The sequence below is a fragment of the Gordonia sp. YC-XJ4 genome, assembly GCF_059511865.1.
In genome coordinates, this window is record NZ_CM183447.1 from 922,747 (window position 1) to 976,398 (window position 53,652).

The window sequence follows — 53,652 nt, forward strand, 5'->3', positions numbered from 1 at the left end:
TCCGATGGAACTGGAGCTACGGTGACCTGGTCATCTGGGACAACCGCGCCACCCAGCACTACGGGATCTCCGACTTCGGTGACCAGAAACGTCAACTGCATCGGATCACACTCGCCGGTGACGTACCCGTCGACATCCACGGCCAGAGCAGCCGGATTCTCCAGGGCGACGCGTCGCACTACTCGTCGGTGGAGCAGTCCCGGCGCTTGGAGGTGTTCGCTGCCTGACGTCCACATACCTGTGAATAAACTGAGAGAAAACTGAATCATCTGTGGCCGGATTCCCGAGGTAATCCTGCCACAGTCGGCTGTCCCCAGCGGGTTTCGATCTGTCGCCCGGCCAGACGATCCTGAGAGAGATTTTGCCATTTGACGCTTGAGGGTGGTTTGTCTGGATTAATGTCGCCGGTGCACGACGGGGAAGTCGGGGGGCTCCTTCTCCAACCGCACACCGGATTGAAGGAGCCGATCCATGGGAAGACACAGCCTCGTACGCGAACCCGCCACCCGCCGTGTGGCTTTGGGTGCCACCGCCCTTGCGGCGTCGGCCACCCTGACAGCCGGTCTGGCCTTCGGTGACGGCCAGGCACAGGCCTCGATTCCGCAGGTGACCAGCGGCCTGGCGAGCATCCACGACTGGTCGACCGCGACCCTGGATGAGGTGATCGCGGCGCTGGGGATCGAGTCGACGAGCGCTCTTGGTGGGGTCTCCCTGGACCCAGCCGGCGAGATCCGGGATGCGATTGAAGCATTGCTGAACAGCACTATCCTGACAGAGGGACTCACTGAGCAGTTCCTCGAGTGGTACGACTCCAGAGTGGGCAACTCGACCACGATTGCAATAGGCCCGGGTCTGGCAGCGGGAGCAGCGCTCGGTGGTAGTAACAGTACGTTCGCCCTGGCGGTGCTCGGGATAGCGGTGGCTACGGCAGGTGTGCACGATCTCGAGAACTACCTGCCTGACTTTATCTACGATCTCCTTGAGGAACTGAATCTGGCTGACTCTGTTGAGAGCCTTTTGCCTCAAGACGTGATTCTCTGCTTCGGCGGCCTCGCAGTGGCCAACTCCTCAACCGCAGGGTCATGTGCGAACATCGCAGCGACGGTGGACCTTCGGTACGACAAGCCTGACGGTCGCGTAGAGCTCGCTCTGACCAACCCGGCCTCGCTGCTCACCCTCCTGTCTGACAGCTCGCGGCTGGGTCAGGTCGTGGTCGACGCTCTGACCGGCAATCCGATTTACCTCGCCGACGATTTTCTGCGTCTGACGCTGAACGGTTCTGGCGCCAACCTCGCCTTGACCAGCGACTACGGATACACCGGCCCGATACAGATTTCCTGGCTGGGTTCGTCGCTCGTGTTGTTCCCTGGAACGTTCAAAGCACACGGCACCAACGGCCCCGACTACGTCAACTACCTGAGCCTGCCCACCCTGACGCTCGGCGCCCCGACGTCGCTTCAGCAGATCATCCCGACCTTCGACGTCTCGTCGTTCAACTTCTTCGATCTGTTCACCATCCCGGCGTTCAACACCGGCAACCTGATCTCTGCGTCGCCGACGAGCGCGACGGTCCCGGTGTCGGCGTTGCGGTCGGTGCAGCCCGAGCTGATGAGCGTGTCGGCCGGCGACTCTCCGACCAATGACGCGTCCACCGCGAATACCGCGACAAGCGATGCCGGGGATGGTGGACAGACCGCAGGGACGCCCACCTCGACCATCCCGGCGGCCGCTCCCGCGGCCGGCGAAACCACTCGTGCCACCGGCTCGACGGATACGGATCAGACTGCACCGCACCAAGACACGCCGGCACCCGCGCCGGTCGTGACGACCCCGTCCGGGCAGGCCGACGCCGGTGATCAGGCCGGCGGTGCCACGGGTGACCAGGGTGCCGCGAACACGGCACCGATCACCGACGACTCGTCCTCGTCGACGCCGTCGAGCTCACCGGCGGTAGGGTCCGCGACGACTGGCGGCACCGGTGCCTCCACTGTGAGCGATCAGCAGCAGCCCGCAGCCTGATCGCCCATGCGGTGCCTTACGATCGCCGCATGACCAACGCGGGGGATCTTCGAAGAATCGTCGAGGCGGCGCTGCTGTTATTCGTCGCGGTGACGATCATCGATCTGACGTTCACCCATCAGGCCTTCTGGGAGTCGGTGAAGGACGGGTTGGTCTTCGCCATCATCGCGATGGTCGTGTACGTGGTGTGGGACTTGGCGAGTTCGGCGTTCCGTGCGCGTCGGCGGGGCGACACGCACGGCTGTACCGACAGTCGATAAGGGTTGCGCTCACTGGGCCGGCCGGTACTCGACCTCTGACGGTGCGGCCTCGGGTGGAGCCGAGAGCCGACCCAGCATGATCGTCGACAGCAGCATCACGCCGAGGGCGACGAAGATCGCGATGTCGCCCGCGTTTCCGACGCGGAGGGCCTCGTCATAGATGGTCAGTCCCAACGACATTGCGATGATCGGTTTGAGGACGGTGACCGCGGGCAGGCTGGTCTGGACGTCGCCGGCCTGATAGCTGGATTGCTGCCACAGGGTGCCGAGCGTCGCGGTGACCGCCATCGCCCAGAACTCCCAACTGGCGAGTCCGTCGAGTAGCCCGTCGCGGAATGCGGCGATCCCGGTCTTGGTGAGCGGTGCCGAGAGGCCGAGGAGGACGCCGGCGCCGATGGCCAGTGTGAGTGATCGCCATGTGCCGTGTGGCAGTCGTGAGCCGCCTGCCACGCAGACGATCACGACGGGGATCATCACGGCGAGCGGGATGATCCAGTCGCCGAACGGCGGATCGTCGATGCCCTCGGTGGGTTGCCCGAGCAGCATGAACACCACCAGTGATGCGGTCAACAGTGCAGCCCACGTCCATTCGCGCGCGGTGAGCATCCGACGTTCGGAGTAGGCGCCCATCGGCAGGGCGAACAGTAACGCGGTGACCAGCAACGGCTGCACCAGCATCAGGCTGCCGACCGCCAAGGCCCAGGCCTGGACGACGAATCCGAGGATGTCGGCGGCGATACCCGCCAGCCACGTCTTGCGTCGGAAGAGGGCGACGAAGAAACCGGCACCGACGGCGCCGTCGTCGGGCAGCCCTCGGGTGCCGGCGGCCTGGAGCACCGATGCGATCGCGAACAGCAGTGCCGCGGCGAGCGACAGGATTATCGCGACGATGTCCACGCACACTCCGTGGTCGGCGTAACCGGCGATTCGACGTGTCGCATGAGCCGAAGCGTAGTGCACCGCGCCCGGATTCGGGCGAGGCCCGGCGTGCGATCGGACCACGACCCCGCCCGGTACACATGACCCCGCCGAACACAAAGGCGACGACCGGATCGGTCACGTCCGTGTCCTGCTCGCCCATCAGGGCGGTGCCCGCCAACTCCGTGGGGGAGTGGTCGGAGCCGTGTCGGAAACAGTGTGTCGTGAGCGACCCGGTCGTCGCGCGTCATGTTTGGTTGATGTGTTCGTCTCGGACCTTGTTCGATAACCACCTCCTCTGTCGGACAACGGTTGTCGTGGTGTGCGGTCGGCGCGGAGGGTCACGTTGATGTGGTGACGGCCGGTCGGGCCTGCGCCCATCGCCAAGACCGGCGAGTTCGTGACTTGCTTCGCCTGAACGCGACCGGACGACGCGCTGTTCTGCGTGCACCGACCGGTCGAGCCGACGTGGACGAGGGAGTTCACAGACCTCGATTCCGTGCCGCACCAACCACGTCCGATCCGCTGCCGACCAGGCGATGCTCTCGTCGAGAATTGGACGGCAAAAGCCTGCGGCCGGACGGGCGTTGGTCGCAGTCCGGATGCTCTCGCCCGCGTCGAAGTCGGTCGAGAGTTGCTCTCCTACAACAGTTGTCATCGTTCACCTCCGGCGGCAAAGGATGCTGTCGACACCAAAATAGCACCACGGACCGAATAGTGCTAGCGATCTTCGCCAACGAATGCTAGAAGATATGGCGAACATCGTCACGACGAGAAGGTAAGGAGGACACCATGACTGACAGATGTCGGGTTCATCGCGGAACGGCTGGGGCGGCCATCGCCGTGGACATGTCCACCTTCCCGCCCCCGCCGCCCTGGCGGCCGGACGACCGACCCCTGGCATCCCAGAGTGGCGACGAAGGTCCGCTGTGGCCGATCCTCATCGTGCTCGCCGCGTTGATCGTCCTGCTGGCGGTCGACGTGGCGACTCGGCACTGGTGGAGTTGACGCGACGTCGGTCCCGGCACAGCCCGACCAAGCCCTACACGCTTCGCACGAACGGGAAGGTGGAGCGGTTCAACGGCGCACTGGCCCGGGAATCGGCCTACGTCCGCGAGCCCGCCTCGGACGCGCTCGACGGGATAACGGCGATGAATCGCTTGCGCGACGCGCCGACGAAGCGGCCAATGAGAGCTTGTAGTGAGGGGCCTCGGAGAGCCGCTGCCGTGCCTAGAATCGTTGGGTATGACCGCTTCCGCGTATCCCCAGCTGATGTCGCTGAAGCAGTGGCGTGCGTTGCCGGAGACACCCGAGCGGCGGGTCGAGCTTCAGGAAGGCCTGGCGGGCGCGTCTCCCCGTCCCACCCCCGCACATTCCCGCGCGGCGTCCCGGTTGTGGCAGCAGTTGGCCGCGCAGCTTCCGGACGGCTTCGAGGCGTTGCAAGAGGTCGAGGTGGTCATCGACGCGGCCACGCCGGCAACGGTGCGGATTCCTGATGTGATTGTCCGGCGCACCGATGCCGATGACTCGATGATTACCGCTGACCAGGTGATGTTGGCCGTTGAGGTTGTCTCGCCGGGCTCGCGACGCACCGATCACGTGATGAAGCGCAGTGAATACGCCGACGCCGGCATTGCCCACTATTGGATCGTCGACCTTGATTCCCCGGCCACCATCACCGTTCTCACGCTGGGCCCCAATGGGTATGTCGGTGACCAGCACAGCGGCGAGGTGACGGTGGAATCACCGTTCCCGGTGGCGGTCGCCCTCGACACCACGTAATCCCGGCGCTGAGAGGGGTCCCGGTATGCGCGGGCCGCTGCGAGGGACACCCGGCACAACCACCAACGGCCCTGATCGCGCTTCCTGGTCATGCATGCGGTTTTGTACTGCCTGCAGGAGTACTCCCAATCGTGTTAAGGGGAACGTTTCCCTGCCTCCAAACGAGAAGGGGCACACTCCACAAGAGTCGGTCCAGTGCCTCGGAAGAGGACAGTCGGCTCGTCGCGGGATTCGTACACGGCCAGCCGATCTCGGAGGTCTTCGATCTCATCAAGCAGGCCGTCGTAGCGTTCCGGCGACAGCACGATCGCGGCCGGCTTGCCGTGGTTCGAGATCACCGTTGGCTCATCGTCGGCGTCTCGGATCAGCTCGGACAGCTTGGCCTTCGCCTCGCGGATGGAATAGCTCGTCGGGTGTAGACCTCCCTTCGGTGGCCGATACGAACGACCACGATGACGAGTTCGCCGTCGTCAATGGTGTAGACGTGGTAGTTGCCGACGCGGATGCGGTAGCTGTCGGTGGTCCCGACAGCTTGGCCACGCCGTGCGGACGCGGATTGTCGGGCAGCGACTTGATCGAGTCGCTGATGAGCTTCTGCTCGACGCGAGGGAGCTTGCCCAGCGACTTTGCCGCGCTGGTCGTGATCCTCAGCTCGTATCCGCTCATGATCGTAGTCCACCAATGTGGACCACATCGGGGAAGCGATTGTGGACCACATTCGTGGACCATCTAACGGCTCCCAGTCATCGCCCAGGACCGCGGCGAGACGGCCCCGGAGGTCGTCTGCCTCGGCTCGTTTGCCGAAGGGTTACTCCGTTGACCTCGACGGCCAGCGCCATCAGCTCGGGGTCCGGTGGCACCCACGCCGGATTGGTGGCCATCGCGTTCGCCTGGCGCCGGCGCATGAGCACGCGGACGCTCTCGGTAGCGGCTCGCAAAAGATCCCGGTCGGGCACGGTTCCGGGTGGGTAAAGTGTGTGTCAGTGCCGATCCGGGGGAGCCGAATCGGTAAACCCGCTGGTTGTGGAGCCGCCCAGGGGAATCGAACCCCTGACCTATTCATTACGAGTGAATTGCTCTACCGACTGAGCTAGGGCGGCGTGCTGCGCTAGGCAGCGCTGACGAGTGTAGCGAGTCGCGGGCGCCGAACAAAAACCGCCTCGGATCAGGCGGGAAAGTCCGCGCCGCACGGCACGGGCACCGGACGCCGCGGATCGAGGGCGCCCTGCACCAGGGCGCCGACGGTCGGGGAGTAGATCATCCCCAGATGCCCGACCACCGAGTGCGGACATACCGACTCGACGACGATGTTGGTGACATTGGGCGCCGGGTCCATCAGTGCGTTGGCCAGCGGAAACACCACCTCGTCGTGGGTGCTGGCGAGGTTGACGTAGCGGATTCCCGGGTGCAGGGGCCCGTTGTCGCCCTGGCCGGTCGGCGGCGGGGCGGTCCGGGGCGCCCATGGAGAGTTCGAATACCCGCGGTTGGGCGCCGACACGTCGACGATCGTCGCGATCTGATCGGCCTTGCCGGGCACCTGGGTGACCAGTTGCGCGATCGCCCCACCTTGCGAGTGCCCGACGAGGTCGACCTTCGTCGCGCCGGTCCGTGCGCGCACCGCGTCGATGAACGACGCCACCTCGCGCGTCGACTCGGACTTGTCGACCAGCGCCCCGATGTTCGCGCTCCACGGCGTCTGTCCGTAGGTCAGACTGAACACGCAGAAACCGGCGTTGGCCAGCGTCGGAGCGAGATAGGCCCACGCCGAGAGCTGGTTCGACGCGGTGCCGTGCAGCAGGATCACCGGATCTCGGCCGTGGCGGTCGGTGCAGTGGTCGAGGTTGGCGCCCGGGGGTGAGGTGGTCGCCGGACGTAGATAGCCCGCGGCCTGTGCGGCGATGACGTCGGTGGTCACCGGAAACGGGGCGGCCGATGCCGCGGTGGCGCCGAGGACGCCCCCGCCCACTGCCGCCAGAAGTGCCGCCGCCGCGACGATCAGGGTCCGCATCCGCGCCCGATGACGTGTGGTCATCGTGTGAGTATGACGCCTACGACGCCGCGAATTGCTCGGAAATCTGGGTCAACCGCACGCTGTTGCCCGACGGATCACGGAAGCCCGCATCGATGCCGTACGGCCGCGACTCCGGTGCCTCGGTGAATTCGACGCCGCGTGCCGACAGATCCTCGTAGGCGGCCTGGCAGTTGTCGGTGGTGAGGAAGATGGTGCCGGCGAAGCCCTTGGCGGTGAGATCGGCGATCTCGGTCTGCGTGGTGCCGTCGATCATCGGCGGACCAGGGATGGCCATCAGGACGATCGACACGTCGTCCTGTCCGGGCGGGCCGACGGTCAGCCACCGGAAGCCGCCCATCTCGGGCATCGTCACGTCCTGGCGGACCTCGAGGCCGACCTTGCCGGTCCAGAAGTCGAGTGCGGCGTCCTGGTCGTGCACCCAGAGCTGAGCGCTGGCGATGCGAATCATGATGTGAGCCTTCCTGGTTGGTGCTCGTCGAGAGGTGGTTCTCGAGTGATCTCAGCCTAGGAGTCCGCGGTGTGCGTGGTCTTCTTCCCCTGTGCTGTGTTCGGGTCGGCCGTGCGGGAGGTGGGCGCCGGCCGGGTGAACACGCGCAGGACACATGCCGGCACATGGGCTTGATCGCCCGCGGGCGGGAACGACGCGCGATAGGCGGTCGGGGTCTTGCCGTAGGCGCGGGCGAAGCTCGTCGTGAACGAACCGACACTGCGGAGCCCGACGGCGATGCAGATGTCGGTGACACTGCGATCGGTGTTGCGCAGCATCGACGCCGCGCGTTCGAGTCGTCGGGTCTGCAGATAGGCGTGCGGGGTCTCGCCGTAGGCCGAGGTGAATGCGCGGGAGAAGTGTGCGCGTGAGAGTCGGGCGGCGGCTGCCATGTCGTCGACGGTCAGCGGCTCGGCGAACCGCGCGTCGACGAGTTCCTTGGCACGCAGGAGGTAGCGGGCCGGCGGCGGCGAGGGCATGGATCCGATTATGGGCTCGACACCTACTCGCTGGGGGACTCGCGACGAAGGAATTCCTCACCCCGCGGTGACAACTCGTAGCCGACCTCGAGGCTGTGGGTGAGTCCGAGCTTCTTGAGTTTGCGCACGTCGAGCTTGAAATCCGGCCGCGGACGGCCCACCTCGGCGGCCAGTTCGGTGGACACGACTCCCGGTCGACGGGCGATGAGCGTCAGTACTTCTCGCGTCCACGGGCCGTGCGGTGCGCGGGAATCGAGCCGATCCAGGCGTGTGCGCAGATCGGCGAGATCGGCCGCGGAGAGCGCTGCATCGTTGCGCAAGGCGATCCGTGGGTCGGGACCGGCGTGCCGCAAGCCGATGCGGAAGACGGGATCATCGGTGCGGCGCAAGGCTTTACGTGCCTGTTCGGCGGTGTCGAAACCGGCGCGGTGCGCGTCGGCGTCGGAGATCTCGGAATCGGTGACCTGCTCGACCGACGTGATCTCGATGAGTTCACCCTGACTGACGAATCGCGAACCGGGATGCAGACGCGGCGCCGACCACCGACGGAAGGCCAGGTCGACCTCTCCCTCGACGATCCGTGGCATCAGCCGGGCCGGGATCAGCATGAGAGCAGCGTAATCCCGGCGATGCCCGAAACGACGGTGTTCGTCAACGGTGATCGGCCGTATGGTCGGGTAATGAGCGACAACTCCTACACCCCACTGACCGCCGCCGAGGTCACCGCCGCCGTCGCCGACCCGTGGCGGGTCATCGCCAACGCCCTGCAGGTGGCTTACCGGACCCGGAACATGGTGACCGGCGGGCGATTCGTCGCGCGCATCATCGACGCCGCCGAGGAGGCCAACCACCATCCCGACATCGATCTGCGCTACGGGTCGGTGCACCTGTCCCTCACCACGCACAGCGAGCATCGGATGACCGATGCCGACGTCGCATTGGCGAACCGGATCGCCGACATCGCCCGCGAGATGGATCTCGAACCGTTCGCCGCTCCGCCCGCGCGTTTCGAACTCGCGATCGACGCTCTGGACATCACCGCGATCCGCTCGTTCTGGAAGACGATCCTCGGCTACGACGACGACCCCGACGACACGCTCGACCTCGTCGACCCCACCGGCATTCTTCCCGCGGTCTGGTTCCAGCAGATGGATTCGCCACGGCCGCAACGCAGTCGGATGCACGTCGACCTATGGCTTCCGCACGATGAGGTGCAGGAACGGATGGCTGCGGCCATCGACGCCGGCGGACACCTGGTCACCGACGCCTACGCTCCGTCGTTCTGGGTGCTCGCCGACGCCGAGGGCAACGAGATCTGCCTGTGCACGTGGCAGGACCGCGAAGAATCCGACTGATCGGCCGGTGTTCGCCGTCGACTCACGTTCGGCGAGTTGTCGGCGCGGTGGGTCAGTCCTCGGCGCTCGCCGCTGCCGCGACGGCCGCGGCCACCGCCGGTGCGACCCGCGGGTCGAGCGGGCTCGGCACGATCTTGTCCACCGCGAGATCCTCGGCAACCACCGACAGAATCGCCTCTGCGGCAGCCAGTTTCATACTCTCGGTGATGCGGGTGGCACCGGCGTCGAGCGCCCCGGCGAACACCCCGGGGAAGGCGAGCACGTTGTTGATCTGATTCGGGAAGTCGCTGCGCCCGGTGGCGACAACCGCGGCGTGCTTGGCGGCGATCTCCGGGTGGATCTCCGGGTCCGGGTTGGACAGCGCGAAGATGATGGCGTCGTCGTTCATCGACGCGATCACACTCTCGTCGATCGTGCCCGCCGACACCCCGATGAACACGTCCGCGCCGGCGAGCGCCTCGGCCGCACCGCCGAGGAGTCCGCGTGGGTTGGTGCGCGCGGCGAGATCCTCCTTGAACTCGTTGAGACCGTCGCGGCCCTCCGACACGATGCCCTTCGAGTCGAGCACGACGACGTCGGAGATCCCGGATGCGAGAAGGATGTTGGCGCACGCGACGCCGGCGGCGCCGGCACCGGAGATCACCACCCGCAGGTCGGTGAGCCCGCGGTCGAGCAAACGGACCGCGCCCTTGAGCGCGGCGAGCACGACGATCGCGGTGCCGTGCTGGTCGTCGTGCATGACCGGGCAGTCGAGGGCCTCGATGACGCGTCGTTCGATCTCGAAGCAGCGCGGCGCGGAGATGTCCTCGAGGTTCACCGCACCGAAGCTCGGGCGCAGACGCACCAGCGTCTCGACGATCTCGTCGGGGTCCTTGGTGTCGAGGACGATCGGGATCGAGTTGAGCCCGGCGAACGTCCGGAACAGCGCCGACTTGCCCTCCATCACCGGCAGCGATGCGCGCGGACCGATGTCGCCGAGCCCCAGGACCGCCGAGCCGTCGCTGACCACGGCGACGAGTCGATCGGTCCAGGTGTATTTGTTGACCAGCTCGGCTTCGGTGTCGATCGCGCGCGAGACCTGGGCCACGCCGGGGGTGTAGGCGATCGACAGATCTCGTTGGGTCTGGATCGGGGAGCGCAGTTCCACCGAGAGTTTGCCGCCCACGTGGGCCAGGAAGATCTCCTCGTCGGTGATCGGATGATCGGCGATGGTCGGTTCGCCGATGCGGTGTGCGGTGTTGTCTTCCGTGCTCGTCACGGTCATGTCCTCCTGCTCGGGTGGCGACGACGCCACCGGCTGTGAGCGCGAATCGGCGACGATGACGATCCGGCGCGTGGACCGCGCGGTCGTGTGGACCGGCCGCGGGATGACTGAAAGTCTCCCACTCGCGCATCACTCCCCGGTCACAGTGGTCCGGGTGCGGTGATCCAGGCAACAAATCGGTGGTGGCTGCTGTGGTCCGGCGGCTAGCATGCAACTTGTGTCTATGTTGTATTCGTCTGCTGCCTCGGCCTCCGATCGGGTGTATGACGAGGTCAAGGAGCTGATCCTGACCAACGAGATCTCCGGCGGCGAGCTGATCAGCGAGGGGGAGGTCGCCCAGCGCTGCGAGGTCAGTCGCACCCCGGTCCGCGAGGCCTTCCTGCGTCTGCAGGCCGAGGGGTGGATGCGCCTCTATCCCAAACGTGGGGCCCTCGTGGTTCCGGTCACCGACCGCGATGCCCGCGACGTCGTCGACGCACGCCAACTCCTCGAGGGCCATGCGGTGCGCGCGGTCGTCGCCGCCGATTCGGCGACGGCACGACTCGTCGAGTCGCTGCGCCGCAATCTCGAGGAGCACCGGCTCGTCGAACACGACGACATCGCCCGGTTCTCGCGGGTCGACGCCGAATTCCACCAGCACATCGTGGCCGCCGGTGACAACGCGCTGCTCGCCGGCTTCTTCACCGGCCTCGGCGAACGCCATCGCCGGATGACCACCACGAGCGTGCGCCGCGACCCGGCGATCGCGCAGAGCATCCTCGCCGACCACGCCGAACTCCTCGTTCTCATCGAACGCCGCGACGCCGACGGCTTCGACGCCGCGCTGCGCCGTCACCTCAGTGACGTCCACGACCTGCCGGGGGATCCGCGATGACCCTGACGACCACATCGACCACCGCTCCCGAGGGCATCGCACGCCGCGCCACCTGGCCGGCCGTCGCACTCGCGGTGTTCGCCTCCGCCTGGGGCGGAAACGAATTCACGCCACTGCTGGTGATGTACCGCCAGAGCGGCGAGTTCTCCGCCGTGGCCGTGGATGCGCTGCTGTTCCTCTATGTCCTCGGCATCGTGCCCGCGTTACTCATCGGCGGACCGCTCTCGGATCGACTCGGTCGCCGACCACTGATGTTGCCCGCACCGATCTTCGCCGCACTCGGCTCGCTGCTCCTGGCGTTCGGCGCCCATTCGATCGCGCTGCTGTCGGTGGGGCGGGTGTTCAGCGGTGTGGCCCTGGGACTTTCGATGGCGGTCGGCGGTAGCTGGATCACCGAGCTCAGCGTCCGCGCCGGTGACCGTGCGGCCGCGGGCGCTCGACGCGGCGCCATGAGCCTGACCGCGGGCTTCGGCGTTGGCGCGGGCGTCGCCGGTGCACTCGCCCAATGGGCACCGTGGCCGCACGTGCTGGCCTATGCGGTGAACATCGCGATCGCCGCCATCGCCGTGCTGCTGATCCTGCGGGTTCCCGAAACCCGCGAGCGACAACAGAATCCGGGGCGGCTCGTCGACGATCTGAAGATCCCGTCGGCCGGGCACCGACGGTTCCTGCTCGTCGTGTTACCGGTGGCGCCGTGGGTGTTCGGTGCGTGTGCCACGGCATATGCGGTGATCCCGGCGTTGATGTCGGTGCGCACGTCCGGTGCGCCCATCGCCTTCGCCGCGCTGTGCTGTGTCCTCGGACTGGCCGCCGGTTTCGGTATCCAGTCGGTGGGGCGCCGCATCGACGACCCCGACGGTGTCCGCGGGGTCGTCAGCGCCCTGGTGGTGCTCGCGATCGGAATGGGCTTGGCGGCGTTGGCTGCTCACGTGTTGACGATCTGGCTGTCCCTCGTCGCCGCGACCGTGCTGGGCTGTGGATACGGCATGGCGATGATCGCGGGGCTGTTGGAGGTCCAGAGGATATCCGGTCCCGAGGACCTGGCGGGTCTGAGCGCGGTGTTCTACGGCGTCACCTATCTGGGTTTCGCGGTCCCGGCCGTGTTGGCCTGGCTCTCACAGACATTCGGCGCCCTGACCTATCCGGAGATGTTCCTGTTCGGTGTGGGGGCGGCACTGGTGTGCCTGGCGATCGTGGGGGTCGGTCACCGGATGCACCGGCCCGACCTCGACGATCGTGCGGCAGGCGATCAGGCGGGCGACGCGGGTTCGACTCCCTGACCCAACGCTGCACGCAGGCGGCGGAGCTGATCGGCGTCGAGTGAACGCAGTTGTGGCGGAGCCGGATCGGGGACGGCCGCCACGACGTCGAGCACCGCGCGCCCGGCATCGGTCAGGTGCACGTACTTGCACCGTCGATCCTGCTCGGTGACCTTGCGGACGACGTAGCCCGCCGACTCGAGGTCGGAGACCGCCACCGAGACCGCGGGCGGATCCATCGTGGCCGCGCGGGCGAGTTCCTTGAGCGGCGTCGGTCCCTGTGCCACCCGTCGGAGCACCCGGATTCGGCTGAACGGCAAGCCGGTTGCCGCGACCACGTCGCGACGCCACGGGTCGCGGGAGTCGAAGACGAGGGTGATCATCGCCTGCCAGACGTCGTCGACGAGGGCGTCGATCGTCGTCGCATCGGTGTCGTGGTCAGACATCGGCGGTCTCCGGTTCGATGAGGCGTGCCGAGACGTCGGCGGCGGTGTTCTGTCCCCAGCGTGTCGTCGACACCAGACCCAGGACGAGGATGATCGCGCTGAAGATGACCACCAGGATCCACATGGGGTGCATGTCGGCGGTGAACTCCGGCCCGATCCCGGACGCGGCGACGCCGGTGATGCTGCCGGCCAGCGCGACTCCGATGCTCACTCCGACCTGCCGGCTGGTGGAGGCGACCGCCGACGCGGCGCCGGCGCGATGGCGCGGCATCCCGCTGACCGCGGAGTTGGTGATCGGCGCGTTGATCGCACCGAAGCCGATGCCGAAGACGGCGAAGATGATTCCGATCGTCACCAGCGAGGTGTCCCGCTCGATGGTCGTCATCAGCGCCGAACTGATCAACATGGCAATCCCGGCCAGCACCAGAGACGGTCGGGTGCCGAAGCGGCCGACGGCACGCCCGGACAGCGGCGAGAGGATCAACACCGCCACTGCGGGCGGCAGCAGCATGGCGCCGGTCTGGATCGCCGACAGACCGCGCACGTCCTGCAGGTACAGCGACATCAGGAACAGGAACGCACCCCAACTCGCGAATGCGCAGACCGCGATCAGCGTGGCCGAGGAGAACGGCACACTACGGAAGAACCGCAGATCGATGAAGGGGTCGATGTGGTGCCGTTCGGCGATCAGGAACCCGACGAAAGCCAGTGCGGCAACGATGAACACGGCGATGGTCGCGGGAGAGCCCCACCCCTGGACCGGCCCCTCGATCAATCCGTAGACCACCGCGGCCAGGGTGATCACCGCGAGCACCTGCCCGATCGGGTCGAGGGTCCGCATCACCGGCGAGCGTGATTCGGGCACGTAGATCGCGGTCAGCGCGATCGCTGCGGCGCAGATCGGCAGGTTCACCCAGAAGACCGCACGCCAGTCGATGAGATCGATGAGCACGCCGCCGATCATCGGGCCGAGCGCCATCGAGATGCCGACCACCGCGCCCCACATGCCGATGGCGCGAGCACGTTCCTTGGGCTCGACGAAGACCTGCGTGATGATCGACATCGCGACCGGGTTGAGCATGGACCCGCCGATGGCCTGCAGTGCGCGGGCGACGACGAGCACCGCCACCGAGGGTGCCAGACTGCAGGCCAGTGAGCCCAGTGCGAAGATCGTCAGCCCGATCTGGAACATGCGTTTGCGTCCGTAGCGGTCGGCCGTCGCGCCCGAGAGCATCAGCAGGGCGGCCAGGACCAGCGTGTAGATGTCGATGACCCATTGCAGTGACGACACCGACGCATGCAATTCGGTGCGGATCGACGGGAGCGCGACGTTCACGATCGTCGCGTCCATCGAGACGATCAGCAGGCTCATGCAACAGGTCGCCAGGATGATCATCTTATGGCGCGGGGTCAGCTCCGCCGCGGAGATGCTTGTGGACATACAAAGATTGTAGAACTACAAGTATCTCGAGGCGAGCGTCTCATTTCGGACATCGGCCCTTTGGGCCGGCGCCGGGGAGCTCGTGTTCAGGCGTCGGGGTAGCCGTTCGGATTGTTCGACTGCCACCGCCAGGTGTCAGCGCACATGTCGTCGATCGTCTTCGTCGCATACCAGCGCAGGTCGGCGTTGGCGCGCGACGGGTCGGCGTAGGAGGCGGCGATGTCGCCGGGGCGTCGCGGGGCGATCTCGTAGGGGATCTCCCGGCCGCTGGCCCGCTCAAAGGCCTTGATCACCTCGAGAACCGAAATCCCTTGGCCCGTACCGAGATTCCACACCGACATCGGCTCGCCGTGGCTGCCGACGCGTTCGAGTGCCGCCACGTGACCGGCTGCAAGATCGTCGACGTGGATGTAGTCGCGGACACCCGTGCCGTCGGGGGTGGGGTAGTCGTCACCGAACACCGACAACTTCTCGCGTCGCCCGACGGCGACCTGCGCGACGAAGGGCATGAGGTTGTTGGGGATGCCGGAGGGGTCCTCGCCGATCTGTCCGCTGGGATGCGCGCCGACGGGGTTGAAGTAGCGCAGTGCCGCGATCCGCCACGACTCGTCGGACGCGGCGACGTCCCGCAGGACCTGTTCGATCATCACCTTGGTCCACCCGTACGGGTTGGTGGCCGAGGTCGGCGAGTCCTCGGTCATCGGCAGGACCGGCTCGGCGCCGTACACCGTCGCCGACGACGAGAACACCAGTGTGTGTACATCGTGGCGGCGCATGGCGCGTAGCAGCGAGAACGTCGAGTCGAGGTTGTTCTGGTAGTAGTCGAGCGGTTTGGCGACCGACTCGCCGACCGCCTTGAACCCCGCGAAATGAATGACCGCGTCGATCTGCTCACCGGCGAAGAGATGTTCGGTCTTGTCGTAGTCGGTCAGGTTGAACGCATGAACCGGCAGGTGGACCCCGGTGAGCGCCTCGAGCCGACCGATCACCGTCGGTTTGGCATTGGAGAAGTCGTCGACGATCACCACATCGTGGCCGGCCTCGACGAGTTTGATCACCGTGTGGGAGCCGATGTAGCCGGCACCGCCGCTGACGAGTACGCGCATGAGCACCACGGTAGAAGGTCGGGCTGGGAAGTGCTCGTGCGGCCGGTGTGTGCTGGATGTGTTGCACCGGCTCGGTCAGTGGTCGCTCGTGACCGCGATCGACGCCGGGGAGTATTCGACCGGACCGTATCGCCACGGCAGCACCCCGGTGCGGTGCACGACGTGGCCGACGGTGATCTCGACGGTCCGTTCGTCCGGCGTCGCATACCGCACCGTGGCGCGGCCGGTGATCTGCAGCAACGCACCCGTATCGAAGTCGGGGACGGTCAGTCCGGCGCGGTCGTCGAGTTCCAGGTTGCCCAGGCTGTTGAACATGGCGTTGCCGGGATGATCGGCGAAACGGATGACGGTTCCGTCGGGGCTGCACTGCAGGAAGCCGGGCATCCCGCCGCGATGCGAGCAGTCCGCCCCGAAGCCGGGTGCGATGGTCGCGAGGACGGCGGTGTCGGCGCGATCCAGTAGCTCGATGTCGGCCTCCGTCAGGTGCGCGGTGTCGGTGCGTGTGGTCGGCACGACGGGGTCGGTGCCGACCGCCGGTCGGTGTGGTCGACTCTGAATGTACTTGGGGCAGTTGGCATAGCACTGGTCGACGTGAACGCGTATGCCGTCGGTGTCGGGGTGGACGGTGCCGTTGATGCGCGCCCGTCGGCGCCGGGTGAGGTCGATGGCCAGCAGCCCGACCTCGGATCCAGCGTCGAGGTCGCGCAGGGGATCGTCGGCCGCCGGATACGGCAGGTGCAGTGTGGTGTCGTCGACGACCTCGATCAGACCGGCGTCGCCGACGAGTGTCGACGCCCAGATGCGTTGTGCCGCATCCGCACCGCTCAGGTGAATCCATGACTGATCGGCGAGGAAGCCGATCAGCGGTGTCGGCATGCTCGATCGGATGGTGCGTGCCATGCGGGCGCCGGCCGCGGCCAGGCCGGCGCTGCGTTGGGCGGCCAGTTCACCGGCGTGGAAGCCGGTGGCCATCAGAAGAAACCGCAGCTGGGGGTGCCGTCGTCGCGGGTGGGATGGATCTGCGCGCCCTCGGCGGTGCAGATCTCGATCCGGATGCCGTCGGGGTCGGTGAAGAAGATCCCGCCGGAGGTCATCCCGGGCATGTGCGCGAGGATCTCGTCATAGATCAACGGCACGTCCCGCGAACGCAGGAATGCCTGTGCGGCTTCGACATCGGAGATCGAGGGCACGTTGAAGGCGAAATGGTGCAGACCGGCCATGGCCGTCGGGAATTCGTCGGCGCTCTGCTGCCACAGCGTCAGGATCAACTCGGCGCCGCGCCCGAGGAACGCGAATTCCCGTCCGGGCTCGTCGCTGCGTCCCAGCACGTCGAAACCGAAGACGCCCGAGTAGAAATCGACCGATCTCGCCAGGTCGGTGACGTTGAGCGCGACGTGTCCGGTCGCGGCCACCTGCAGTGGTGAGGTCTCGGATGTGGGTGCGGACATGATGCCTCCTGGCTGGTCACCGTCGGCGGGATGCTGCCGGTGTAACTGTCTAAATGACGTTAGGGGGTTAGTGGTCGTGGCGCAAGGGGGTGTGCGCGCAAGTGCCGACCCGCCTTTACCCTGGGATCATGACCTCGCAGGCCGATCCACGCCCGCTCCTCGGCGAGCCGCTCCCGCTGGATCTTCTCGACACCCATTGGATCGAGGGTGGCCGCCTGCAGGATCTGCTGGAAACCGTTGGCGGCGTCGAGATCTGGCTCCGTTCGGCGATCATCGACGAGCGGTACCGGCCGGAGCGGGCCGACGCGGCGTTGCGTGCGGCGTTGTGTACGACGCGGGAGGCGATCGCCTCGGTGGCCCGGCGGCCCGCCGAGGAAGAGTCTCGTTCAGCGCTCAATGACGTTCTGGCCCATGGGCATCGCGAGCTGTCACTCGGCGCCGACGGGGTACACGACGAACTCGTCGTCGACGATCCGGCGTGGACGGTGCCGTGGCTCGCCGCCGAAGGCTATCTCGACCTTCTGGCGCGGGTGCCCGACCGGATTCGGCAATGTCAGCACCCGCAGTGTGTGCTCTGGTATCTCGACACCAGCCGTTCGGGGACGCGGCGGTGGTGTTCGATGGCGATCTGCGGCAACCGCACCAAGGCGCGACGGCATCAGCAGGCGCAGGCCGGGAGCTGACCGAGACCGCGCGTCGGGCTATCCCAGGATCTTCTCGGTGACCGAGTACTTCTGTTCGGCGCTCGTCTTGGCCGCACGCCACCAGTCGGGATGCTCGCGATACCAGTCGATCGTTGCCGCCAGTCCGGAGCGGAAGTCCACATACTGTGGCCGCCAACCCAATTCGGTGCGCAACCGCGTGGAGTCGATCGCGTAGCGGCGGTCGTGGCCGGGCCGATCGGTGACGAAGTCGAACGCGTCGCGCGGTTGCCCGAGCAACTCCAGGATGGTCTCGACGACGGTGCGGTTGTCGACCTCACCGTCGGCGCCGATGAGGTAGGTCTCGCCGATGCGGCCGGCGTCGATGATGGTCCACACGGCGTCGTTGTGGTCGTCGACGTGAATCCAGTCGCGCACGTTGCGTCCGTCGCCGTAGAGGCGGGGCCGCACCCCGGACAGGACGTTGGTGATCTGACGCGGGATGAACTTCTCCACGTGCTGATACGGCCCGTAGTTGTTGGAGCAGTTCGACAGCGTCGCGGCCACGCCGAACGAGCGCACCCAGGCACGAACGAGCAGGTCGCTGCCGGCCTTGGTGGAGCTGTAGGGGCTCGACGGGTTGTAGGGGGTCTGCTCGGTGAAGCGTGCCGGGTCGTCGAGTTCGAGGTCGCCGTAGACCTCGTCGGTGCTGATGTGGTGGTAGCGCACCCGGTGTCGGCGGACCGCCTCGAGAAGGGTGTAGGTGCCCACGAGGTTGGTCTGCACGAAGGCCGACGGATCGGCCAGGGAGTTGTCGTTGTGTGATTCGGCGGCGAAGTGCACGACGAGGTCGGAGTCGGCGACCAGCCGTTCGACCAGCGGGGCGTCGGTGATGTCGCCTTCGACGAGCTCGACGGAGTCGGCGACCGGCTCGAGAGTCGCGGGATTGGCCGCGTAGGTCAGCTTGTCCAGCACCCGGATTCGGGCGTCGGGGCGATTCTCGACGGTGCGCAGCACGAAGTTCGCGCCGATGAATCCGGCGCCCCCGGTGACCAGCACGCGCATGTGAGTCGAGCCCTTCGGTGTCGGAGACAGATGACGATGCAGACGATGATGACGCTGTAGAGGATACCGAGAGAGTCCGACTTCGGCCCGCTACCCTGGCACCCATGCGCGGGATCATCCTGGCCGGGGGCACCGGCAGCCGGCTCCACCCCATCACGCAGGGGGTGAGCAAACAGCTGGTCCCCGTGTACGACAAGCCGATGATCTACTACCCGCTGTCGACGCTGATGCTCGCCGGCATCCGGGAGATCCTCGTCATCACCACCCCCACCGACGCCGACGCCTTCCGTGGGCTGCTCGGCGACGGCAGTCAATTCGGCGTCGAGCTGAGCTACGTGACGCAGCAGTCGCCCGACGGACTCGCGCAGGCGTTCACCCTCGGCGCCGAGCACATCGGCGGCGATTCGGTCGCCCTCGTCCTCGGCGACAACATCTTCTACGGTCCCGGACTCGGTTCGCAGTTGCAGGGATTCGGCGACGTCGACGGTGGGGCGATCTTCGCCTACTGGGTCGCCGAGCCGGGTGCCTACGGAGTCGTCGAGTTCGACGAGTCGGGGACGGCGATCTCGTTGGAGGAGAAGCCCGCCGCACCGAAATCCAATTACGCGGTTCCGGGGCTGTACTTCTACGACAACGACGTCGTCGAGATCGCACGGGGGTTACGGCCCAGCGCCCGTGGAGAATACGAGATCACCGACATCAACGACCACTATCTGCAGCGCGGCAAACTCAAGGTCACGGTGTTGCCGCGGGGTACCGCCTGGCTCGACACCGGCACCTTCGATTCGCTGCTCGATGCGGGTAATTTCGTGCGGACCGTCGAACAACGGCAGGGACTCAAGATCGCGGTGCCCGAGGAGATCGCCTGGCGTCGTGGATATCTCGACGACGATCAGCTCGCGGCCCGGGCCGAGCAACTGCGCAAGTCCGGCTACGGCGACTATCTGTTGGACATCCTCGCCCGCGGAAAGGGATTCGCATGAAGATCCGAGAGCTCTCGATCGCCGGTGCCTGGGAGCTGACCCCGGTACTGCACGGCGATGCGCGCGGGGTGTTCACCGAGGCGTTCAAGGCCGACGTCCTCGCCGAGGTCATCGGGCACCGCTTCGACCTCGCGCAGGTGAACCTGTCGGTGTCGGCCGCCGGGGTGTTGCGCGGCGTGCACTTCGCCGACGTCCCGCCCGGACAGGCCAAATACGTCACCTGTGCCACCGGAGCGATCCTCGACGTGATCGTCGACATCCGGGTCGGCTCACCGACATTCGGTACCCACGACACCGTCCTGCTCGACGACGTCGACCGCCGCGCGGTGTATCTGTCGGAGGGGCTGGGCCATGCCTTCTGCGCGCTCGCCGACGACTCCACGGTCACCTACCTGTGCTCGACGGGCTACAACCCCGGTGCCGAACACGGGATCAACCCGATGGACCCCGAACTCGGGATCGACTGGCCGAGGTTCGCCCGCGACGGCAGTCCACTGGTCTACGAACTGTCCGCGAAGGACACCGCGGCCCCGGGTTTGGGTGCCGCACGTGCATCCGGTCTGCTGCCGCAGTTCGACGACGTCGAGGACTACTTGCGCGTGCTGCGCGAGAAGTGATCTCACGCAACGGCGTTCAGGGTGTGGGGTAGGCCGGTAGCTCCGGGGTGAACAACCACCGTTGCCACAGATCCTGCAACGGCGCCGGGGAGAAGTTGGCGGCGAGGGCGATGAAGTCCTCGGTGGTCACCGATCCGTACCGGTACTTGTCGGTCCAGCGGTGCAGCAGGGCAAAGAAGTTCCCGTCGCCGATGGTCAGTCGCAATGCGTGCAGGGTGATCGCTCCACGCTTGTAGACCCAGTCGTCGAACATCTTTCGCGGTCCGGGATCGGCGAGTGTGACGCGCACCGGACTCGCGGCCAGCTTGGCGTAGTAGTGCCGGGCCCACTCGTCGGCGCTGCGGCCTCCGGAGCGCTGGCTCCACAACCACTCGGCGTAGCAGGCGAAGCCTTCGTGCAGCCAGATGTCGCGCCATCGCGCCAGCGTCACCGAGTTGCCGAACCATTGGTGCGCGAGTTCGTGGGCGACGAGTCGCTCCGAGCGCGAGGTGCCGTCGCAATGGTTGGCACCGAATGTCGAAAAGCTCTGTGCCTCAATGGGGATCTCGAGGGGATCGTCGGCGATGACCACGGTGTAGCGCGGGAACGGGTACGGGCCGAACATCTCGACGAATGCCTCGACCATCTCCACCTGGCGGCCGAAGTCGATGTCGAGGTTGCGGGTCAGTCGCGGCGGGAGCACCGCGTCGACCGGAATCGGCTTGGTGGCCAACGACACCTTCTTGTAGGGCCCGACCTGGATGGACGCCAGATACGTCGACATCGGCTCGACCTGCTGATAGACCCAGGTGGTCTGTGCCGCGCGTACGCGCTTGGATTCCAGGACCCCATTGGCGAGGGCGTAATACGGGCTGTCGGTGGTGATCGCGATCCGGTACGTGGCCTTGGCGAGCGGATGGTCGTCGCAGGGGAACCACGACGCCGCGCCGTTGGGTTGGTTGGCGCACAACGCGCCCTCGGTCAATTCTTCCCAGCCGACCTCACCCCAGGCGCCGCGGATCGGCCGCGGTGAACCGTGATAACGCACCACGATCGTCATCGCGCCGCCCGGCGGAATCGGCGCGACCGGTGTGATCGCGAGTTTCTTGTTGCGGTGCGAGTAGCGCACCCGCCTGTTGTCGACGGTGACGCGCGAGACACTCAGCGTCTGGGCGAGATCGAGGGTGAAGCGCTGGAGGGCAACGTAGGACGTCGCGGTGAGTGTCGCGGTGCCCTCGAGTCGGTTGCTGGCGACCTTGTACTCGAGTTCCAGGTCGTATCGGGAGATGCGGTAGCCGAGGTTCCCGTTGTCGGGAAGATAGGGGTCCAGTTCGTCGGCGGGTGATCCGAGGAGGGGCTGTCGCGATGCCTTGACCGACTTTCCCCGCACTCAACATCTCCCTCGTCCTCGGTGGCGTGTCGCATGGTCGGTTCGGTTCTCCGGGCACGCGGGCGTCGCAGGTCGGTCACGGGCTGATTGCGAAGGACTCGACCGGGTGACGATCGCGTGTCGGGCCACCTGTTCGAGCACCGACCGTGCGGAGACTCAGAGTACCCGTCGAGGGATCAGTGGGCATCGCATGTCGGTGCGCTGCGATTGTAAGCGGACCATGGTCCGTATATCTTGGGTTCGGTCAGAGCAACGCCCCGCCACGACGTGGCGGATCGAGAAACGGAAGTGGCACATGAACGGTCTTCGCGGCATCGCACTCCTGGCAGCCCGGGTGATCCTGGGCTTCATCTTCATCATGCACGGCTGGCAGAAGCTTCATACCAACGGAATCGACGCCACCACGGCGTTCTTCAAGTCGGTGAACGTCCCCTGGCCGGAGTTCTCGGCGTACTACGCGGCGTGGGTCGAGCTGGTCGGCGGAATCCTGCTCATTCTCGGGCTGCTGCTACCGCTGGTGTCGATCCTGTTGGTCATCGACATGATCGGCGCGATTGCCACGGTTCACTGGGATCACGGATTCTGGAGCAACGACGGCGGCTACGAGTTCCCGCTCGCGCTCATCGCGGCGCTGCTGGCCGTGGGATTCGCCAACGCCGGACACTTCGCGGCGGACAGCTACGTCTTCCGGCGTCGTCGGGGTGGGCGCGCGGTCGAGGTCTGATCGGCACGATCGGGTGACGGGATGTCCGTGCAGGACACCGGCGAATGCGTCGCTCGGCACGACCGTGATGAACGACCTCAGGCCACCAACCCGTCGATCGTCGTGCAGGTGAACGGCGGGTCGTCGGCGGGCAGTCGTGACCGCAGATCGCCGAGGTCGGCGAGGACGTCGTCGGGGTGGCGCAAACCCACCCCGTCGATGGTTCCCGGCGTGACCAGTGCTTCGGGGTCGAGGTCGTGGCGGTGGGCCAACGCTGCGCCGAGGAGCCGATGGGCCTGGTCGCGGTCGACGTCCCAGAGGGCGTCGGCGGTCAGCAGGTACAGGCGGACCGCGGGCGGGTAGTCGGCGAGGTGCACCAGTGCCCACGCCCAGTGCTTGGCGACGTCGACGGTGTCGGATTCGCCGCGCCCGTGCGTGCGCACGTACTTGCCGTGCAACTCGCGGCACAGCGGCGTGGCGTCGGCCCACAATCCCAGGTGCGACATGCAGCGCACCGAGTCGTGGAGGTTGGACAGATACATCGGCGAGTACGGTCCCTCACGTCGCGACCGGATCTCGCGCAGCACCGAGAACTCGGCCAGCGCATGTCCGTATTCACCCGCGGAGAGCAAGGAGCGGGCTTCCTCCTGCATTTCCTCGATCACAGTCGATATTGTCGCCGAATTCGGACCCGAACGTGATCTGTTTCACAAAGACGTAACCATGCTCGGGCCTTCGGTGCGGGGCCGAAGGACCTCGTTCGGCCCGGCATGCTGGCCCGCGGTCGCGTGGCCTGGCATCGTGAAAGTGTGAGCGGTTACGAGAACGACAGCACCCCCGAAGGCTCGGACGGCGAGTACAGCCTCGACCCCGACGATCAGCTGCAACCCGAGGACACGCTCGACGATCGTGGCGTCGACGACGTCCTCGACGAGGGCTACTCCCCGCCGGATTACGCGCCCAAGGGTGCCGTGCACGGGCTGACCGCGCAGGAGATGCGCGAGGGCGAGACGCTGGACGAGAAGCTCTCCGAGGAGGAGCCCGACGTCGGGGCGAGTGATCCGCTCGATGACATCGCCGCCGACGAGCGACGCGATTGGCGGTCGCACGAATCCGACGCCGACGACGAGTTCGTCGAGGACGCCGACCAGGTGGGTGGGCGTCGCGCCGGTCGATTGCTGGCGCCCGACGCCGGCGACTACCGCGACGACGAGGCCGAGGCCGTCGCCACCGACTGCGGGATCGACGGGGCGGGCGCCAGCGCCGAAGAGGCTGCGGTGCATGTCGTCGGCGACGAGGACTGACATCTCGTTCGCTACGTCTTCTTCAGCTGCGAGAGTTGTTCTTCGACAGCCGACTTCGTTGCCTCGGCATCGGCGCCTGCGGCGCGCAGGCGTGCGCCCACGGCCTGATCGGTGAACAGCGCCAGCAGCAGGTGCTCGGTGCCGACGTAGTTGTGCCCGAGTTCGAGCGCCGTCCGAACCGTCTGTTCGAGAACCGCTTTGGCGTCGTCGTCGTAGGGCAGGACGGTGTCGGCATCGGGATTTGCGGCGGGATCGGTGTCCACGGGCGCGCTGGTGTCCGCCAAGACCGTCGGGTCGACGCCCTGTGCGGTGAGTACCAGTGCGGCCAACGACGACGGGTCGGTGGCCAATCCGTGGGACAGGTGGGTCGAGCCGACGGTGTGCGCGCCGGTGGCAACCGCGTGATTGTGCGCCGACGAGATGACGTTGCGCGCTCGTGGGGTGAAGCGGCTGAAAGGATGTGGTTCGTCGGACGCCGGGTTGCGGCCGACAAACCGTTTCTGCGCAGCCTGTTTCGTCACACCCATACTGGCGCCGATCTGCGTCCACGACGCGCCGGAGCGGCGGGCCTGGTCGACGAAGTGTCCGATGAGGCTGTCGCCGACGTCGCCGAGGTGGGCGGCGGCGGTCATGGCGTCGGTCAGTTGCTCGAGCGGATCGTCATGGACTTTGTGGATAGCGCTGATCAGGTCGTCGAGGCGGACTCCGGTCAATTGGGTCGGTGTGGGGTTGTCGTCCATGTGTCAACTCTAGGTTGACGCATTAGTGGCGTCAACCATGAGTTGACGGCGACGAACGGAGTGGACGAACGGTGGATGCGAGAGATGTCCTCGTTGACAGTCGGCGTAGTCGTGGGAACGATGGAGTGGGCGGGGTCGATGAACCCCGCGTCCGCACGCCACGGGAGGACCTCCAGTGAGCATCACCGAACGTATCTCCGTACACACCGATCAGTCGCCGGCGCAACGCTTTCGAGAAGTCCGGGAGCTCACCGACCTGCTGGCCGACCGGTTGTCGCCCGAAGACCAGACCCCGCAATCGATGACCGAGGCCAGCCCCGCCAAATGGCATCGGGCCCACGTCACATGGTTTTTCGAGGAGTTCATCCTCCGCCGCGATCCCGGCTATGTGGTGTACGACGAGTCCTATCGCTATCTGTTCAACAGCTACTACGAGGCTGTCGGCGAACGCCATCCGCGACCGGATCGCGGCCTGGTCACCCGACCCGGCGTCGACGACATCACCCACTACCGCAACTACGTGGACGCGGCGATGGAAAGTGCCCTGACGCGTGGCGCCCTCGACGACGCCGCACTCGACCTCGTCGAACTGGGCTGCAATCACGAACAGCAACACCAGGAATTGCTGCTCATGGACGTCAAGCATCTCTTCTCGACGATTCCGCTCACGCCCGGCCCGATCTACGTCGACCGCGAACTCGATGCGCCGAGCGCGCCGGGGCCGATGACATGGCGCTCGGTCGCCGGTGGCGTCACCGAGGTCGGCGCCGATCCGGGAGCCGGATTCTCCTACGACAACGAGGGTCCGCGGCATCGAGTCTTCTTGGAGGACTTCGAGATCGCCGAGCGTCCGGTCACCAACGCCGACTGGCTGGAGTTCATCGCCGACGACGGCTATCGGCGCCACGAGTTGTGGTTGTCCGACGGGTGGGCGCACCTGCGGCAGGCCGGCTGGCAGGCTCCGGGCTACTGGCGCCGCGACGACGACGGGCAGTGGACGACGTACACGCTTTCGGGTCGGCGACCGCTCGATCCCGGTGAACCGGTGCTGCATGTGAGCTTCTACGAGGCAGATGCCTACGCCCGGTGGGCCGGAGCCCGTCTGCCCACCGAATTCGAATGGGAGACCGCCGCATCCACGCTCGGTGCCCAGCGCGCAGAGTTGTTGGACCCGAATCGTTGTCACCCCCGATCGGTCGCCGGATCCGATGACGCGGCGATGATCGGCAATGTGTGGGAATGGACCTCGAGTGCCTATCTTCCGTATCCGGGGTTCGTCCCGGCGAACGGGGCGGTCGGCGAATACAACGGAAAGTTCATGAGCGATCAACATGTTCTGCGCGGCGCAGCCGCCATCACGCCGCGCGGCCACGAGCGCGTGACGTACCGCAATTTCTTCCCGGCACCGTCGCGTTGGGTGTTCGCCGGTCTGAGGCTCGCCCGGTGACCGTCGAAACACTGACGCCGCTGGCCGCCGACGCTCTCGCCGGTCTGTGGTCCACCCCGCCGGTGCTGCCGACGAAATGGCTCTACGACGAACGCGGCAGCAGGCTGTTCGACGAGATCACCCGGCTACCCGAGTACTACCCGACCAGGCGTGAGACCGCCATCCTGCGCGACCACGCCGACGACATCGTCGATGCCACGAACGCGGCGATGATGGTCGAATTCGGTTCGGGCACATCGACCAAGACCCGACTCCTCCTCGATGCGTTCACCCGCACGGGTCAGCGGATCGGCCATCGCCCGGCCGGACAATTCGTCTACGTCCCCGTCGACGTCAGCGCCGAGATGCTCGCCGAATCCGCCGGCATCCTCGCCGGCGACTACCCGGGCATCGACATCCGGCCGGTCGAAGGGGATTTCACCGATACCGGGCTTGTCCTACCGTCGTGCGACGGGGCACGGCTGGCGGTGTTCCTCGGCGGGACGATCGGCAACTTCGACGACGACGGGCGTCGCGCGTTCTTCACCGGTCTTGCCACCACCCTCGCACCCGGCGACTACTTCCTCCTCGGTGCCGACCTCATCAAGGACACCGGTCGGCTTGTCGCCGCCTACAACGACAAGGCCGGGGTGACAGCGGATTTCAATCGCAACATGATCGAGGTCCTGCGTACCGGGCTCGACGCCGTGGGACTGTACGCCGACGACTTCGACCACATCGCCCGGTGGAATCCCGAGCGCCACCGCATCGAGATGTGGTTGCGGGCGCGCCGGGACATCGATGCCTACTTCGGTGACCTGCAACGTCGTTGGCGTCTTCCGGCCGGTGCCGAGATCCGGACGGAGATCAGCACCAAGTTCGATTTGTCGGTGCTGCAGGGCGAACTCGCCGACGCCGGACTGGCGCCCGTCACGAGCTGGACCGACCCGATGGGGGACTTCTCCCTCACTCTCGCGCGTCGGTGACGGCGTCGCCCAGGATCTCGCGAACCCGCGGGATGACCTGGGTGCCATAGAGTTCGACGCTGCGCATCATGGCACGATGCGGCAGTGTGCCGTGGGAGTACTTGAGGTCGAAGCGATCGAGTCCCAAGGCCCGAACGGTGTGGGCGATCTTGTGCGCCACCGTCTCCGGTGAGCCGACGTAGAGCGAACCGCCGGGTCCGGTCGACCGGTCGAACTCGATGCGCGTCGGTGCGGGCCAGCCGCGTTCGGCGCCGATTCGCGCCACATACGTGCGGTAGTGCGGCCACAATTCGTCGCGGGCCTGCTCGTCGGTGTCGGCGACGTGGCCCGGTGAGTGCACGCCCACCGGGAGATCGGTCGATTTGTCGAACTGTGCCAGTGCCCGCCGATACAGGTCGGCGTACGGCGCGAACCGCAGGGGATCGCCGCCGATGATGGCGAGCATCAGCGGTAGGCCGTACCGTGCGGCGCGCACCACCGACTCCGGGCTGCCGCCGACCGCGATCCACGTCGGTAGTGGGGGAGTCTCGAGTGGGGGGTGGACGGTCTGATCCGTCAACGGTGCGCGGGTGGTCCCGGACCAGGTGATCGGGCGCCCGGTTCGCAAGTGGGCGAACAGATCAAGCTTGTCGGAGAACAGTTCCTCGTACTGTTCGAGGTCGAAGCCGAACAACGGGAACGACTCGGTGAACGATCCGCGGCCCAGGATGACCTCCGCACGACCCGACGACAGCGCGTCGAGTGTCGAGAAGCGCTCGAATACGCGGATCGGATCGTCGGAACCGAGCACGGTCACCGCAGTGCCGAGCCGGATCCGCGTGGTGCGCGCGGCAACAGCCCCGAGCACCACTTCCGGCGCCGAGACGGCGTAGTCGTCGCGGTGGTGTTCGCCCACGCCGAGGAAGTCGACGCCGACCTCGTCGGCGAGAACCGCCTGATCGAGCAGGTCGCGGATCGTCTGGGCCGCGGGGTTCGGTGCGCCGGCCTCATCGACCGTCACATCGCCGAAGGTGTCGAGCCCGAGTTCTACGTTCACCTCACCGATTGTGCCGAACCGGCGCCCACTGGGGACGTTGGTCGTCAATTGTCCGTCTCGCGGGTCTGATTTCATGTTTTTGTGAGATGCTGATTCCGGTCAGAAAACTGACCACGCACTCTGATCTCTTAAGGAGCACTCCCGATGTGGGATTCGTTCTGGAACTTCTTGTGGTCGATGGTGATCATCTTCGCGTTCGTCGCGTATCTGATCGTTTTGTGGTACATCATTGCCGACCTGTTCCGCGACCATAAGGCCTCCGGCTGGTCCAAGGCGATCTGGGTGATCTTCCTGATCATCCTGCCGTATCTGACGGCGCTCGCCTACCTGCTGGTCAAGGGGCAGGGAATGGCCGAGCGTGCCCAGAAAGCCGCAGTCGAATACAAGAAGGAATCCGACGATTACATCAAGACCGTCGCGGGAACTTCTCCGGCACAACAGATCGCCGATGCGAAATCGCTTCTCGATTCCGGTGCGATCAACAATGAAGAATTCGAGCACCTGAAGGCGAAGGCTCTCGCGCACTGAGCCCGATCACCACAGACGACCGCCCGCTTCGAATCATCGACACGGGCGGTCGTTCTCGTGATCAGGGTCGACGGTGGATCGGTGTGCGCTACAGGCTCTCCGGTTCGGAGACGAACGGATGGTCGGTGTGCCCGACGAGGTCGGCGACCGAGGCGATGACGCGTGTGGGACGGTACGGGTAGAGCTCCACCGACTCCGGCGTCGAGATGCCCGAGAGCACCAGGATCGTCTGCAGACCCGCCTCGAGACCGGAGATGACGTCGGTGTCCATCCGGTCACCGATCATCAGGGTGTTCTCCGAGTGGGCCCCCATCCTCCGCAACGCCGAGCGCATCATCAGCGGATTCGGCTTGCCCACGTAATACGGGTCGCGGTTGGTGGCCCGGGTGATGAGTGCGGCGACCGCACCGGTCGCCGGCAACGAGCCCTGGGTGGACGGTCCGGTCGCGTCCGGGTTGGTCGCGATGAACCGGGCGCCGCGCTCGACGAGCCGGATCGCGGTGGTGATCGCCTCGAACGAATAGGTCCGCGTCTCGCCGAGGACCACATAGTCGGGGTCGACATCGGTGATGACATAGCCGATTTCGTGCAGGGCGGTGGTCAGCCCGGACTCACCGACCACATACGCCGAGCCGTTCGGCCGTTGGGTGTCGAGGAAGCGGGCCGTCGCCAGTGCCGAGGTCCAGATGGCATCCTCGGGGATGTCGAGGCCGGTCCGCAGCAGGCGCGCACGCAGGTCGCGTGGCGTCCGGATCGAGTTGTTGGTGAGCACGGTGAACGGAATCCCGTTGTCGCGTAACTCCGCAATCAATGCGTCGGCGCCGGGGATCAGGTGCTCCTCGCGGATGAGCACGCCGTCCATGTCCATGAGGTAGTTCCAACTCATGGTGCCAACGCTACGGGGTGGCGACCTGCCGTGGCGACCCGTTCCCTCGAGTGGTCCACCTATGATGAGCAGCATGGAGCTCTCGCGCGCGGTACCCATCCTGACGGTCGACGATCTCGATGCCGCGGTGCGGACCTACCGCACCGTTCTCGGGCTCGACGTGCTGATGAACCTCGGGTGGATCGCCACGCTGGGCACTGCCGGGACCGCCGGTGGCGGCACCGCCCAGTTCAGCGTGATGACCCGTGATGCCACCGCGCCGGTGAATCCGGTTGCCTCACTGGAGGTTTCCGACGTCGACCGGGCTTACGCGGACGCAGTCGCCGAAGGTGTCGAGATCGTGCATCCGCTGACCGACGAGGAGTGGGGCGTGCGCCGTTTCTTCTTCGCCGACGCCGGTGGCAACGTCGTCAACGTGCTGTCACACGCTTGATCACCGCGCTGGCGCGCCATGATCACCGCGCTGGCGCGCCATGATCACCGCGCTGGTGCGCCATGGTCACCGCGCTGGCGCTTCCGGGGTGATCTCCACCCGCCAGAGCGGGTTCACCGGACCGTGGCCGGCGCCGAGGGGGTAGGCGGCCTCGAGTCCGCGCGTCACCCAGCGCTTGGCGAAGGCCACCGCCTCGGGCACCGAACAGCCGTGGGCGAGCGCCGATGCGGTGGCCGCGGCCAATGTGTCACCGGCTCCGTGGTCGTGGCCGGTGTCGACGCGCGCGTGCGTGAACTCGTGGAACTCCGCGCCGTCGAACAGCAGATCGGGGCTCTGATCGCTCGACCGGAGATGGCCCCCCTTCACCAGGGCCCACTGCGGCCCCAGATCGTGCAGTGCCCGCGCGGCATCGCGCTGGGTCGACTCGTCGACCACCTCGATGCCGGTGATCAGCCGCACCTCGTCGAGATTCGGGGTGACGACGGTGGCCAGCGGAAAGAGCGTGGTGCGCAACGTGTCCAGGGCTTCGGTGGCCAGCAGCGGATCGCCGTGCATCGACGCACACACCGGGTCGAGAACGAACGGGATGCCGGCGTCGCGGCCGATGCCGGCATCGGCGCACGCCTGCGCGACGGCGGCGATGATCGGTGCCGAGGCGAGCATCCCGGACTTGGCCGCGCCGACGCCGATGTCGGAGACCACCGAATCGATCTGCGCGGCCACCACATCCGGAGTGATCTCCTGAAAACCGCTGACGCCCAGTGAGTTCTGCACGGTCACCGCGGTCACGGCGACGCATCCGTGCAGCCCCAACAGGGCAAAGGTGCGCAGATCGGCCTGGATGCCCGCACCGCCACCGGAATCCGACCCGGCGATCGTCAGCACCCGCACGGGTGTCGATCCCGGTGCGGCGGTGGGCAACAGGGGTACGTCGGTCACGTAGAACTCCCGGCGTCGATCGGCAGGTAGATCCGGCCACCCGCATCGGTGAACTCGGCCGACTTGGCGGCCATCTCCTCGGCGATCTTGCGGTCGATGTCCTCGGCGGTCACCAGATTGTTCTCCTCGGCATAGGCGCGGACGTCGGCGGAGATGCGCATCGAGCAGAACTTGGGACCGCACATCGAGCAGAAGTGGGCGGTCTTGGCCGGCTCGGCGGGCAGCGTCTCGTCGTGGTACTCGCGAGCGGTGTCCGGGTCGAGGGCGAGGTTGAACTGGTCGGTCCACCGGAACTCGAAGCGCGCCTTGGACAATGCGTCGTCGCGTTCCTGTGCGCGGGGATGCCCCTTGGCGAGGTCGGCGGAGTGCGCGGCGATCTTGTAGGTGATCACGCCGACCTTGACGTCGTCACGATCGGGCAGCCCCAGATGCTCCTTGGGTGTCACATAACAGAGCATCGCGGTGCCGGCCTGTGCGATCATCGCCGCGCCGATCGCCGAGGTGATGTGGTCGTACGCGGGTGCGATATCGGTGGCCAGCGGGCCCAGCGTGTAGAACGGTGCCTCGGAACAGAGTTCTTCCTCAAGGCGCACGTTCTCGGCGATCTTGTGCATCGGTACATGGCCCGGACCCTCGATCATCACTTGCACACCATGGGATTTCGCCTTGGTGGTGAGTTCGCCGAGGGTGCGCAACTCAGCGAACTGCGCCTCGTCGTTGGCGTCGGCGATCGACCCGGGCCGTAGACCGTCGCCGAGGGAGAAGGTGATGTCGTAGCGGGCGAAGATCTCGCACAGCTCGTCGAAATGTGTGTAGAGAAACGATTCCTCGTGGTGCGCCAGGCACCAGGCGGCCATGATCGACCCGCCGCGCGAGACGATGCCGGTGACCCGGCGTGCGGTCAGCGGGACATAGCGCAGCAGGACCCCGGCGTGCACGGTCATGTAGTCGACGCCCTGCTCGGCCTGCTCGATCACGGTGTCGCGGTAGATCTCCCAGGTCAGCTTGATCGGGTCACCCTTGACCTTCTCGAGTGCCTGGTAGATGGGTACCGTGCCGACCGGTACGGGCGAATTCCGCAGTATCCATTCGCGGGTCATGTGGATGTCGGAGCCGGTGGAGAGATCCATGATGGTGTCGGCGCCCCAGCGGGTGGCCCACACCATCTTCTCGACCTCCTCGGCGATGGAGCTGGTGACTGCCGAATTGCCGATGTTGGCATTGACTTTCACCGCGAATGCCTTGCCGATGATCATCGGTTCGGATTCCGGATGACGATGATTGGCGGGGATCACCGCCCGTCCGGCGGCGACCTCGCGGCGCACCACCTCGACCTCCACGTTCTCGCGCGCAGCGATGAACCGCATCTCCGGTGTCGCCAGACCCGCTCGGGCCCAGGCCAATTGGGTGGCAGCGCCGTCGATGGGGGCGGGGCGCTGCCACTGGTCACGAGTCGGGGCGAGGCCGTTGGCGACGTCGATGCTCTCCCGTGGATCGGTGTAGGGCCCCGACGTGTCGTACACGTCGAGATACTCGCCGTTGGTGAGGTGGATGCGTCGCTGCGGAATCCGCAGTTCGTCGACCTCGAGGTAGTGCTTGGTGCTGCCCTGAATCGGGCCGGTGGTGAGGGTGTCGTTGTCGACGGCCTCGGTGGTGGATACACGTGTGCCCATGAGCGTTCTCCCTACGCCGGCATTACCCGGACAGGTTCGGGCGGTCGGCGACCGCCAGTCGCCCTCTCAGCCCCCGGATCGTGGGAGCCCCCGCGTGGTGAAGTTGTGTGAGCTGTGCGCGACGAAGCGCGCACCCGACACCATACCCGGATTCGCCCGCGCCGGAACCCCCGCCGTGTTGTCACCTTCGTAACCGGGTTGACCTGAGGTTGTTTCATCGCGACGCCTTGCGCCTACGTAACCGTAGGGTATGGTGTGACCCGGATCACAGAGGTGGGTCCGTCGTCGGAGGGGCGCCGACGACTCGAATTTCGTTGTCGTGTCACCGCGACGTGATGAGGGGTTATGAACACCATGAATCGCAAACACCGGCATCGCCCGCCGCAGTCGGCGCAATCGATTCTGCAGCAGATCTCCCAGGTCGTGCACAATCCGGATCGGGAGCGATTCGAGCTCTGGGTTGCGGGCGATCTCGTCGGCGTCCTGGGTTACTCGATCGAGGAGAAGGACGGTCAGCGCACGGTGACCGTGCTGCACACCGTCCTCTACGACGAGTACACCGGCCACGGTCTCGGCACGCGGCTCACCCGCGGGGCCCTGGCATTCATCCGGGATCAGAACGCCCGCGTACGCCCGGTGTGCACATTCACCAAACAGTTCCTCGACGGCCATCCCGGCATCGTGCCGATGGCACCGGTCTGAACTGTGCCGATGGCACCGGTCTGAACTGTGCCGATGGCACCGGTCTGAACTGTGCCGATGGCACCGGTCTGAACTGTGCCGATGGCACCGGTCTGAACTGTTAGCTGTAAGAGGCAAGCACGTTACTTACGCCGGTCGGCAGCAGTGACGCTGGTGGTTCTCCGTCGGCGGCGCTGTGTGGCCGGTGGTAGTTGTAGTGGACGTTCCACACGCCAAGGGCTTCTCGGCGTTGGTCCTCGGAGATCCAGGTACGGGCGTAGAGGAACTCCTCGGAGATGATCCGGTTGTGGCGCTCTACTTTCCCGTTGTGGCGTGGCGTGTAGGGCGTGATCCGCTGATGCCTTCCAGGGCCTCGGTGTAGGCGAGGCCGGGAGTACCCGTCGATGGCGGAGTGCAGGTAGACGTAGCCGCCGCGCTCCGACTTGCCTTTGCGGCGCGCAACCTGTCGGGCGCGGTCGCTGTTCTTGCCGTGGGTGCGCCAGCCTCCGCCGTCGGGGATGCGTCCGACCTTCTTCACGTTCGATGCGGACCATGTGCCCGGGCCGTTTGGCGACGAACTTCTGTGGCTTGCGGCTGTTCTCGCCATCGGGGTCGATGAACCGGCGATGGTTGAGGCCGAGCACCGCGAGGTGGCGGGTCACTGTACGGCGACTGATCGTCAACCCGTCCATCTGGAGCTCGAAGGTGATTCCAGATGCCGACCATTTGTGGACGCGCGGTCGACCGGGCCGAGCTCTCCAAAGCGCCGGTACCGGTTGACCCACTTCGAGGCCGTCGCACGGGAGATCCCCATCTCGGCAGCGACGTGCGCGATCGGCCTGGTGCGAGTCCGTTCAATCAGTCGTCGACGACCTTCAAGTGTCAGCGGGGCGTTGCGATGCGATACGTGACGGTCAATCGGACACCTCAACGGCACCGAACAGAACGAGCCCCGCTCCCGTACCCTCCTGGTGGCCACGGGACGCCCGCGTCAGGTCGTTCATCCGCTTCACGCGCTCAGCAGCTCTTCCGCCTTTCGTCGGATCGCGTCGAGTACCTGGCGAGTCGTCTCTTGCTGGGCCTCGTCGATTCCCTCGACAAGGCCGCGGGTCACTTCGGTTACCGCCGCTCGCGTGGCGGCGAGCTCGTCGGCTCCCCTCGCGGTCAGCACCTCGCCGCCGTCGACCAGTCCTGCGGAGCGAAGCTCGTCGAGCACGACCTCGAGGTCGTCCGGGTTTGCCTTGAGTCCTTCTGCCGTCCGCTCCCGCCAGTTGTTGCCCGGCCTCGCAGCACTCACGGCATTGAGGACAACCCAAGCCGAATAGCCGGGGATCAGGGTTGACGACAAGGCCCGGGCCAGAAGCGCACGCAAGGCGTTCTCGGTAGGTCCGATCACGGTGGGCAAGGGGCGCGCAGATGACATCAGTTCTCCTAAGATGTTGGTGTAACCAATACTGTATTGGTATCACCAACAGGAGGCAACGCCGTGCCGCCAGATCTCACCTCCCTGCCCACTTGGATTTTGAGCTCGGCTGCGACCAGGTCGCACCAAGTGCTTCTGGCACTGCTTGCAAAAGAGGGCGTCAACGGGTACGAGTATCGGTGTCTGTCGGCGCTTGCCGCTGCTGACCAGCTGAGCCAGACGGACCTCGGCGCAGCCGCGGCCCTGGACCCCCGAGACGTCACTCACACCGTCCGAGCACTCGAAGACCGCGGCCTGGTCTCCCGTGCCAAAGATCCCAGCCATGGGCGCCGTCAACTGGTGTCGCTTACCAGCGATGGCCAGCGGACGGCCAAACGCTTGGCTGACACCATCGTCGAGGTCCAAGATGCCGTGTTCGGCAACCTGACCCGGAAGGAATGCGCCACGCTCCTTGCCCTTCTCGAGCGCGTCGCTCGGCCCTGAGCAACTCCAGGACGTCAACAACCTCCTGGCCGGCAACAGTTAGCCGTAACGCCCGGGCGCCTCTCTTATTGGTTAGGCTACCCTGACCTCGACACCGACGTTCGAGGAAAGGGGCCGTTTCCCATGGCCGAGACCACACACAAGGCGCCGTCGCGCGGGTGGCAGGGGGCGGTTCTCAAACTGCTGCGTGCCGACGATTACGAGTTCACGGTCACCAGCACCGAGAAGATCACCGAGCACTACATCCGGCTCGGATTCACCGGCGGTGGTGTGCTCACCGATCGGCCCGTCCATCCCACGATGTGGGTGCGGCTGTGGTTCGAATCGAACGGCAAGGCCCATCAGCGTGGCTACACCCTCGCCGACCCGGATCCGGCGACCGACAGTTTCTTCATCGAGTTCGCCGTCCACGACGGTGCGGCACTGCGATGGGCGCTGGCCGCCAAGCCTGGTGACACCATCAGCGCCACCTTCATGGGCTCCAAGTTCGCGATCCCCGAGCCCGCGCCCGCCGGTTGGCTCGTCGCCGGCGACCCGGCGTCGCTTCCTGCGATCAACTCACTCCTCGACGCGCTCAGTGCCGCGTCGGGACCGCAGGTCGGCGCGACGATCTGGTTCGAGTACTCCCACGACGACGACCGTGACCTACCGGTTCGGTTGCGTCCGCAGGACACCATCCACTGGATCGAGCGGGGCGCCGACGGGAGCGCCCTCGTCGAGGCGGTGCGTGCCGCGGCTACCGCGAAACCCGACCATTTCGGTTGGGTGGCACTCGATTCGGTGAACACCCGGGTCGTCGCCGAGGTGTTCCGCACCGGATTCGGGCTCGGCAAGAAGCGTGTCAAGGCGTTGGCGTACTGGCAGGTCGACGCGGCCCCGTCCTGATCATTCGCCGGCCGGGACAGGCGAGGCCGGACGGATGACTTCATACGGATGAATCCCGCCCATCCCCACAAACCGGGCTTGGGTTTGACGCCGTAGGCAGGTTAGCCTTTCCTGAACAGGGGCTTCGGGGGAGTGAAGGTCCTGCTGCCAGGACAGGAGCACGATGGTGACGCAGGGGTACGGGACACAGGGGCACGGGGCCACATCCGGCTATCCGGGTCAGGCATACGAGAGCCGCGGTTTCGATGCGCCGTACGGGGACGACCAGCCGACCGAGCAGCACGCAGCCGCGGCCGCAGAGATCGCCCCGGTAGAGCCGGAGGGCCAAGATCCGGAGGGCCAAGATTTGGAAGGCCCAGACGAGGACGTGTCGGGCGGCTCGTCCCTCAACTGGCCCACGGTGCTGGCGTCGGCGGGTGTCGCCGCGGTGATCTCGGCACTCATCGTCACGATCGGGGTGGTCGGGTTGCTCCTGGTCGACAACCGCAACGGACTGCAGAACACGGCCGCGCAGCCGACGGTGGTGAACCTCGGGGGCGCGCAAACCGCGCAGGCACCGGCGGCACCGGGTGCAGCGGCGCCCTCGGCACAGGCGCCGGCAGGTCAGGTGCCCGCCGCGGCTCCGACCGAGGCCGTCCCGCCGGCGGCCGGTGCCGTGACCCCGACCGCGGTGGCTCCCGCGCAGCCGGCTGCACCGCAAGCCGGCGCACCGCAGGCCACCGCGCCCGCGGCGGTCACCCCGGCGGCACTGACGCCGGCGCAGTTGACCACCAAGATCAAGCTCGTGATGAACACCGGCGCACCCCGCGCCACCCGCGCCGCCGAACTCCAAGGCGGTCAGCAGGCACTGACCTCGGTCGACGCCGTGTCGAGGTTGTTGGCCGCATATCCCAATTCCGGGTTCAGCTATCAGATCATCGGCCCGGTGACCGTCAGCGGTACCACGATGAATGCGCAGCTTCAGATGTCCTTGGTGGGCAACGGGTCTCGCTACAAACCGATGAGATGGCTCTGGCTGGACGGCAAGTGGAAGCTGTCCAACGAGAGTGTCTGCGGCATCGCCTCGTACGCCATGATCCCGTGCTCGGTGTGAGCGCCGGAATGGCCAGGATGCGGGCATTGCTCGGAGTATTGATCGCCGCCGCGGTGATCATCGGACTCGCCGCCTGCTCGTCGCCCGACGAGTCGGATTCCGGTGGCTCCGTGCAGATCAACCTGCCCGACGGCCGGTCGGTGACGATCCCGCAGACCCCCACGCGGATCGTCACCCTCGGCGGGCAGTGGACCGATGTGCTGCTGTCGTTCGGGCAGAAACCGGTCGGCTACTACGACGCGATCCAGGCCACCGCCAAGCAACTCCCGCCGTGGTACGGCACCAAACTCGCCGACTCCACGCCGCTCAACCCCAACGGCGACATCGTCGCCGATGTGGCCAACCTCAAACCCGATCTCATCGTCGCGCCCGGATTCGCCTCCATGAGTGGGGTTTTCGACAAACTGACAAAGATCGCGCCGACCATCGACAAGATCAGTGGGGCGCAGGTCGATCCGTGGCAGGACATGGTCACCCTGATGGGCACCATCCTGCACCAGCCGGACAAGGCCACCCAGATCATCTCCGGCGTCGACGCCAAGATCAACGCCGTCGCCGCGGAGTACCCGGGGCTGAAGGGTAAGACATACTCGTTCGCCTACATGTATGGGTCCGACCAGATCTCGGTCCTCGGTGACCCGCAGGACGGGGCCGGCAAACTCTTCACCTCACTGGGACTGACGATGGCACCCCGGCTGGTGCAACAGAGCACGACGACCGGACAACCAAGATTCCAGATCAGCGCCGAGAACCTGCCGTGGCTCAACTCCGACGTCCTGGTGATGGCCACCCAGTCCGACGCCCTGCGCACCCGCCTCGTCGGGCTGCCCGGATACCGCAACCTCACCTCGGTGAAGACCGGCGCGGTGTCGATGATGGATCAGGTACAGATCACCGGACTCAACGAGCCGTCACCGAACGCCACCGTCTACGTCCTCGACCGGTTGCGTCCGGCGTTGGCCCGCGCGGCGGGGCAGTAGAGCCTCCGAGACCAGCGGTCGGGAATCCCTCAGCTGTCCGGGATCACCGACGCGACGGCGATGCCGGTGGCCCGCCACCGCGCCAGGGTGGCCCCGCGTGCCGCCACCGGCGTCGAGAGCAACACGGCGAATGTGGACGGGGGATCGGCGAAGTCGCGGTAGTGATCCCGGTAAAACACCAGTGATCGCGCGAACCAGGCGAATGTGTCGTCGGCGTGCGGCAGCACGTGCTGGGCGTCGGTGAGCACGGTGAGGAATCCGGTGATTCCCGCGGGCTGATCGAGGTCGCGCATGCAGTCGTCGAAGGCGTCGGCGTTGCGCCCGAAATGGTCGGGGAATCGCCAACTTCGAGCGAACTCGTCGAACACATCGGGGCGAGTGGTCAGTCGGGTGCCGGTGATCACCCGCACTCGGAAACCGTCCGGTCGGGGCACGTCGTCGGTGGTGGCTACGTCATCAGGGCCCACGATCAACCCCACCGCCGGTCCACGCCCGGCGGCGCCGATCAGGAACTCGCGCAGCGACACCTGTTGTGTTGTCATGTGTTCCGCGTCTTCATGAAGTCGGGCCCCTGATGAGTACGAAGGTCTGATAGTGGTCGTCGGTGTACCAGGCCGATCCGTCGCTGCCGGTGACGATGCGCTCCGCATCGCGGGATCGGCCCGGCTCCTTCGGGTTGACGTCCCATTCGCGGTAGGTGATCGCCTTTCCGGATGACGTGGTCGACGGTAGCCGACCTTCGTTGTTGCGGAACACGATTCCGCCGCGGGTACCCGGTGCGTTGGCCGCCGCAGGCCATGTGCCCGCATCGATGAGCGCCAGGGTCTGGCGCACCCGGGCGGGAACCCGGGTGTTCGACGGGGCAGATGTGGACGAGACCCCCGACGACGAGGCCCCCGATGACGAGGAGCCGTCGTGGGAGTTGTCGATCACCCATGTCACGATCACGACGACGGCGATCACCACCAGTGCCGCCGCGGAGATCACCGCCTGCCGCCGACGCCGAGCGGGACTCGGGCCGGCCGCGCCGCGACCTCTCGGCCCGCCGGTCACGACGACGTCCGTGGTTCGATGTAGCGGTAGCGGTGGTGCAATGCGAAACCGCGTGCACGATACCAGGTGCCGGCGATCCGGTTGCCGGACTCGACCTGCAGGTACGCGCGCGCGGCCCCGTTCTCGGCACCCCATTGCCGCAATCGTGTGAGCATGGCGTCGCCCAGATGTTCGCGGCGTCGCGCCGGATCGGTCCACAGCGCCGTCAGGCCGAGCATGCGTGTGCCGTCGGGTGATTCGGTGACCGCGCCGCGCCCGATCGCGATCGGTCGGCCCGCATCCTCGATGGCGGCGAAGGTCACCGGCGCGTCGTCGAGGGTCGCGCCCAATACCGCTGTGGCCAAATCGATGTCGGTGTCGGGACCGAGGTAGGCCCGGAGCCAGTCAGGGGTCGGGGTCGATCGCAGGATGACGTCCGGGTGTTCGGGGAATGGGTGATTGGTGGTGGGCCCGGCGGTCAACACGTGGATGACCGGCGATGCGGGCACACCGTCGACCCCCGGTGGTACCGGTCGTTCAGGTGTCGCGATCAGCGTCGGCAGATCGCGGGCGGCATACCAGGATTCGATGGCCGATCGGGTGGCCGGGTCGAGGCGCGCCGAACGGTCCAGGGCGATGGCCGAATTGGCGCGCCGGGAGATGCCTGCACCGGCCCGCACCAACCAGCCCTCGATCCACGCCTGCTCGGTGCCGGGCCAGGCTGCGGCCGCGGCGTGCTCGAGGGCGCGAATCTCGCTGTTGCGCACAGGAACCGCCGACAACACCCGCAGCGAGGTGATCGCCGCGCGCGGAATCTCTTCGACGGTGCCGTTTCGGTCGAGTCGAACGGGGTCCCCGTCTTCGACGAGAAACCCGGTCACGTCCGATTGGGTGGGACCACCGGAGCGTGCCGGAGCCGGGTTGGGCCAGTCGCGCCAATCGGCGGGAGTTGCCTCGCCCAACAGATAGCGCACCACGACGCGGTCGCCTCGGTATGCGCCGAGGTCGGGTCCGTCATCGCCCACCGCCATCGCCGGAATCAGTCGTCGTCGTGGCCGAAGGGGTCGGCCTGCTCGCCGGGCACCCAGGTGAGTCCGGGCACGCCCCAGCCATTGCGTTTGATGGCCTTCTTGGCGGCGCGGGCGTTGCGGCCGACCAAGACGTCGACGTAGAGGAAGCCGTCGAGATGACCGACCTCGTGCTGCAGCATCCGCGCGAAGAACCCGCGGCCCTCGAGGACGACCTCGGCGCCCGTGCGGTCGACTCCGGTGACCCGCGCCCAGTCGGCCCGCCCGGTGGGGAACTGCTCGCCGGGCACCGACAGGCAGCCTTCGTCGTTGTCGTCGGGGTCGGGCATGGTCTCGGGGATCTCCGAGGTCTCCAGCACGGGGTTCACGACCTCGCCGCGACGCCGAGTCGTCGACAGCCGGGACTCGCCGTCGGGGCAGTCGTAGACGAACATCCGCTTGCCGACCCCGACCTGGTTGGCGGCCAGGCCGACACCGTTGGCGGCGTCCATCGTCTCGTACATGTCGTCGAGCAGGGTCACGATCTCCGCCGAGGGTCGTCCCTGCGCGTCGAGTTCGACCGGCTCGGTCGCGCGATGCAGGACCGGTTCGCCGACAATGCAGATCGGGAGGATTGCCATGCGGGACAGATTACTGTGCGCGAATATTCGTCGACCGTCGGTGACGGCGGGCCACGGCGCGGCTCGGGGACGGGGTGAGCGGGGTCGGCTTCCCCCGCGAGTCACACCACCTCGGCCGGTGCCGTGCGTGGTTAGATATTCACGAACCACACCGCTGTGATTCTCGATGGCCGGCTCGTCGGAAAGTGCGCGGTGTGAGGTGTTGCAGCGAGATCTTCGAGGGAGCGAGATGGACGGCGCAGCAGCGCGTGACCAGAAGCAGCAGAGTGATCGGCCGGATTCGGTGACCACTCCCGACGATGGTGCGCAGGCGGTCGACCCCAATGCGGTCGGACCCGACGGTCTGTCGCGCCGCGAACACGACATCCTCGCCTTCGAGCGGCAGTGGTGGAAGTACGCGGGGGCCAAGGAAGAAGCGATCAAGGAACTCTTCGGACTCTCGGCGACCCGCTATTACCAGATCCTCAACGCCCTGGTGGATCGTCCCGAGGCGCTGGCCGCCGACCCGATGTTGGTCAAGCGGCTGCGCCGGCTGCGGGCATCCCGGCAGAAGGCGCGCGCGGCGCGTCGGCTCGGGTTCGAGATCACCTAGCGGCGGCGGCAGCGTCGCGGGCGCACCGGCCGATGTGCGTTAAGGTCATCGGTGATGAATGCTGATCGCGAGTCGAACCGCCTGCCACTGCGGGCCGGGGCCATGGTGCTCTTTGCGGTCGCCATCGTGTTCGTGGCCCTGGGATGGCATCACGCGGCGACGTCCGGCGACAATCCCGAAGCCCAGTTGCAGGCCGCCCAGTCCAGCGTGCCGAGCACCACGAGTGCCCCGGCGAGCACCTCGTCCTCGGCGGCCGGCAACGCCCGGATCTGCGTGATCAACGCGGGCACCGTCACCGGGCTGGCGACCGAGGTCGACGAAGAACTCAAGGGCAAGGGCTTCACCACGATCGGCATCAATGCCCAGAGCAACTACGACGGCGGCTTCTCGCAGAACACCGTCGTGTACTCGTCGCCGGCGCAGAAGGACCAGGCCGACAAGATCGCCCAGGCCCTCGACAACGATTACACCGTCGACTCCCGCGCGAACCTGGGGAGTTCCTTCAGCAGGTGCGTCGGCGGTATCGCCGTCGTCGCGGTGCAGCGATGACCCGGCACACCTCACCCGGGAATCCCGGGCACCCCCGATCAGGCACTCGCACCGCCGATCCCGCATACTTCAGTGCCGAGGCCCACGGCATTGACCCCGGCACGAGTGCCGACATCTGTGCCGGCATGGGTGCCGGTGTCCCATCACACATCACTCGAGGAGCGAGATGACCGTCAATTCGAAAGCAGGCTCTGCGACCATGCGTGCCCTCGCGGTGCTCGCGTCGGCGGGTGCCGTCGGGTTGGCCTTGGCGGCATGTACTCCCAACGAGCCGACGACCAGCGAGAAGGGCACCACCCCGGCTGTGCAGACCGGCGACCAGGCACCCCAGGGTGGTCTCGTGGACGCCGACAACATCCCGGCCAGCGGTGGCCAGACCGAAACCGCCTCGCTGATCAACACCGACGGGAAGAGCATCGGTGAGGCCGTCTTCCGGCCCAACGGCTCCGCGCTCGGTGTCACCGTCACCGTCAAGGCCGGCAGTGGTATCCCCGCCGGATTCCATGCGATGCACATCCACTCCGGCAGCACCTGCACCACGGCCGACAAGTTCGTCTCGGCGGGCGGCCACCTGCAGGTCGACGGTCACACCGGTCACCCGTCGAGCGGTGACCTTGTGTCGATCAACATCCTGTCCGACGGATCGGGTTCCACGACGACCTCGACGTCGGCGGTCGACCTGTCGCAGATCGCCAACAAGACGATCATCATCCACGAGAACGCCGACAACTTCGCCAACATCCCCAATCGGTACACCTCCAACGGCCAGCCCGGCCCGGACGAGGAGACGATGAGCACCGGTGACGGCGGGGCGCGTCTGGCGTGCGGTCAGATCTCGGCGGCGCAGTAAGTCTGCCGCCACAACCGGCGCCCCTGGACTGAACTGATGCCGGTCAACACCCTCATCGGATTCCGCGGTTCGCCGACCCCGACGCTCGGGGTGGAGTGGGAGTTCGCGTTGACCGACAAGGTCACCGGCGATCTGTCCAACACGGCGGCGGATCTGTTCACCGAGGTCGGCGCACGGTTCCCGGGGTTGGACGGCAAGGTGCACAAGGAACTGCTGCGCAACACCGTCGAGCTCGTCACCGGCATCTGCAACACCACCGCCGAGGCGGTCGCCGACCTTTCGCACACCCTGGACGCGGTGCGCGGCGTGGTCGACGAGCTCGGTGTCGATCTGTACGGCGCAGGGACTCATCCGTTCGCCGAATGGTCTACGCAATTGCTCACCGAGGGGCATCGATACGCCGAACTGATCGAACGCACCCAGTGGTGGGGTCGGCAGATGCTCATCTGGGGTGTGCACGTACACGTCGGTATCGACCACCGCGACAAGGTGTTACCGATCTTGTCGTCGTTGCTCAACTACTATCCGCATCTGCTGGCGTTGTCGGCGTCGTCGCCGATGTGGGCGGGCCAGGACACCGGCTATGCCAGCAACCGCGCGATGATGTTCCAGCAGTTGCCGACCGCCGGGCTGCCGTTCCAGTTCGAGAAGTGGAGCCAGTTCGAGGCGTTTGTCGCCGACCAGAAGACGACCGGGATCATCGACCACATCAACGAGATCCGCTGGGACATCCGGCCGTCACCGCACCTGGGCACCATCGAGGTACGGGTGTGCGACGGGATGACCAACCTCACCGAACTCTCGGCGGTGGTCGCGCTGATCCATTGTCTCGTCGTCGATCTCGACCGCCGGCTGTCGGCGGGCGAGGAACTCCCGCAGATGGCGCCGTGGTTGGTTCAGGAAAACAAGTGGCGCGCAGCACGTTACGGCCTCGATGCGATCGTCATCCTGGACTCACGTTGCAACGAGCGGCTGGTCACCGACGATCTCGCCGACCTGTTGGTCCGGCTCGAGCCGGTCGCCGCCGACCTGCGATGCCTCGACGAACTCTCGCAGGTCGCCGCAATCGCGGAGCGCGGCACCAGTTATCAGCGGCAGCGGGCCGTGTACTCACAGACCCACGACATGCGTGACGTGGTGGCCTCGGTGGTGTCGGAGCTGGAGTGAGGGCTCACGTGAGCGCGTTCGGCGCAGCCAACTGGGGTCCGGTGCCCTCTCGTGCGGCGATCCACCCGTCGTGATCCCACTGTTCGGTGGCGCGCCGTCCGGCTGGGTAGTCCCAGTGTGATTCGCGTTCCACCTCGACGATTGCGCCCCCGGGACCGACGGTGACCCAGTTGTAGGTTCCGTTGGGGTGCATGTGTTTGGCCCACTGCACCACGATCTCGACGTCGGTCCCGTCGACTGTCCGCCAGGTGCGGGTCTGGGTGTCGACGCGCATCGGACTCAGGTGTCGCGCATAGCGAGGGTCGAGGGCGGCGAAGACGTCGTGCGCGATGTGCTCGGCCAGTGTCGGTGAGGGCAGAGGACCGGTGATCCCCGGCAGGATTGCTGCGACACGAGCGTCGCATGCCTCCGATGCGTTCCTCAACGGGATTGGTGCGACCTCGGTGCGATACGTCACCTGAGCCGGGGGCAGGAACGCAGGCTGCGCAGCCCGGCGCGGATCTCGCGGACCAGGATCTCGGGTTGTTCGAGCGCGGCAAAGTGCCCTCCGTGTTCGGCTTCGCCATAGTGAACGAGGCTGCGATAGGTGTCCTCGATCCACGTCCGAGGCAGGCGTGGGATGTCCGCGGGAAAAACGGTCACCGCGACCGGGAGCGTCAGCGTCGGGCCCGCGAAGCCGGCCGAGCCGTTCTCCCAGTAGATTCGTCCGGACGATGCCGCACTGTTGGTGAGCCAGTAGAGCGAAATCACATCGAGCATGTCATCGACGTCGAGGGCATCCTCCGCGAGTCCCTGATTGTCGGTCTTGGATTGGAACTTCTCGTAGATCCAGGCCGCCTGTCCGGCGGGGGAGTCCGCCAGTGCGAACCCGACGGTCTCGGGCTTGGTGCGCTGAAGGTGGTTTGACCCGCCGAGGTTGTCGGCGTAGAGAGCGAGGCTCTCCACGGCGCGACGCTCGTCGGGTGACAGGATCTCGGGAATCGTTGTGGGGAAGGCATACTGGGTGTTCAGGTGAATTCCGAGGAGCCCTGTTGGTGCCATGGCCCCGGGTTCGGTGGTCACGACCGCACCCCAATCACCGCCCTGCGCAGTCCATTCCGTGTAGTCCAAGCGCTTCATCAGTTCCGCCCACGCGTTCGCGATGTGTGAGACGTTCCACCCGGTCGTGCTCGGTTTGCCGGAGAACCCGAACCCGGGAAGGGAAGGGATGACGACGTCGAAGGCATCGGCGGCGTTCCCGCCGAAAGACTCGGGATCGGTCAATGGGCCGATCATCGCCAGGAAGTCCATGATCGAGCCCGGCCATCCGTGCGTCAGGATCAGCGGCATCGCATTCGCAACGGTCGATCGGACGTGGATGAAGTGGATGTCGAGCCCGTCGATCTCGGTCAGGAAGTGGGGGAACCGATTGAGCTCGGCTTCGAGGCGTTGCCAGTCGTAGCGGTGCTCCCAATGGTCGACCAGGGACCGGGCATTCTCCAGCCGAACCCCCTGTGACCAATCGCCAACCGTCTCCGGATCCGGCCATCGGGTCCGGGCGAGTCGGTGCTTCACATCATCGATCTCGGCATCGGAGAAGGAGACCGTGACCGGGCGTACGGCGGCCGCAGTGGTAGGCGGTGTGGTGGGTGTCAGTGCGGCCATGGCCATTCTCCTTGGGCGTCGAGGTGCAGTGAGATGTCTCGTTGCACACTGGTGTGCAACGTACTCCACTGCACACCAGTGTGCAAACATGGTGCGATGGCCCCTGACTCCTCTCGCGCGCGCTCGACAGCCGAGACGCGCGATCGCATCCTCGACGTCGCACTCGAAGTGCTGGGCGCCAACCCCGATGCCGGCATGGGTGAGATCGCCACGGCGGCAGGCGTTGTCCGACGAACGGTCTACGGCCACTTCCCCTCCCGGGTCGAACTCATCCGGACGCTCACCGGACGCGCCGTGACCGAGATGACCGCCGTGCTCGCCGACGTCGACGCCGCTGATGCGGATGCGGCATGGGCGGAATTCGTGTCCCGGCTCTGGCCGGTGGTGAATCGGTACCGAGTGCTGGTGGCGTTGCGTCGCGGCGAATACGGCGAAGCGATCCACGCCCTGCTCGGGCCTATCGACGAGCGGCTCGCCGACCTCGTCCAGCGTGGTCAGGACGCCGGTGTGTTTGCCCGGTACCTGCCTGCGAACCTGCTGAGTCAGGTCGCCTACGGAGCCGTCTTCGCCATCGCCGACGGTGACACGGCCAGGGGTGACACAGCCGGGGATGGCGCCGCAGCCGCCGCGATCACGAGTCTGCTGATGTTGGGTGTTCCCGAGGCCCGTGCGATCGCACTCGTCGACGGGATCGGCGCGGTGACGTGATCCCCCGAGCTGCCAATCCGCTCTGGCTCCGGGCCTCGGCAGTCAGCGAGACAGTAAGTTCGATGCCCTTCGTACAGTTGTGTCCCGCTGGTCCGTTGATCCCGACCCCACTGTGCCGCGCCGATCGCCAACGCTCACCTCGCCGAGTGGGTGCCGACGCTTTACACCGATCGCAGGGTGGAGTGGCGGAGCGGGCGGACGGCGCAGATCATCGTCACCCACCCGCGGTGACGTTGCCTCACTGCTAGTCCCGGTCCCCGCGCTCCATCTGGTCCCGCGACATCAGCCCGTCCTGGGCGCGTTGCTCCTGATAGACCAGACGGCCGATACGGTGGGCGACCACCGGTGCGGTGATGAGCGCGAACAGTCCGGCCAGGACCAGCATGCCCATGTCGACGTGCGTGCCGCCGATGCTGACCATCGCACCGATCAGCATCATCAACAGCCCCAGCGTCTGGGGTTTGGTCGCCGAATGCATGCGCGAGAGTGTGTCGGGGAAGCGCAGGATGCCGATCGCGGCGGTGACCGCCATGAGCGCTCCGATGGTCAGGAAGACGGCACTGACGATGTCGGCGATCATGCTTGATCATCCCGAACTCGGAAACGGGCGATGGCCACCGACCCGACGAAGCTCACCAGCGACAGTGCCACGATGCCCGGCACCACCGTCGTGTCGCCGCTGTAGGCCGTCCACGCCGCCAGCCCGCACATGCACAGGGCGATCAGTGCGTCGAGCGCGACCAGCCGATCGAGGGTGGTGGGCCCCAACAGGATTCGGGCCATCACCAGCACCGCGGAGATGAGTAGCGCGATCGCGATGAAGAACCACATGACGGTCATCGGCTGCTCCCGTCGCCGAGACCCTGGGCGCTCGCGCGGTCGGCGGGTCGTACGTGGTGGTAGTCGTCGTCGATGCCGTGATAGGGGCTCGGATGCCATTCACTGTCGCGCTCGAAGGCCTTGATGAACATCCGCTCCACGAAGGACACCTGCTTGTAGAACTGCCGGACCTTCTTGTCCGAGCGCACATCGAAGACGTGGACGTAGAGCATGCGACGGCGGTGATCGATCTCGAGCACCATCGTCCCGGGGACCAGGTTCAGGTAGTCCACGGCCAACGTCAGCACCATGTCGGATTTGATGGCGACGCGCACCCGCATCACCGCGCCGAGCGGAGGCTTGCCCGGTCGGACGGCCACCCACGCCACCTGCGCGCTGGAGACGAAGAAATCGACGATGAGCCGACCGATCAGCGCGAGCACCGTCAACGGGTGGATCCGACCCTCGACGGGCACCCGCGGCAACGGCAGCAGCACCCCGATCGCCACGGCCAACACGATGCCGCCGATGATGTTCGCCCAGGAGACGGTGCCCCACAACAACACCCACACGAACGTGAGCCACGCGATCGACCACAGGCGTACCGCGGCCTCGCGACTGTCGTTGCCCAGCCACCGCGGGATGCGCAGCCGGTTGTGCAGCCACACCCACGCGCTGACCGTCGTCCAGGCGAAGAACAGCACCGAGTAGCGGGCGGTGTTGATCAGCAGTCGCTTGACCGGCCCCTTGCCTACGGGTTTGACGGGGGCGATGCGGTCGGGCCTGGTCTCACGCGGCTGCTTCTCATGTTTCTCACTCATCGGCCACTCCCGAGCACCGATCCGATGTAGACGTCGCGGTTCATGATGTCGGTCGCCGCGCGGTCGGTGAACCCGAAGATCGGGCCCGCCCAGATGGTCAGGGCGATCCCGGCGGCGACCATCAGCGCGGTGGGGACAACCATCGTGATCGGCATGCGGCCGACGTCCTCGCGGTCGTCGAAGGCGATGTCGGCGCTCTCGTCGATCAGTGCCGACGGTGCGCTGTCGGAGAGCTCGCCCTCGGGGGCATCGGCGCGCGGACGCCAGAATCCCTTGGTCCAGATACGGGCCACCACATAGAGGGTGAGCAAGCTGGTCACCACCGAACCGGCCACGAGTACCCACGCGAGTACCGACCCGTTCTCGGTACCCGCCTGGATGAGAGCGACCTTGCCCAGGAAACCCGAGAACGGTGGAATACCACCGAGATTGAGCGCGGGGATCAAGAAGAGGGCCGCCAGCACCGGGCTGGCGATCAGCCCGCCGAGCCGGCGCAGCGACGCCGACCCCGCTTGCCGTTCGATGAGTCCGACGACGAGGAACAGCGTCGTCTGCACCAGGATGTGGTGGGCGACGTAGTAGATCGCCGCACTCATCCCGAGCTCGGAGGACAGGGCGATACCGAACACCATGTAGCCGATGTGACTGACGAGCGTGAACGACAGCAATCGCTTGATGTCGGACTGCGCGATCGCACCGAGGATGCCGACGATCATCGTCAGCAGACCGGCGACGAGCAGGATCGGATCCATCGATCCGCCGGGGAACAGCAGGGTGTGGGTACGCATGATCGCGTACACACCGACCTTGGTGAGCAGGCCGGCGAACACCGCGGTGACCGGCGCCGGGGCGGTGGGATAGGAGTCGGGCAGCCATGTCGAGAGCGGGAACACCGCGGCCTTGATCCCGAAGGCCACGAGCAGCACCGCATACAGCGCGTTGCGGGTGCCGTCGGGGACGTGATCGAGGCGTACCGCCATCTCGGCGAGATTGAGCGTGCCGGTGGTCGCATAGGCGAAGGCGATCCCCACCAGGAAGATCAGCGACGACACCATCGACACCATCACGTACGACGCGCCGGCCCGCACGCGATCGCCGGTGGCGCCGAGGGTGAGCAACACGAAGCTCGCGGCGAGCAGCACCTCGAAGGAGACGAACAGATTGAACAGGTCACCGGCGAGGAACGAATTGCACACGCCGGCACACAGGATCAGATAGGTCGGCAGGAACACCGACACCGGCTGTTCGGACGCACCGTCACGGATACCCTGGCCGATCGCGTAGACGACGACGCACAGCAGCACCAGCGTCGCCACCACCAGCATCAACGCCGCGAGCTGATCGACGACGAGCGTGATCCCGAACGGTCCGTTCGGATGCCCCTTGTCGTCCCAGCCACCGATCGCCAGCGAGTAGGTGCCGTGCGCATTGGTGAGGTAGAGCATCATGCACGACGCGACGAGTGTCACGATCAGCGCCGAGACGGTCACGATCCGCTGGAACAGCGGGTTGCGCCCGCGCAGCAACGTGAGAGCTGCCGCGAGCATCGGCGTCAGTGTCGGCAGGGTGATGAGCACCGGGAACCACGAGACCTGGGGGATCATGAACGTCCCCCGTCCGAGTCATCGCTGCTCGTGCCGTCGGAATTGCCGGTACCGCTTCCGCCCGGCTCCGCATAGGCCTCGCCGGTCTCGATGACGTCGACGACATCGGTGGCGAGTTCGTCGACGACGTCGGCGTCCTCGGGCATCAGGTCGGTTTCGATCCGTTCGCGGTGCAGCGCGATGTACTCCTCCTCGGTGAGTGGGTTGCCCTCGTCGTCGAAGAAGTCACCCGCACTGGTGTCGGCGCCGGTCACCGGGTCGTCGCTGCGGTCGCGGTCCGGGGCCGACTGCAGGGAGCTGGTGGCGACCTTGACGTCCTCGGTGTCGTCGTCGACGTCCTCGTCGCGGTTGAGCACGAACAGCCTGTACACCATGGCGAGGATGAACGCGGCCACACCCATCGTGATGACGATCGCGGTGAGCACCATCGCCTGGGCGAGCGGATCGGCGTCGTGCGGGCGGGCCTCGGAGGAGCGGCCCATGATCGGCGGATTGCCCATCCCGCCGGCCAGTACCAGGATCAGCAGGTTGACGCCGTTGCCCGCGACCAGCAGGCCCAGCAACATCCGCACCAGGCTGCGTTCCATCAGCAGGTAGGCACCGCAGGCGATCATGATCGCGATGACCACGAGCAGGCCGAGATTGACGCTCATCGGCCCGCACCTCCCGGACGCTCACCGGCGTCCTGGCGGCGCAGCGGTCCGCTCGGGAAGCCGGCACCGGTCTCGACGTCGAGGCGCGCGCCGAGACTGCGCAGGACGTCGAGCACCAGGCCGATCACGATCAGATAGATGCCGAGATCGAAGAGCAGCGCGGTGACGAACTTGATGTCGCCGAGCACGGGCACGGTGATCTGGAAGACCGCCGACGACAACGCCGGGGCGCCGAGGAACATCGAGGTGACCGCGGTGGACGCCGAGATGAGCAGTCCGGCGCCGAGGAAGGTACCCGGTTCCACCGGTAGCGCCTCACCGAGCTCGTAGCGCCCGCCCGCGAGATACCGCAGCACCAGCGCCAAGCCCATCGTCAGGCCGCCGGCGAAGCCGCCGCCGGGCGAGTTGTGGCCGGCGTAGAAGAAGTAGACCGAGAGCACCACCATCGTCGGGAAGATGAGACGGGTGGTCGCCTCGAGCACCATCGACCGGTGGCGCGGGTCGCGGAACTCGCTGCCCAACAACCACGTCGTGCGGTCGGGCGGGATCGGATCGTCGTCGTCATCGGTGATTCCGAAGTGCCGGGCGGCGTCGGCCACCCGCGGCGCAGCACCGAAGCGGCGGTTACGGAACACCATCGACGCGACGCCGGTGGCGGCGACGATCAGCACCGACACCTCGCCGAGGGTGTCCCACGCGCGGGTGTCGACGAGGAGCACGTTGACGGCGTTGGCGCCGTGCCCGAACTTGTAGGCGACCTCGGGAATCGAGATGCTGACCGGCTGGGCCGAGCGCGCGGCGGCGGCGAACATGCCGATCGCCACGATCGAGACACCTAGCGCCAGACCGATCGCCGCCCGCAGCGGTTTGAACCCGGTCGCATGCCGCGGCTCGGGTTCGGCAGGCAGCTTGCGCAGCACCAGCACGAAGATCACCAGGGTCAGCGTCTCCACCAGGAATTGGGTGAGCGCGAGGTCGGGGGCACCGTACAGCGCGAACAGCATGCCGCATCCGTAACCGGTCACCCCGACGACCAGGGTCGCGGCGAGCCGATTGCGCAGGATCACCGTCGCCAGCGCCGCCGCTGCCATGATCACCGCGATCACGGCTTGCGTCATCGAGTCGAAACCGTTGGGCTCCAAAGTGTTCCGGTTGCCGAGGAACAGCATCACGGTGGGCAGGATGATCATCGTCGACAAGATGACGCCCTGGGTCACCGGCAGCGAGCCGCGCTGGGTGTTGCGGGTCAGCAACAGCGACAGCGTGTCGGCGCCACGCAGGGTGGCGTCGTAGATGCGGTCGGCGTTGATCAGCGGGCGCGACCCGAACACCACATCGCGCAGGCGCCGCAACACCAGGAACAGCACCGCACCGCCGAGAACGACGATGACCGAGAACACCACCGGCAACCCGAAACCGTGCCACATCGCGAGGTGCTCGAGCTCGTGACCGTAGGCGGGCAGCGACTCGGCGTACGGCTCGAACCAGTGGCCGAGCCATCCGCTCCAGAATCCGGCGATGACGCCCAGCGCGGCCAGCAGCAGCGGCGAGAGCAGGAACATCGGCGACGGTGGGTGCATCTTGGCGACGGCCCGGGTCGGCAGCCTACGGACCTTGCGTCCGAACGCGCCCCAGAGGAAGCGGCACGTGTAGGCGAAGGTGATCACCGAGCCGACGAGCAGCACGATGTCGACGGTCTCGGCCTGCCACGGTTGCAGCGACCCGGTCTCCCAGACGGTGCCGAACGCCGTCTCCTTGCCGACGAAGCCGAGCGTGAACGGCAACCCCGCCATGCTCGCCCCGGCCACCGCGGCGATCGCCGCCAGTACCGGCAGTCGATGGCCGAGGCGGGCCAGCTTGCGGATGTCACGGGTTCCGGTGGCGTGGTCGATGATGCCGACCACCATGAACAACGACGCCTTGAACAGGGCGTGTGCGACCAGCATCGCCAAGCCGGCCATCGCCACGTTCGCGTCGCCCATACCCATCAGCACCGCCATGAACCCGAGCTGGGAGACGGTGCCGAAGGCCAGCACGAGCTTGAGGTCGAGTTCGCGCATCGAGCGCCAGCCGCCGAGGAGCATGGTGAACGAGCCGAGGCCGATGACCATGACCTGCCAGCTCGGCAGCGACGCGAACGCCGGTGCGAGACGACCGATGAGATAGATACCGGCCTTGACCATCGCCGCGGCGTGCAGATACGCGCTGACCGGGGTGGGGGCGGCCATCGCGCCGGGCAGCCAGAAGTGGAACGGCACGATCGCCGACTTGCTCAGGGCACCGACGAGCAGCAGCACCACCGCGACCTCGACGTAGACACCCGCGGCCGGCGGGTGGGCGAGCAGATCGCTGAGCAGGTAGCTGCCGGTCCGTTCGCCGAGCATGATGATGCCGACGAGCATCGCCAACCCGCCCAGCGTGGTCACCAGCAGTGCCTGCGTCGCCGAGCGCCGCGAGGTCGCACGGATGCGGTAGTAGCCGACGAGCATGAACGACAGGACGGTCGTCAGCTCCCAGAAGATGTAGAGGACCAGCATGTTGTCGCTGGTGACGAGACCGAACATGGCCGCGGCGAAGGCGACCATCTCACCGCCGAACACCGCGACGCGGGGTCGCGCGTCGTCGAAGTAGTGGGCGCAGTAGCAGAGGACCAGGGTGCCGACGCCGAGGATCAGCACCGACAGGATCGCGGCGAGCGAGTCCATCCGCATCACGATGTTCATGTGCAGCGACGGCACCCACTGCAGCGTCTGGACCTCGGGTGCGCGGTCGGAATCCGGCCAATGCGTCAGCACCCAGAGCAGCCCACCGAACGGGGCCAGCGCGACGACGTAGAAGCCCTTGGTGCCGATCCAGCGGATGATCCCGGGTGCCACGAGCGCGCTCAGTGCCAGGGCGATCAGCACAGTGAGCAAGGGGGCGCACTCCGTCTCTGGTCGGTGGGCGGGGTGGTCACGGGGGTGCGGATCGCGGTCGCGGTGACGGCCGATCAGACGCGATCACGCGCCTGTCCCGGTGTGTCACCGGACGAGACCGGCGTTGTCTATCTTACCGTTGCGGGCATGCCCCGGTTCGACAGAGTGGTGGTGACGGTCCTCGCTGTGGTCGTCGCCACTGTGCTGATGCTGTTCGCGGCAGGGTGCTCCGACGATGCGCCCGCCCAGCGCGAGGGACTGCCGAAGGATTTCCCGTCGTCGCAGGTCCCGCTGATCGACGGGCACGTCATCTCCGGTGACGGCACCACCGATGAGTGGAATGTCGTGGTGCAGGCGCCGGCGAATGCGGGTAACCCGATCGACAAGGCCGTCCGGGCGCTCACCGACGCCGGCTACCAGGAGGATGGCCGCGACAGCGTGGGCGGACAAACCGTGGTGCGGCTCTCGGCGTCCAAGGACGGCAAGACCTATTGGGTGACCGTCGGCATCACCTCGCAGGCCGCCGCCGGGGGGACGTCGGTCTTCTATCACATCTCGACGTAGCCCCACCGCGACGCTTTCACAGTCGACTCACAGGGATCGGGC

Annotated in this window: 62 protein-coding genes, 1 tRNA gene and 1 pseudogene (1 of these 64 only partly in view); 28 read left to right on the forward strand and 36 right to left on the reverse strand. The window is 66.5% G+C overall.

What is annotated here, in order from left to right:
* The 3 genes from AC5ZH6_RS03995 to AC5ZH6_RS04005 all read left to right on the forward strand — a co-directional run.
* Positions 1–227: the 3' portion of a TauD/TfdA dioxygenase family protein gene (locus tag AC5ZH6_RS03995; protein ID WP_006372367.1), read on the forward strand. Its footprint begins 757 nt before the window's first position; the window shows 227 of its 984 coding nt (coding positions 758–984); its start codon lies off the left edge, out of view; it ends in the stop codon at positions 225–227.
* 379 nt (positions 228–606) lie between these two features.
* On the forward strand, positions 607–2,019 hold the full coding sequence (locus tag AC5ZH6_RS04000; protein ID WP_496168497.1) for a hypothetical protein: 1,413 nt from the start codon (positions 607–609) through the stop codon (positions 2,017–2,019).
* Between the two features lie 29 nt (positions 2,020–2,048).
* The gene (locus AC5ZH6_RS04005; RefSeq protein WP_006372369.1) at positions 2,049–2,279 is read left to right on the forward strand and encodes a hypothetical protein; all 231 of its coding nucleotides are present in this window, start codon (positions 2,049–2,051) and stop codon (positions 2,277–2,279) included.
* Positions 2,280–2,288: 9 nt separating this feature from the next.
* Here AC5ZH6_RS04005 and AC5ZH6_RS04010 read toward each other — a convergent pair whose 3' ends face one another.
* Positions 2,289–3,176 (reverse strand): DMT family transporter, encoded by an 888-nt coding sequence (locus AC5ZH6_RS04010; RefSeq protein WP_006372370.1) that lies wholly within the window; start codon positions 3,174–3,176, stop codon positions 2,289–2,291.
* Between the two features lie 813 nt (positions 3,177–3,989).
* Here AC5ZH6_RS04010 and AC5ZH6_RS04015 point away from each other — a divergent pair.
* Positions 3,990–4,205, forward strand: a complete 216-nt coding sequence (locus AC5ZH6_RS04015) for a hypothetical protein (RefSeq protein ID WP_006372371.1) — start codon at positions 3,990–3,992, stop codon at positions 4,203–4,205.
* A gap of 237 nt (positions 4,206–4,442) precedes the next feature.
* Positions 4,443–4,979: a Uma2 family endonuclease gene (locus AC5ZH6_RS04020; protein ID WP_035728791.1), complete on the forward strand. Its 537-nt coding sequence runs from the start codon at positions 4,443–4,445 to the stop codon at positions 4,977–4,979.
* 134 nt (positions 4,980–5,113) lie between these two features.
* Here the strand turns inward: AC5ZH6_RS04020 and AC5ZH6_RS04025 are convergent, their stop codons facing one another.
* The 7 genes from AC5ZH6_RS04025 to AC5ZH6_RS04055 all read right to left on the reverse strand — a co-directional run bounded on the left by AC5ZH6_RS04025 (position 5,114) and on the right by AC5ZH6_RS04055 (position 8,585).
* Positions 5,114–5,377 (reverse strand): type II toxin-antitoxin system Phd/YefM family antitoxin, encoded by a 264-nt coding sequence (locus AC5ZH6_RS04025; protein WP_353954494.1) that lies wholly within the window; start codon positions 5,375–5,377, stop codon positions 5,114–5,116.
* Entirely contained in the window at positions 5,344–5,697 is a 354-nt protein-coding gene (locus AC5ZH6_RS04030; RefSeq protein WP_353954493.1) for a type II toxin-antitoxin system RelE/ParE family toxin, read from the reverse strand. Before AC5ZH6_RS04030 ends, AC5ZH6_RS04025 begins: the two co-directional genes overlap by 34 nt.
* A gap of 306 nt (positions 5,698–6,003) precedes the next feature.
* Positions 6,004–6,079 (reverse strand) — tRNA-Thr (locus AC5ZH6_RS04035).
* Positions 6,080–6,144: 65 nt separating this feature from the next.
* A complete protein-coding gene (locus tag AC5ZH6_RS04040; protein WP_265078009.1) occupies positions 6,145–6,987 on the reverse strand; it encodes an esterase/lipase family protein in 843 nt (280 codons plus the stop codon).
* A gap of 40 nt (positions 6,988–7,027) precedes the next feature.
* Positions 7,028–7,459: a VOC family protein gene (locus AC5ZH6_RS04045; protein ID WP_006372375.1), complete on the reverse strand. Its 432-nt coding sequence runs from the start codon at positions 7,457–7,459 to the stop codon at positions 7,028–7,030.
* A gap of 56 nt (positions 7,460–7,515) precedes the next feature.
* Positions 7,516–7,977, reverse strand: a complete 462-nt coding sequence (locus AC5ZH6_RS04050; protein ID WP_014358802.1) for a helix-turn-helix domain-containing protein — start codon at positions 7,975–7,977, stop codon at positions 7,516–7,518.
* Positions 7,978–8,000: 23 nt separating this feature from the next.
* The gene (locus tag AC5ZH6_RS04055) at positions 8,001–8,585 is read right to left on the reverse strand and encodes an ASCH domain-containing protein (RefSeq protein ID WP_014358803.1); all 585 of its coding nucleotides are present in this window, start codon (positions 8,583–8,585) and stop codon (positions 8,001–8,003) included.
* A gap of 72 nt (positions 8,586–8,657) precedes the next feature.
* Here AC5ZH6_RS04055 and AC5ZH6_RS04060 point away from each other — a divergent pair, with 72 nt between their 5' ends.
* A complete protein-coding gene (locus tag AC5ZH6_RS04060) occupies positions 8,658–9,332 on the forward strand; it encodes a 4a-hydroxytetrahydrobiopterin dehydratase (RefSeq protein WP_094601806.1) in 675 nt (224 codons plus the stop codon).
* Positions 9,333–9,384: 52 nt separating this feature from the next.
* Here AC5ZH6_RS04060 and AC5ZH6_RS04065 read toward each other — a convergent pair whose 3' ends face one another.
* Entirely contained in the window at positions 9,385–10,596 is a 1,212-nt protein-coding gene (locus AC5ZH6_RS04065) for an NAD(P)-dependent malic enzyme (protein ID WP_265077440.1), read from the reverse strand.
* Between the two features lie 223 nt (positions 10,597–10,819).
* Here AC5ZH6_RS04065 and AC5ZH6_RS04070 point away from each other — a divergent pair, with 223 nt between their 5' ends.
* Both AC5ZH6_RS04070 and AC5ZH6_RS04075 read left to right on the forward strand, forming a co-directional pair.
* Positions 10,820–11,470, forward strand: a complete 651-nt coding sequence (locus AC5ZH6_RS04070; protein ID WP_265078010.1) for a GntR family transcriptional regulator — start codon at positions 10,820–10,822, stop codon at positions 11,468–11,470.
* Positions 11,467–12,750 carry an MFS transporter gene (locus AC5ZH6_RS04075; RefSeq protein WP_265077441.1) on the forward strand — a complete coding sequence of 428 codons (1,284 nt, stop codon included), beginning with the start codon at positions 11,467–11,469 and terminating at the stop codon, positions 12,748–12,750. The genes AC5ZH6_RS04070 and AC5ZH6_RS04075 overlap by 4 nt, the downstream gene beginning before the upstream one ends.
* On the opposite strand, the gene AC5ZH6_RS04080 is transcribed toward AC5ZH6_RS04075, so the two are convergent.
* From AC5ZH6_RS04080 to AC5ZH6_RS04100, 5 genes are all read right to left on the reverse strand, one after another.
* A complete protein-coding gene (locus tag AC5ZH6_RS04080; protein WP_020172446.1) occupies positions 12,720–13,175 on the reverse strand; it encodes a MarR family winged helix-turn-helix transcriptional regulator in 456 nt (151 codons plus the stop codon). The genes AC5ZH6_RS04075 and AC5ZH6_RS04080 overlap by 31 nt on opposite strands.
* Entirely contained in the window at positions 13,168–14,616 is a 1,449-nt protein-coding gene (locus AC5ZH6_RS04085; RefSeq protein ID WP_006372384.1) for an MFS transporter, read from the reverse strand. Before AC5ZH6_RS04085 ends, AC5ZH6_RS04080 begins: the two co-directional genes overlap by 8 nt.
* Before the next feature lie 86 nt (positions 14,617–14,702).
* Positions 14,703–15,722 carry a UDP-glucose 4-epimerase GalE gene (galE, locus tag AC5ZH6_RS04090; RefSeq protein WP_094602160.1) on the reverse strand — a complete coding sequence of 340 codons (1,020 nt, stop codon included), beginning with the start codon at positions 15,720–15,722 and terminating at the stop codon, positions 14,703–14,705.
* 75 nt (positions 15,723–15,797) lie between these two features.
* Positions 15,798–16,694, reverse strand: a complete 897-nt coding sequence (locus tag AC5ZH6_RS04095; protein WP_094601809.1) for a pyridoxamine 5'-phosphate oxidase family protein — start codon at positions 16,692–16,694, stop codon at positions 15,798–15,800.
* The gene (locus tag AC5ZH6_RS04100) at positions 16,694–17,170 is read right to left on the reverse strand and encodes a VOC family protein (RefSeq protein WP_094601810.1); all 477 of its coding nucleotides are present in this window, start codon (positions 17,168–17,170) and stop codon (positions 16,694–16,696) included. Before AC5ZH6_RS04100 ends, AC5ZH6_RS04095 begins: the two co-directional genes overlap by 1 nt.
* 128 nt (positions 17,171–17,298) lie before the next feature.
* Between AC5ZH6_RS04100 and AC5ZH6_RS04105 the strand changes: the two genes are divergently transcribed.
* Complete coding sequence (locus tag AC5ZH6_RS04105) at positions 17,299–17,853, forward strand: CGNR zinc finger domain-containing protein (protein WP_094601811.1); 555 nt, start codon at positions 17,299–17,301, stop codon at positions 17,851–17,853.
* 18 nt (positions 17,854–17,871) lie between these two features.
* On the opposite strand, the gene rfbB is transcribed toward AC5ZH6_RS04105, so the two are convergent.
* The gene (gene rfbB, locus AC5ZH6_RS04110; protein ID WP_496168504.1) at positions 17,872–18,876 is read right to left on the reverse strand and encodes a dTDP-glucose 4,6-dehydratase; all 1,005 of its coding nucleotides are present in this window, start codon (positions 18,874–18,876) and stop codon (positions 17,872–17,874) included.
* Positions 18,877–18,980: 104 nt separating this feature from the next.
* On the opposite strand from rfbB, the gene rfbA reads away from it, so the two are divergent.
* A complete protein-coding gene (rfbA, locus tag AC5ZH6_RS04115) occupies positions 18,981–19,859 on the forward strand; it encodes a glucose-1-phosphate thymidylyltransferase RfbA (protein ID WP_006372391.1) in 879 nt (292 codons plus the stop codon).
* Positions 19,856–20,476 (forward strand): dTDP-4-dehydrorhamnose 3,5-epimerase family protein, encoded by a 621-nt coding sequence (locus AC5ZH6_RS04120; protein WP_006372392.1) that lies wholly within the window; start codon positions 19,856–19,858, stop codon positions 20,474–20,476. Before rfbA ends, AC5ZH6_RS04120 begins: the two co-directional genes overlap by 4 nt.
* A gap of 16 nt (positions 20,477–20,492) precedes the next feature.
* Here the strand turns inward: AC5ZH6_RS04120 and AC5ZH6_RS04125 are convergent, their stop codons facing one another.
* Entirely contained in the window at positions 20,493–21,845 is a 1,353-nt protein-coding gene (locus tag AC5ZH6_RS04125; RefSeq protein WP_006372393.1) for a M1 family metallopeptidase, read from the reverse strand.
* A gap of 295 nt (positions 21,846–22,140) precedes the next feature.
* Here AC5ZH6_RS04125 and AC5ZH6_RS04130 point away from each other — a divergent pair, with 295 nt between their 5' ends.
* Entirely contained in the window at positions 22,141–22,569 is a 429-nt protein-coding gene (locus AC5ZH6_RS04130) for a DoxX family protein (protein WP_006372394.1), read from the forward strand.
* Positions 22,570–22,646: 77 nt separating this feature from the next.
* Here the strand turns inward: AC5ZH6_RS04130 and AC5ZH6_RS04135 are convergent, their stop codons facing one another.
* The gene (locus tag AC5ZH6_RS04135) at positions 22,647–23,201 is read right to left on the reverse strand and encodes a hypothetical protein (protein ID WP_006372395.1); all 555 of its coding nucleotides are present in this window, start codon (positions 23,199–23,201) and stop codon (positions 22,647–22,649) included.
* A 117-nt stretch (positions 23,202–23,318) separates the two neighbouring features.
* Between AC5ZH6_RS04135 and AC5ZH6_RS04140 the strand changes: the two genes are divergently transcribed.
* The gene (locus tag AC5ZH6_RS04140; RefSeq protein ID WP_006372396.1) at positions 23,319–23,852 is read left to right on the forward strand and encodes a DUF5709 domain-containing protein; all 534 of its coding nucleotides are present in this window, start codon (positions 23,319–23,321) and stop codon (positions 23,850–23,852) included.
* 11 nt (positions 23,853–23,863) lie between these two features.
* Here AC5ZH6_RS04140 and AC5ZH6_RS04145 read toward each other — a convergent pair whose 3' ends face one another.
* Positions 23,864–24,592, reverse strand: coding sequence for a Clp protease N-terminal domain-containing protein (locus AC5ZH6_RS04145; RefSeq protein ID WP_006372397.1), 729 nt, complete (start codon positions 24,590–24,592; stop codon positions 23,864–23,866).
* A 175-nt stretch (positions 24,593–24,767) separates the two neighbouring features.
* On the opposite strand from AC5ZH6_RS04145, the gene egtB reads away from it, so the two are divergent.
* Together egtB and egtD are read left to right on the forward strand one after the other, a co-directional pair.
* Positions 24,768–26,039, forward strand: a complete 1,272-nt coding sequence (gene egtB, locus AC5ZH6_RS04150; RefSeq protein ID WP_006372398.1) for an ergothioneine biosynthesis protein EgtB — start codon at positions 24,768–24,770, stop codon at positions 26,037–26,039.
* On the forward strand, positions 26,036–27,004 hold the full coding sequence (egtD, locus tag AC5ZH6_RS04155; protein WP_006372399.1) for an L-histidine N(alpha)-methyltransferase: 969 nt from the start codon (positions 26,036–26,038) through the stop codon (positions 27,002–27,004). Before egtB ends, egtD begins: the two co-directional genes overlap by 4 nt.
* On the opposite strand, the gene AC5ZH6_RS04160 is transcribed toward egtD, so the two are convergent.
* Positions 26,985–28,115: an LLM class flavin-dependent oxidoreductase gene (locus AC5ZH6_RS04160; RefSeq protein WP_006372400.1), complete on the reverse strand. Its 1,131-nt coding sequence runs from the start codon at positions 28,113–28,115 to the stop codon at positions 26,985–26,987. The two genes, egtD and AC5ZH6_RS04160, sit on opposite strands and share 20 nt — an antisense overlap.
* A 69-nt stretch (positions 28,116–28,184) precedes the next feature.
* Between AC5ZH6_RS04160 and AC5ZH6_RS04165 the strand changes: the two genes are divergently transcribed.
* Positions 28,185–28,568, forward strand: a complete 384-nt coding sequence (locus AC5ZH6_RS04165) for an SHOCT domain-containing protein (protein WP_006372401.1) — start codon at positions 28,185–28,187, stop codon at positions 28,566–28,568.
* An 88-nt stretch (positions 28,569–28,656) separates the two neighbouring features.
* Here AC5ZH6_RS04165 and AC5ZH6_RS04170 read toward each other — a convergent pair whose 3' ends face one another.
* Positions 28,657–29,454 (reverse strand): HAD-IIA family hydrolase, encoded by a 798-nt coding sequence (locus tag AC5ZH6_RS04170; RefSeq protein ID WP_014358821.1) that lies wholly within the window; start codon positions 29,452–29,454, stop codon positions 28,657–28,659.
* Between the two features lie 73 nt (positions 29,455–29,527).
* Here AC5ZH6_RS04170 and AC5ZH6_RS04175 point away from each other — a divergent pair, with 73 nt between their 5' ends.
* On the forward strand, positions 29,528–29,887 hold the full coding sequence (locus AC5ZH6_RS04175) for a VOC family protein (protein WP_006372403.1): 360 nt from the start codon (positions 29,528–29,530) through the stop codon (positions 29,885–29,887).
* A 66-nt stretch (positions 29,888–29,953) separates the two neighbouring features.
* Here AC5ZH6_RS04175 and thiD read toward each other — a convergent pair whose 3' ends face one another.
* Positions 29,954–30,826: a bifunctional hydroxymethylpyrimidine kinase/phosphomethylpyrimidine kinase gene (gene thiD / locus AC5ZH6_RS04180; RefSeq protein ID WP_006372404.1), complete on the reverse strand. Its 873-nt coding sequence runs from the start codon at positions 30,824–30,826 to the stop codon at positions 29,954–29,956.
* Complete coding sequence (gene thiC, locus AC5ZH6_RS04185; protein WP_020172431.1) at positions 30,823–32,499, reverse strand: phosphomethylpyrimidine synthase ThiC; 1,677 nt, start codon at positions 32,497–32,499, stop codon at positions 30,823–30,825. The genes thiD and thiC overlap by 4 nt, the downstream gene beginning before the upstream one ends.
* Positions 32,500–32,853: 354 nt before the next feature.
* Between thiC and AC5ZH6_RS04190 the strand changes: the two genes are divergently transcribed.
* The gene (locus AC5ZH6_RS04190) at positions 32,854–33,201 is read left to right on the forward strand and encodes a GNAT family N-acetyltransferase (RefSeq protein WP_026920356.1); all 348 of its coding nucleotides are present in this window, start codon (positions 32,854–32,856) and stop codon (positions 33,199–33,201) included.
* Between the two features lie 100 nt (positions 33,202–33,301).
* On the opposite strand, the pseudogene AC5ZH6_RS04195 reads toward AC5ZH6_RS04190, so the two are convergent.
* A pseudogene (locus tag AC5ZH6_RS04195) lies at positions 33,302–34,099 on the reverse strand (integrase core domain-containing protein).
* A 90-nt stretch (positions 34,100–34,189) separates the two neighbouring features.
* Entirely contained in the window at positions 34,190–34,603 is a 414-nt protein-coding gene (locus tag AC5ZH6_RS04200) for a hypothetical protein (RefSeq protein ID WP_006372409.1), read from the reverse strand.
* Positions 34,604–34,732: 129 nt separating this feature from the next.
* On the opposite strand from AC5ZH6_RS04200, the gene AC5ZH6_RS04205 reads away from it, so the two are divergent.
* The 4 genes from AC5ZH6_RS04205 to AC5ZH6_RS04220 all read left to right on the forward strand — a co-directional run bounded on the left by AC5ZH6_RS04205 (position 34,733) and on the right by AC5ZH6_RS04220 (position 38,044).
* Positions 34,733–35,086 (forward strand): MarR family winged helix-turn-helix transcriptional regulator, encoded by a 354-nt coding sequence (locus tag AC5ZH6_RS04205; RefSeq protein ID WP_006372410.1) that lies wholly within the window; start codon positions 34,733–34,735, stop codon positions 35,084–35,086.
* A gap of 123 nt (positions 35,087–35,209) precedes the next feature.
* On the forward strand, positions 35,210–35,971 hold the full coding sequence (locus AC5ZH6_RS04210; RefSeq protein WP_006372411.1) for a siderophore-interacting protein: 762 nt from the start codon (positions 35,210–35,212) through the stop codon (positions 35,969–35,971).
* Between the two features lie 163 nt (positions 35,972–36,134).
* On the forward strand, positions 36,135–37,064 hold the full coding sequence (locus tag AC5ZH6_RS04215; RefSeq protein WP_006372412.1) for an MTB12 C-terminal domain-containing protein: 930 nt from the start codon (positions 36,135–36,137) through the stop codon (positions 37,062–37,064).
* Positions 37,065–37,081: 17 nt separating this feature from the next.
* The gene (locus AC5ZH6_RS04220; protein WP_006372413.1) at positions 37,082–38,044 is read left to right on the forward strand and encodes an ABC transporter substrate-binding protein; all 963 of its coding nucleotides are present in this window, start codon (positions 37,082–37,084) and stop codon (positions 38,042–38,044) included.
* 29 nt (positions 38,045–38,073) lie between these two features.
* Here AC5ZH6_RS04220 and AC5ZH6_RS04225 read toward each other — a convergent pair whose 3' ends face one another.
* The 4 genes from AC5ZH6_RS04225 to AC5ZH6_RS04240 are packed head-to-tail and all read right to left on the reverse strand — an operon-like array spanning position 38,074 to position 40,724.
* Positions 38,074–38,586: a barstar family protein gene (locus tag AC5ZH6_RS04225; protein WP_006372414.1), complete on the reverse strand. Its 513-nt coding sequence runs from the start codon at positions 38,584–38,586 to the stop codon at positions 38,074–38,076.
* Between the two features lie 13 nt (positions 38,587–38,599).
* Complete coding sequence (locus AC5ZH6_RS04230) at positions 38,600–39,097, reverse strand: guanyl-specific ribonuclease (RefSeq protein WP_006372415.1); 498 nt, start codon at positions 39,095–39,097, stop codon at positions 38,600–38,602.
* Positions 39,094–40,107 carry an N-acetylglutamate synthase, CG3035 family gene (locus AC5ZH6_RS04235; protein WP_006372416.1) on the reverse strand — a complete coding sequence of 338 codons (1,014 nt, stop codon included), beginning with the start codon at positions 40,105–40,107 and terminating at the stop codon, positions 39,094–39,096. Before AC5ZH6_RS04235 ends, AC5ZH6_RS04230 begins: the two co-directional genes overlap by 4 nt.
* 8 nt (positions 40,108–40,115) lie before the next feature.
* On the reverse strand, positions 40,116–40,724 hold the full coding sequence (locus AC5ZH6_RS04240) for a peptide deformylase (RefSeq protein WP_006372417.1): 609 nt from the start codon (positions 40,722–40,724) through the stop codon (positions 40,116–40,118).
* Positions 40,725–40,953: 229 nt separating this feature from the next.
* On the opposite strand from AC5ZH6_RS04240, the gene napA reads away from it, so the two are divergent.
* The 4 genes from napA to AC5ZH6_RS04260 all read left to right on the forward strand — a co-directional run bounded on the left by napA (position 40,954) and on the right by AC5ZH6_RS04260 (position 43,882).
* Positions 40,954–41,316, forward strand: coding sequence for a nucleoid-associated protein NapA (gene napA / locus AC5ZH6_RS04245; protein ID WP_006372418.1), 363 nt, complete (start codon positions 40,954–40,956; stop codon positions 41,314–41,316).
* 54 nt (positions 41,317–41,370) lie between these two features.
* Complete coding sequence (locus tag AC5ZH6_RS04250) at positions 41,371–41,865, forward strand: LytR C-terminal domain-containing protein (protein ID WP_006372419.1); 495 nt, start codon at positions 41,371–41,373, stop codon at positions 41,863–41,865.
* 166 nt (positions 41,866–42,031) lie between these two features.
* The gene (locus AC5ZH6_RS04255; protein WP_006372420.1) at positions 42,032–42,715 is read left to right on the forward strand and encodes a superoxide dismutase family protein; all 684 of its coding nucleotides are present in this window, start codon (positions 42,032–42,034) and stop codon (positions 42,713–42,715) included.
* A gap of 36 nt (positions 42,716–42,751) precedes the next feature.
* Positions 42,752–43,882, forward strand: coding sequence for a glutamate--cysteine ligase (locus tag AC5ZH6_RS04260; protein ID WP_006372421.1), 1,131 nt, complete (start codon positions 42,752–42,754; stop codon positions 43,880–43,882).
* Positions 43,883–43,886: 4 nt separating this feature from the next.
* Here the strand turns inward: AC5ZH6_RS04260 and AC5ZH6_RS04265 are convergent, their stop codons facing one another.
* Positions 43,887–44,306, reverse strand: coding sequence for a hypothetical protein (locus tag AC5ZH6_RS04265; protein WP_244421210.1), 420 nt, complete (start codon positions 44,304–44,306; stop codon positions 43,887–43,889).
* A gap of 29 nt (positions 44,307–44,335) precedes the next feature.
* Positions 44,336–45,526, reverse strand: a complete 1,191-nt coding sequence (locus AC5ZH6_RS04270) for an epoxide hydrolase family protein (protein WP_006372423.1) — start codon at positions 45,524–45,526, stop codon at positions 44,336–44,338.
* Between the two features lie 96 nt (positions 45,527–45,622).
* On the opposite strand from AC5ZH6_RS04270, the gene AC5ZH6_RS04275 reads away from it, so the two are divergent.
* Positions 45,623–46,234 (forward strand): TetR/AcrR family transcriptional regulator, encoded by a 612-nt coding sequence (locus AC5ZH6_RS04275; RefSeq protein WP_006372424.1) that lies wholly within the window; start codon positions 45,623–45,625, stop codon positions 46,232–46,234.
* 244 nt (positions 46,235–46,478) lie between these two features.
* Here the strand turns inward: AC5ZH6_RS04275 and mnhG are convergent, their stop codons facing one another.
* From mnhG to AC5ZH6_RS04305, 6 genes are read right to left on the reverse strand one after another with little or no spacing between them, the layout of a single operon-like run.
* A complete protein-coding gene (gene mnhG / locus AC5ZH6_RS04280) occupies positions 46,479–46,814 on the reverse strand; it encodes a monovalent cation/H(+) antiporter subunit G (RefSeq protein ID WP_006372425.1) in 336 nt (111 codons plus the stop codon).
* Positions 46,811–47,074 carry a monovalent cation/H+ antiporter complex subunit F gene (locus tag AC5ZH6_RS04285; RefSeq protein WP_006372426.1) on the reverse strand — a complete coding sequence of 88 codons (264 nt, stop codon included), beginning with the start codon at positions 47,072–47,074 and terminating at the stop codon, positions 46,811–46,813. The genes mnhG and AC5ZH6_RS04285 overlap by 4 nt, the downstream gene beginning before the upstream one ends.
* Entirely contained in the window at positions 47,071–47,874 is an 804-nt protein-coding gene (locus tag AC5ZH6_RS04290) for a Na+/H+ antiporter subunit E (protein WP_006372427.1), read from the reverse strand. Before AC5ZH6_RS04290 ends, AC5ZH6_RS04285 begins: the two co-directional genes overlap by 4 nt.
* Positions 47,871–49,478 (reverse strand): Na+/H+ antiporter subunit D, encoded by a 1,608-nt coding sequence (locus AC5ZH6_RS04295; RefSeq protein WP_006372428.1) that lies wholly within the window; start codon positions 49,476–49,478, stop codon positions 47,871–47,873. Before AC5ZH6_RS04295 ends, AC5ZH6_RS04290 begins: the two co-directional genes overlap by 4 nt.
* On the reverse strand, positions 49,475–50,131 hold the full coding sequence (locus AC5ZH6_RS04300) for a Na(+)/H(+) antiporter subunit C (RefSeq protein ID WP_006372429.1): 657 nt from the start codon (positions 50,129–50,131) through the stop codon (positions 49,475–49,477). Before AC5ZH6_RS04300 ends, AC5ZH6_RS04295 begins: the two co-directional genes overlap by 4 nt.
* Positions 50,128–53,046: a Na+/H+ antiporter subunit A gene (locus AC5ZH6_RS04305; RefSeq protein WP_006372430.1), complete on the reverse strand. Its 2,919-nt coding sequence runs from the start codon at positions 53,044–53,046 to the stop codon at positions 50,128–50,130. Before AC5ZH6_RS04305 ends, AC5ZH6_RS04300 begins: the two co-directional genes overlap by 4 nt.
* Before the next feature lie 147 nt (positions 53,047–53,193).
* Here AC5ZH6_RS04305 and AC5ZH6_RS04310 point away from each other — a divergent pair, with 147 nt between their 5' ends.
* Positions 53,194–53,610, forward strand: a complete 417-nt coding sequence (locus AC5ZH6_RS04310) for a hypothetical protein (protein ID WP_014358837.1) — start codon at positions 53,194–53,196, stop codon at positions 53,608–53,610.
* Positions 53,611–53,652: the final 42 nt, after the last annotated feature.

Bases quoted from the DNA above. Each gene is read 5' to 3' on its own strand.
- AC5ZH6_RS04005 (WP_006372369.1), top strand. From the start codon at position 2,049: ATGACCAACGCGGGGGATCTTCGAAGAATCGTCGAGGCGGCGCTGCTG.
- AC5ZH6_RS04015 (WP_006372371.1), top strand. From the start codon at position 3,990: ATGACTGACAGATGTCGGGTTCATCGCGGAACGGCTGGGGCGGCCATC.
- AC5ZH6_RS04020 (WP_035728791.1), top strand. From the start codon at position 4,443: ATGACCGCTTCCGCGTATCCCCAGCTGATGTCGCTGAAGCAGTGGCGT.
- AC5ZH6_RS04030 (WP_353954493.1), bottom strand. From the start codon at position 5,697: ATGTGGTCCACAATCGCTTCCCCGATGTGGTCCACATTGGTGGACTAC.
- AC5ZH6_RS04040 (WP_265078009.1), bottom strand. From the start codon at position 6,987: ATGCGGACCCTGATCGTCGCGGCGGCGGCACTTCTGGCGGCAGTGGGC.
- AC5ZH6_RS04045 (WP_006372375.1), bottom strand. From the start codon at position 7,459: ATGATTCGCATCGCCAGCGCTCAGCTCTGGGTGCACGACCAGGACGCC.
- AC5ZH6_RS04050 (WP_014358802.1), bottom strand. From the start codon at position 7,977: ATGCCCTCGCCGCCGCCGGCCCGCTACCTCCTGCGTGCCAAGGAACTC.
- AC5ZH6_RS04055 (WP_014358803.1), bottom strand. From the start codon at position 8,585: ATGCTGATCCCGGCCCGGCTGATGCCACGGATCGTCGAGGGAGAGGTC.
- AC5ZH6_RS04060 (WP_094601806.1), top strand. From the start codon at position 8,658: ATGAGCGACAACTCCTACACCCCACTGACCGCCGCCGAGGTCACCGCC.
- AC5ZH6_RS04065 (WP_265077440.1), bottom strand. From the start codon at position 10,596: ATGACCGTGACGAGCACGGAAGACAACACCGCACACCGCATCGGCGAA.
- AC5ZH6_RS04070 (WP_265078010.1), top strand. From the start codon at position 10,820: ATGTTGTATTCGTCTGCTGCCTCGGCCTCCGATCGGGTGTATGACGAG.
- AC5ZH6_RS04075 (WP_265077441.1), top strand. From the start codon at position 11,467: ATGACCCTGACGACCACATCGACCACCGCTCCCGAGGGCATCGCACGC.
- AC5ZH6_RS04080 (WP_020172446.1), bottom strand. From the start codon at position 13,175: ATGTCTGACCACGACACCGATGCGACGACGATCGACGCCCTCGTCGAC.
- AC5ZH6_RS04085 (WP_006372384.1), bottom strand. From the start codon at position 14,616: ATGTCCACAAGCATCTCCGCGGCGGAGCTGACCCCGCGCCATAAGATG.
- galE (WP_094602160.1), bottom strand. From the start codon at position 15,722: ATGCGCGTACTCGTCAGCGGCGGTGCCGGCTACATCGGCTCCCACACG.
- AC5ZH6_RS04095 (WP_094601809.1), bottom strand. From the start codon at position 16,694: ATGGCCACCGGCTTCCACGCCGGTGAACTGGCCGCCCAACGCAGCGCC.
- AC5ZH6_RS04100 (WP_094601810.1), bottom strand. From the start codon at position 17,170: ATGTCCGCACCCACATCCGAGACCTCACCACTGCAGGTGGCCGCGACC.
- AC5ZH6_RS04105 (WP_094601811.1), top strand. From the start codon at position 17,299: ATGACCTCGCAGGCCGATCCACGCCCGCTCCTCGGCGAGCCGCTCCCG.
- rfbB (WP_496168504.1), bottom strand. From the start codon at position 18,876: ATGCGCGTGCTGGTCACCGGGGGCGCCGGATTCATCGGCGCGAACTTC.
- rfbA (WP_006372391.1), top strand. From the start codon at position 18,981: ATGCGCGGGATCATCCTGGCCGGGGGCACCGGCAGCCGGCTCCACCCC.
- AC5ZH6_RS04120 (WP_006372392.1), top strand. From the start codon at position 19,856: ATGAAGATCCGAGAGCTCTCGATCGCCGGTGCCTGGGAGCTGACCCCG.
- AC5ZH6_RS04130 (WP_006372394.1), top strand. From the start codon at position 22,141: ATGAACGGTCTTCGCGGCATCGCACTCCTGGCAGCCCGGGTGATCCTG.
- AC5ZH6_RS04135 (WP_006372395.1), bottom strand. From the start codon at position 23,201: ATGCAGGAGGAAGCCCGCTCCTTGCTCTCCGCGGGTGAATACGGACAT.
- AC5ZH6_RS04140 (WP_006372396.1), top strand. From the start codon at position 23,319: ATGCTGGCCCGCGGTCGCGTGGCCTGGCATCGTGAAAGTGTGAGCGGT.
- AC5ZH6_RS04145 (WP_006372397.1), bottom strand. From the start codon at position 24,592: ATGGACGACAACCCCACACCGACCCAATTGACCGGAGTCCGCCTCGAC.
- AC5ZH6_RS04160 (WP_006372400.1), bottom strand. From the start codon at position 28,115: ATGAAATCAGACCCGCGAGACGGACAATTGACGACCAACGTCCCCAGT.
- AC5ZH6_RS04165 (WP_006372401.1), top strand. From the start codon at position 28,185: ATGTGGGATTCGTTCTGGAACTTCTTGTGGTCGATGGTGATCATCTTC.
- AC5ZH6_RS04170 (WP_014358821.1), bottom strand. From the start codon at position 29,454: ATGAGTTGGAACTACCTCATGGACATGGACGGCGTGCTCATCCGCGAG.
- AC5ZH6_RS04175 (WP_006372403.1), top strand. From the start codon at position 29,528: ATGGAGCTCTCGCGCGCGGTACCCATCCTGACGGTCGACGATCTCGAT.
- thiC (WP_020172431.1), bottom strand. From the start codon at position 32,499: ATGGGCACACGTGTATCCACCACCGAGGCCGTCGACAACGACACCCTC.
- AC5ZH6_RS04190 (WP_026920356.1), top strand. From the start codon at position 32,854: ATGAATCGCAAACACCGGCATCGCCCGCCGCAGTCGGCGCAATCGATT.
- AC5ZH6_RS04200 (WP_006372409.1), bottom strand. From the start codon at position 34,603: ATGTCATCTGCGCGCCCCTTGCCCACCGTGATCGGACCTACCGAGAAC.
- AC5ZH6_RS04210 (WP_006372411.1), top strand. From the start codon at position 35,210: ATGGCCGAGACCACACACAAGGCGCCGTCGCGCGGGTGGCAGGGGGCG.
- AC5ZH6_RS04215 (WP_006372412.1), top strand. From the start codon at position 36,135: ATGGTGACGCAGGGGTACGGGACACAGGGGCACGGGGCCACATCCGGC.
- AC5ZH6_RS04220 (WP_006372413.1), top strand. From the start codon at position 37,082: ATGCGGGCATTGCTCGGAGTATTGATCGCCGCCGCGGTGATCATCGGA.
- AC5ZH6_RS04225 (WP_006372414.1), bottom strand. From the start codon at position 38,586: ATGACAACACAACAGGTGTCGCTGCGCGAGTTCCTGATCGGCGCCGCC.
- AC5ZH6_RS04235 (WP_006372416.1), bottom strand. From the start codon at position 40,107: ATGGCGGTGGGCGATGACGGACCCGACCTCGGCGCATACCGAGGCGAC.
- AC5ZH6_RS04240 (WP_006372417.1), bottom strand. From the start codon at position 40,724: ATGGCAATCCTCCCGATCTGCATTGTCGGCGAACCGGTCCTGCATCGC.
- napA (WP_006372418.1), top strand. From the start codon at position 40,954: ATGGACGGCGCAGCAGCGCGTGACCAGAAGCAGCAGAGTGATCGGCCG.
- AC5ZH6_RS04250 (WP_006372419.1), top strand. From the start codon at position 41,371: ATGAATGCTGATCGCGAGTCGAACCGCCTGCCACTGCGGGCCGGGGCC.
- AC5ZH6_RS04255 (WP_006372420.1), top strand. From the start codon at position 42,032: ATGACCGTCAATTCGAAAGCAGGCTCTGCGACCATGCGTGCCCTCGCG.
- AC5ZH6_RS04260 (WP_006372421.1), top strand. From the start codon at position 42,752: ATGCCGGTCAACACCCTCATCGGATTCCGCGGTTCGCCGACCCCGACG.
- AC5ZH6_RS04270 (WP_006372423.1), bottom strand. From the start codon at position 45,526: ATGGCCGCACTGACACCCACCACACCGCCTACCACTGCGGCCGCCGTA.
- AC5ZH6_RS04275 (WP_006372424.1), top strand. From the start codon at position 45,623: ATGGCCCCTGACTCCTCTCGCGCGCGCTCGACAGCCGAGACGCGCGAT.
- mnhG (WP_006372425.1), bottom strand. From the start codon at position 46,814: ATGATCGCCGACATCGTCAGTGCCGTCTTCCTGACCATCGGAGCGCTC.
- AC5ZH6_RS04285 (WP_006372426.1), bottom strand. From the start codon at position 47,074: ATGACCGTCATGTGGTTCTTCATCGCGATCGCGCTACTCATCTCCGCG.
- AC5ZH6_RS04290 (WP_006372427.1), bottom strand. From the start codon at position 47,874: ATGAGTGAGAAACATGAGAAGCAGCCGCGTGAGACCAGGCCCGACCGC.
- AC5ZH6_RS04295 (WP_006372428.1), bottom strand. From the start codon at position 49,478: ATGATCCCCCAGGTCTCGTGGTTCCCGGTGCTCATCACCCTGCCGACA.
- AC5ZH6_RS04300 (WP_006372429.1), bottom strand. From the start codon at position 50,131: ATGAGCGTCAATCTCGGCCTGCTCGTGGTCATCGCGATCATGATCGCC.
- AC5ZH6_RS04310 (WP_014358837.1), top strand. From the start codon at position 53,194: ATGCCCCGGTTCGACAGAGTGGTGGTGACGGTCCTCGCTGTGGTCGTC.